The sequence below is a fragment of the Jatrophihabitans endophyticus genome (genome assembly GCF_900129455.1).
Lineage (GTDB): Bacteria > Actinomycetota > Actinomycetes > Mycobacteriales > Jatrophihabitantaceae > Jatrophihabitans > Jatrophihabitans endophyticus.
The window spans coordinates 507202-562554 of record NZ_FQVU01000002.1 but is presented as its reverse complement, the minus strand read 5'-3'; the positions used below and the strand labels follow the sequence as shown (position 1 = coordinate 562554).

Genomic DNA, 55353 nt, shown 5'->3' with positions numbered 1-55353 from the left:
TTCATGCCCGGGTACAGCACGATGGGCAGGTTGGCGACGTTCGAGAGCTCGAGCGTGATGTGACCGCTGAAGCCGGGGTCGATGAAGCCGGCGGTGGAGTGCGTCAGCAGGCCGAGCCGGCCGAGCGAGGACTTGCCCTCGAGGCGCCCCGCGAGGTCGTCGGGCAGCGTGACGACCTCCAGCGTCGACCCGAGCACGAACTCGCCCGGGTGCAGGACGAAGGGCTCGTCGCCCTCCGGCTCCACGAGCGTGGTCAGGTCGTCCTGCTGCACCGACGGGTCGATGTGGGTGTAGCGGGAGTTGTTGAACACGCGGAAGAAGCGGTCGAGCCGGACGTCGACGCTCGACGGCTGCACGAGGTCGGGCTCCCACGGTTCGAGCACGAGCCGTCCGGCGTCGATCGCGGCCCGGATGTCGCCGTCGCTCAACAGCATGCGCGAAGGGTAGTGCAGCCGCGGCGCCGTTCCGGTGGCGGCGGTCAGCAGCGGCTGCCGAAGTCCGTCGTGAGCCACAGCCGGCCGTTGCGGGCGTCACGCAGCACGGCCACGCCGACCATCGTGTAGTGCCGGTTGAGGATGTTCTGGCGGTGGCCGTCGTTCGGCGCCTTCTCCGCGTACATGAGCGACTGCAGTTCCCGTGCGCCGGCGCGGCTCACGCGGGCGGAGACGCCGATGTTCTCGCCGCCCCAGCACCGGTACCGAAACCCCGCGGCGCGGTCGCGCGCGACGAAGTCCTTCTCGCCGGAGAGCTGGTGGGAGATCGTGTTGACGCGGGCCATGGCCCGGTTGTGTCGGTCGGACGCGAGCGTCAGGTAGCGGTTGAGCTTCACCGGCTTGAGGTGGTGCTGCCGGCGCTGGGCGTTGATGAGCTTGACGACGGAGTTCGAGAACGACACCTCGAGCCGCGTCATCCGGTGCGACGCGGCGGAGGACGCCGGCGCGGTCACGACGGCCGTGGCCAGCACGGCGAGCAAGGTCAGCAGCGCGACGAACAGCGCGCGGGATCGGGGGTACACGAGTGGGCCTCTTCGATATCGGTCCCCGCGCTGTCCCGCCGTCTACATTGTGCCCAATGTAAAGCCAAGATGAAACCCGCTGTCCGGAACCCGGGCAATAGTCGGATGTGTCGCCGCCCGTCCGCCGGCCCGGACGTAACCGGAACAGCCCCGTTTCGTTGATCCCCGCAGCAGATCGGTTCCGTCGCTCGGCAGGGTTGCCGTCCACTGGGGGTCTTCATGCGCCGCTTCGCCACCGTCCTGGTCACCGCCTGCGCCGCCGTGTCCGCGGTCGCGGTGCTCGGCCCGTCCCCGGTCGGAGCGGCCGCGTCGCCGCTGCGTTACGTCGCGCTCGGCGACTCCTACAGCGCAGCCTCGGGCACGCTGCCCCCCGATCCGACGGCGGCGCCCCAGTGCCTGCGGTCGACGGTGAACTACCCGCACGTCATCGCCGCCACGATCAAGGCGACGCTCACCGACGTCACGTGCGGCGGCGCCGAGACCGGGGACTACTTCGAGGCCCAGTACCCCGGTGTCGCCCCGCAGTTGGACGCCGTCTCGGCCAGGACGCAGCTGATCACGATGACGATCGGCGGGAACGACAGCGGGGTCTTCATCGACTCGATCCTGCAGTGCGGGGTGCTCGGCACCGCGGCGCTCGGCCAGGGCAGCCCCTGCAAGGACAAGTACGGCTCCTCGTTCGAGGACACCATCACGAGGACGACCTACCCGGCGCTCGTCCGGGCACTGCAGGCGGTGCGGGCCAAGGCGCCGCATGCCCGCGTGGCGATCCTGGGTTACCCGTGGATCCTGCCGGCCAAGGACGGCTGCTTCCCGCAGATGCCGGTGGCGAAGGGCGACGTGCCCTACCTGCGTCACGAGCAGGCCACGCTCAACGACGCGGTGCGCCGCGCAGCGGCCAGGACGGGAGCGACCTACGTCGACGTCAGCGGCGTGTCGAACGGCCACGACGCGTGCCAGGCGCCGGGCGTGCGCTGGGTGGAGCCGGTCGTGGGCGGCACGAACCCCGTGATCGTGCACCCGAACGCGCTCGGCGAGTCGAAACTGGCGGCACGGACCATCACGGTCCTGAAGCTCGCGAAGTCCGCCGCCTGAGCCCTCGGCTCACGCGGCGTCGGCCAGCCGCGCCGACCGGTAGGGCGTCGTCGCGAGCCCGGCGGCGACGAGGACGAAGCCGGCGACCGTCCCCCACAGGACGACGCGGAAGCCGATCGCGTCGGCGAGCAGCCCGCCGAGCGGCGCCCCGACGACGATCATCGCGCGATTGGTCGACCGCATGATGGCGTTGCTGCGGCCCTGCAACCGGTCAGGGGTGATCGACTGCTTGTAGGCCATCTCGTTCGCGTTGGCGCTCCCCATGGCCAGGCCGAGGGCCAGCTCGCCCACGCCGAAGACGAGCCATCCCGCGCCGGGGCCCCAGCTCAGGGCGAGCAACGCGACGGCGACGGCGGTGCCGGCGTGGCCGGCGATGACCACGCGGCCGGCGCCCCACCTGGCGCCGAGCCCGGGCGCGGCGAGCGCACCGAGAAGGGCGCCGACGCCACCCGCGGCGAGGGCGATCCCGAGGCCGACGGCGCCGAGGTGCAGGGTGCGCAACGCGAACGGCGGGACGACGACGTTGACCACGGCGAAGCACAGGAACCACGCGTGCGTGCCGAGGGCGTAGGGGCGCAGCGTCCGATGGCGGTAGATCCAGCGCAACCCCTCGCGGGCCTCCCTACCGACGCCGCGGAGCGAGAGACGTGCCGAGGGCGGTTCGACGACGTGGACGCGCAGGAGCAGCAGGCCCGACAGCAGGTAGCTGACCGCGTCCACGAGCACGGCCCACGGCGCGGTCAGCAACGCCACCACCCCGCCGGCCAGCGCGGGGCCGCCCGACTGCGCCACCGCGTCACTCTGGTCGAGCCGGGCATTGGCCCGCGTGAGCAGCCGAACCGGCACCAACCGGGGGAGGAGGGACTGCGTGGCCGCGTCATTCACCACCGACAGCAATCCGAACACCACCAGGAAACCCGCGAGCACGGCGATCGTCAGTCCACCGGTCACCGCGAGCACGGGCACCGCGATCAGCAGCGCCCCTCGCGCGAGATCGGTCGCGACGAGCAGCGGTCGACGACGTACCCGGTCCACGAGGACGCCGACCACCAGGCCGAGCGCGAGGTAGGGCAGCCACCTGGCGGCGTTGACGACCCCGACCCCGGCTGCGCCCTCGTGCAGGGTGACGACGACCAGGACCTGGATCGCGAGACCCGTGACGTAGGTGCCGAAGTCCGAGATCGTGGCCGCGGTCCAGAACCACCGGAAGTCGGCACGATCACGCAGGCGGGACCCGCCCCGCACGGCGTCGGCTGCCATCTCCGGTGTCTAGCAGATCGCGTCGGCGAGACTGTCCGCATGCACCTGACCCTGGTCCTGGTCGTCGGCATCGTCAGCGTCGTCGCCACGAGCGCGGTCGCCGATCGCATCGGAGTGGCCGCCCCGCTCGGCCTGGTGCTCGTCGGCATCGCGATGAGCTTCGTGCCCGGCGTCCACGTCGAGCTCGAACCCGAGATCGTCCTCGACGGGGTGTTGCCCCCGCTGCTGTACGCCAGCGCCACACGGATGCCGGGCCACGACTTCCGTCGCAACTTCGGCACGATCTTCGCGCTGGCCGTCTACCTGGTGGCGCTGACCACGGTCGGCGCCGGCTACCTCGCGTACGCCGTGCTGCCCGGCGTCGGGCTGGCCGCGTGCCTCGCGCTCGGCGCGGTCGTCAGCCCCACCGACGCCGTCGCTGCCACCTCCGTCGGGAGCAAGCTCGGTCTGCCGTCGCGACTCACGGCCATCATCGAGGGCGAGGGGCTGGTCAACGACGCCACCGCGCTGGTGCTGCTGACGTCGGCCGCGACCGCGATCAGCACGCCGACCCACGTGTGGCGGGTCGGTGTGGACTTCGTGTACTCGGTCGCGGTGGCCACCGCGTTCGGACTCGTGGTCGGCCTGCTCGGGGTGGTCGCCCGGGCCTGGTTGCGCGATGCCGTGACGACGACGGCGGTGTCGTTCACGATCCCGTTCGTCGCGTTCCTGCCCGCCGACCTGCTCGACGCGTCCGGCGTCCTCGCGGTCGTGGTGGCGGGCCTCGTCTCCGGCGCGATGGGGCCGCGACATCTGCCCGCGCCGAGCCGGCTGGCCGAGTCCGTCAACTGGCGCACCATCGCCTTCCTGCTCGAGGGCGGCATCTTCCTGGTCCTCGGGCTGCAGCTCAAGCCGCTGTGGAACGGCGTCGAGGACGCCGGGTTGAGCGCGGGCACGACCGTCGCGACGGGGTTGCTGGTCGCAGCGCTCACGCTGGGCATCCGCATCGTCTTCGTCGCGCCGGTCATCGCGCGGCTGCGCTACAGCGCCGAACGGGCCGGTCGACAACGGGCGCGCATCGCCGGCGTGGAGCAGAAGATCGACGACCTCGGTGACCGCCTCACGCCGCGCCGGTTGCAGCAGGCGCGACAGCGCGTGGCGCAGCACAAGGCCGACCTCGACTTCTCGGTCACCCAACGTCTGGGCGCTCGTGGTGGAGGAGTCCTGGCGTGGTCGGGCATGCGGGGCGCGGTGACCGTCGCCGCGGCCCAGACGCTGCCGGCCGACACCCCGCACCGGGCCCAGCTGATCCTGATCGCCTTCACCGTCGCGGTGGTGACCCTGCTCGTGCAGGGGGCGTCGCTGCCGTACGTGATCCGGTGGCTCGAGGTGCCCGGTGACGACCCGGCCCTCGAGCGCGTCGCGTACGCCGCGCTCGCCGCGGACATGACCGACGCGGCGGCGGAGGCGGTCAGCCGCGACGCCGTCGTCGCGTCGGTGGGGGTCGAGGCGGTCGAACGCATGGAGCGGTTGCTCCGCGACCGCGCGAAGCCCCGCGAGCAGGACGCAGCCCACGACGAACAGGCGCGCCGGCACGGCGAGCTGATGGGCGTCGTGCTCGCGGCGCAGCGGGAGGCCCTGCTCGCCGCCCAGGCCGAAGGCCGTTACAGCTCCGCGGTCCTGCACCGGGCCCAGCAGACCCTCGACCTGCAGGAGCTCATGGTGCAGCGACTGCCGTCGACATCGGGCTGACACGCGCCACAACGGCAAAACCCCGACTTCTGTCGACGTATTGACAGAAGGGCATGGGCGGGCCAGGTTGATGTCGCCCGGTGCCGCAGCTCACACGTCGCGTGCGTCAGCTGCTGTGCACGGGCCACGGACCGGGGTGTCGTGGCGACGTCCCGGTGCAGTCGACGCCGGGTGCCCTGCCCGGCTAGTCCGAACCTGGCAAAGGAGCCTCGTTGCGCGCACGTGCACCACGGCGACAGGCGGTGGCGCTGCTCGGCGTCACCGCGGTCGTCGCCGCAACCCTGAACGTCGGCAGCACCGCTGCCCAGGCCGACCCGACACCGACACCGACCACCACCTACACCTCGGGCCACGCGCGCTTCGAGGTGCTGTCACCCACCCTGATCCGGACCGAGTACTCGGCCGACGGGACGTTCACCGACGACGCCACCTTCAACGCCATCGGCCGCGGCGGCTTCGCGCCCACCACGTCGACCGGCGAGGAGAAGGACGGCTGGTTCGTCGTCACCACGCCGAAGGCGACGCTGAAGTACGAGATCGGCTCCGGCAAGTTCACCGAGTCCAACCTGGTGCTGAGCGAGGACGCCGGCACCGAGCCCATCACCGCCGCGCCGTGGGCCGGCAAGAACGCGCCGACCTGTGACGTCGGGAGCCGCTGCGAGGCCGAGGGCCTGCTGCTCACCGGCAACGCCGTGCAGACCAATCACAAGGACTACACCGGCACCGGTTTCGTCGGCGGCTTCGAGGCCACCAACGCGTCGGTCAGCTTCACCGCGACGGTGGCCAGCGAGGGCGACTACGACATCGCGACCCGCTACGCCAACAGTCAGGGCGGGGACGGCAAGAACGAGACCCGGACCCTCTCGGTGTCCGCCGACGGCGGGGCATCGGTCGCACTGTCGCTGCCTCAGACCGCCAACTGGGACACCTGGTCGACCGTCCGCACATCGCTGCACCTCACCGCCGGCGAGCACGTCATCAGGATCGTGCGGTCCGCGACGGACTCCGGCGACGTGAACATGGACAACGTCGCCGTGCTCGGCAAGGACGTCACCTATCCCGATCCCGTCGCGGCCGGGGCCACGCCGTGCGCCTTCGGCACGGTGTGCGAGGCCGAGAAGGGCACGCTGGCCGGGGGCGCCACGCCGGCCACCGACCACAACGGGTACTCCGGCTCGTCCTTCGTCGCCGGTCTCGACACCAACGCATCGGACACGCTCCACCTCACCGGCGTGCCCGCCGACGGGTCGTACGTGCTGCAGCTGCGCTACGCGAAGGGCAGCAGCGGCTCGCGTCCTGTCTCGATCGAGGTCGGCGCCGCCGACGCCACGAGCGCGTCGTTGCCGTCCACCGGCGGGTGGGACGAGTGGCGCACCGTCGACGTCCCGGTCACCCTGACCGCGGGCGCGAACGACGTCGCGATCCAGTGCCCCACGGCCGACAGCTGCGGCGTCAACGTCGACACCGTCGCCTTCACCGCGACCGGCGCGCCGACGCTCACCCCGCACGTGCCGCTCGGTGGTTACCGCCGCAGCATCGACGACGTGGGCAGCGCGACCATCACCAACCCCGGCCTGCTCTACCGGGATGGCTGGTACCTGCTCGACGACACCGCGTCGGCCCTCTACGACGCCACGACGCGCACGGTCACCCAGCGGCCGTCCCACGACGGCAAGGCCTACCAGGACGGCTACGTCTTCGCCTACGGCCACGACTACCAGCAGGGTCTGCAGGATCTCTCGACGCTGACCGGGCCGGCCAAGCTGCTGCCGCGGTGGGCCTACGGGACCTGGTACTCCGAGTACTACGACCGGACGTCGGCGGACTTCGAGTCGATCGTGAAGCGCTTCCGCAGCGAGGGCGTCCCGCTGGACACCCTGGTCGTCGACACCGACTTCAAGACACCGAACCAGTGGAACGGGTGGGAGATCGACCCGGCGAAGTTCCCCGACCCCAAGGCGTTCTTCGCGTGGGCCCACGCGCAGGGGCTGCGCACGTCACTGAACCTGCACCCCAGCATCGAGAAGTCCGACCCGCAGTTCGACAAGGCGCAGGAGATCGCGAAGGGCAAGCTGCAGCCGGGCTCGTGCGGCGGCGGCGCCAAGGACTGCTACGTCTTCGACTTCGGCGACGCCGACCAGCTCAAGGCCTACCTGGCGTTGCACGACGACATGCAGGCTGCCGGCAACGACCTGTGGTGGATGGACTGGTGCTGCGACGGCTCGACCATGTCGCTGCCCGGCGTGACCGGCGACGCGTGGGTCAATCAGGCCTACGCCGACTACACCGCGAAGACGGTCGACCGCGGCTTCGCGTTCTCGCGGGCCTACGGCACGCTCGAGGCCGGCGGCTACGGCAACATCACCCCGACGGCCACCGGGCCGTGGGCCGACAAGCGGACCACGCTGCACTTCACCGGTGACACCACCTCCAACTGGAACACGCTGGCCTACGAGGTCGGCTACACGCCCGGGGAGTCCGTCGCGACCGGCATGCCGTCGATCAGTCACGACATCGGCGGCCACACCGGCGGGTTGCAGGAACCGGGCAGCGAGAAGAACTCGACCAAGCTGCCCGACGACCTCTACGCGCGGTGGGTGCAGTTCGGGACGTTCCAGCCGATCGACCGGCTGCACTCCAACCACAGCGACCGGCTGCCCTGGCAGTACGGCACGGCGGCGAACGCGTCGGCGAACAAGTTCCTGAACCTGCGCGAGAACCTGGTGCCCTACACCTACACGCTGGCGCAGCAGGCGCGGGCGACCGGCGCCCCGATCACCCGCCCGCTGTACCTGCAGTACCCGGACGCCGCCGAGGCGTACGACAACGCGGCCGGCGAGTACCTCTACGGCCCGGACGTCCTCGTGGCACCGGTGACCAAGGCGGGCGAGGGCTCGGTCGACACGCAGGTGTGGTTCCCGCCGGGCAACTCGTGGACCGACTGGTTCACCGGCAAGACCTACGCCGGCGGCACGACGCAGACGGTCACCACCGGACTGGACACCATGCCGGTGTTCGTGAAGTCCGGCGGCATCGTCACCACCCGGACGAACAACGTCGCGAACGACCAGCAGAACCCGCTCGACCAGGTGACGGTCTCGGCCGCCGAGGGCGCCGACGGCTCGTACTCGCTGTACGAGGACGACGGCACCACCACCGACTCGACGCAGTCGGCCACGACGGCCATCGACTACAGCGAGAAGGCGGACCGGCACACGCTGGCCATCGCGGCCGCGAAGGGCAGCTACACCGGGCAGGTCGCGCAGCGCTCGTGGACGGCGAAGTTCACGAACGCGGCCAAGAAGCCGGCCACGGTGTCGGTCGACGGTGTCGCGCTCGCGACGAAGGCGTGGTCCTACGACGCGGCCACCCGTACGGTGACCGTCTCGCTGCCGGCCCGCCCGACCAGCAAGGCCACCACCGTCAGCTACACCACCAACGCGGCTCCGACCGCCGCGGCGGTCGTGGCCCGGACCGCGGTGGGCGTGCCCGTCACCATCAGGCTGGCGGGCGCCGACAGCGACCGCGACCGGTTGACGTACACGCACTCGTCGCCCAAGCACGGCACCGTGACCGGGAGCGGGGCCACCCTCCGCTACACCTCGGCGCGGACGTTCGTCGGCACGGACCGGTTCAGCTACACCGTCACCGACCCGTCCGGCAGCAAGGCCACGAACACCGTCACCGTGAAGGTCGGGCGGCAGCAGCCGACCCTCTCGGTGAAGGCCAAGGTCAGGTCGGGGCGGTCCGCGGTCCTGACCGCCCGGGTGCACCTGCGCGGCGGGGTCTCCGCCGGATCGGCGGCGGTCACGGCCACGCAGGGCAAGAAGGTGCTCGCCCGTGGGCACCTGCGCAAGGGCGTCGTGACGCTGACGCTGCGCAAGCTGGCCCGCGGCAAGCATGCGGTGGTCGTCGCGGTGGCCGCCGGCAAGGTCACCTCGGCCGCCAGGCAGAAGGTGACCTTCCGGATCCGCTGATCTCGACCGGCAGGACGGGCGGCCCGGTCACCACATCGTCGTGGTGACCGGGTCGCTGCCGTCGGTGGGGTCCTCGCGCCGACGACGGGCAGCAGCGAACCGGGCGGCGAGGGTGTCGGCAGCTTCGTGCAGGGCCGCGGGGCCGATCACGGTGAAGGGCGCGTCGAAGCGGGCGACCGCGGCCAGCAGCCCCGTCCACGACCACGACCCGATCGTGACCCGGGTCGTGGTGGGCGTCGCCGCCGTCATCTCGCCGTCGCCGATCCACGGTGCGACGTCGCGCGCGGGGAGGTCGATGACGACCTGGCCCGTGCAGGGCCATCGGTTCTGCGTGGCGGACCCCTTCGACCGGGCCTCGAGGAACGACAACGGATCCTCGGCGGGCAGGTCGCGGCGCGTGAAACGGGGTCCGTTCGGCACCCGTAGCCGCACCCGGTCGAGGCGGAAGAACCGCCAGTCGTGCCTGTCCACGTCCCACCCGATCAGGTACCAGCGGCTCGCACGTGCCACGACGGCGTGCGGCTCCACCCGGCGCGGAGCGTCCCCGCGGTCGCCGTAGTCGAATCGCAGTGTCACGCAGTCGCGGACGGCCGCGCTCACCGCCTCCAGGACGGTCGGCTCGACCCGGGCGGATGCCTCGACGCCCGCGAACCGGATGCCGTCGATGCGATGCCGAAGCCGCGACGGCATGACCTGGCGCACGGTCGCCAGCGCGCGCGCCGCCGCGTCGGCGACGTCCACACCACTCGTGGGCACGCTCTGCAGCGCGACGGCGATGGCCACCGCCTGCTCGTCGTCGAACAACAGGGGCGGCAGTGCGGACCCGGCCGCCAGCCGGTAGCCGCCGTCCGGACCCTTCGTCGACCCGATCCGGTAGCCCAGTTCGCGCAGCCGATCGACATCGCGCCGCACCGTCCGCGGGCTGACCGACAACCGTTCGGCCAACAGCTGCCCGGGCCAGTCCCGACGGGACTGCAGCAGCGACAGCAGGGACAACAGGCGCGACGAGCTCGTGATCACCCCGTCAGCGTCCTCCTGGTAGAGGACCGATCCTGACCTCTACCCCTGACAACGTGGTGCACGTCGGCGGGACACCGCCGAGACACCACGATCGAAGGACCACGAGATGACCATCAAGGCCACCACCCACCTGAACCTCCCCGGCACCGCTCGCGACGCGCTCGCCTTCTACCAGCGCGTGTTCGGCGGCCACGTCGTCGCTGCCACCTACGGCGACCTCGGCATGCCCGCGGCCGCCCCCGGGGCGGACAAGATCGTCTTCGGCCAGCTCGAGACCGAGGACGGCTTCCGCCTCATGGCCTACGACGTCCCGGGTCAGGACGACGCCGACCCCGCCGCGATCGCCGGCACGACGACGCGTGAGAACGGCACCACGGTCACCGACCGCACGTTCTTCCAGTCCGCGCGCGGCGACAGCCTGGCGGAGGTCACGCAGCTGTGGAACGGACTCGCCGACGGCGCGACCGTCATCGAACCGCTCGCCGCCTCGCCGTGGAGCCCCGGCTTCGGCATGCTCACCGACCGCTTCGGCGTGACCTGGGTCGTCGACGTCCAGGTCGCCTTTCGCGGCTGACGGCGAGCCCGCCGACCGCTGCTACGCGGCTGCGCACGACACCCTCCGCATCACCGCCGAGACCTCCACCCGATCCCTCGCCCGCCGCAACACCGGCGAAACCACTGCCGTCGAGCACACCGGCTGAACCACGCGGCCAATTCCAACTATGAAAGCGTGCAGCGTTTCCGTTGCGCTCGTCGTCCTACTAGCGCTAGTTTTCCGGCACTCGATTGCGATCGTCTGGGAGGGCGGCAATGAGCCGAGCTACGTCGACACCAAGTTCACTCTCGTATCCAGGGCGAAGGCTCCGACGCGGTTTGGCCTTCGCCGCGGTCACCCTTCTCACGCTCGTCCTTGCTTCGGCGCAGGACACCGCGAGTGCGGCTGCCACCGGCTTCTCTGGCGCCTCCGGCGCTCACGGCGCCGGCTGCTACGTCAACATGGCCGACAACGGCGTGAACACGTGGTTCGGCTACTACCTCGACAATCAGACGAAGTCCGCACTCGCCTGGACGGTCAAGTACATCGAGAACGAGACCGTCATCGACGAGAAGGGCACCGACACCCACGACGGCAACACCGACGTCATCTACAACGACGGGCACTACGCCACTCAAGACGGCCCGCCCTGCGTCGGCAACAACAAGTGGTACCCGAACGGCGGTGTCATCGGCTACACGGTCTGCTGGTCGCTCAGTGGGCAGGCGTGCCAGCAACACCGCATCTACATCGACCTCGAGTGGGAGTACGACAGTGCCCAGACCGCAGGCTGGGACCAGGCGCTCATGCTGCACGAGTCAGGTCACGGCCTCGGACTGACCCACTCGTCGCAGATCTCGAACGAGGTCATGTCCCCGCAGATCGTCAAGATCGACTACTACTCCCAGCACGACAAGGACTTGATCAACGGCAACTACTAAACCCCGAGCCACGACACACGATTGGGGAATCCAATGTCACGCAAGCTTTCTCTGGGTGTTGCCGCACTGACAATCCTGACCGCCGGCCTGTCCGCCTGTAGCAGCGACACCAACCATTCCACCTCGAACTCGTCAGCGCGCAACGCCGCGACCGCGGACTACGCCATCAACGTCCTCACTCGCTACGTCAAAGCCGACGGGGCCGCAGAACTCTTCACGCCCAAGACCGTCACCGACGCGCTGCCCAACGTGCGTTACTACGACGGCAGTCACTACATCCACTACTCCACACTCGTCGCCACCGGCTCCTTCGGCAGCTTCACCACCCCGCAGCCCCGTCTCGGCACCGATTCGTCCGAGCCCGCCGACGCCGGCAGCAACTCGCCGCCGTGGAAGCTGGTCATCTCCCAGTTCAGGGTCGCCAGCAAGGTTGCGAACTCCGCCGAGGGAGCAAGGGTCAAGGTCGGTGACAGCCTTCCCGTCACCTTCTACTTACCGCCGGACACCGACTCCGACGCATTCGGCGCCTCCCTGGCCAAGATGGGAAACACCGTCGTGTTCCTCACCGGCGGTTTCCAGGGCAGCACCACCTGGGACATCGCCGACAACGCGTTGCTCGGCGCCATCAAGACCAACACCGGCAAGATCCGAATGAGCGTCGCGACAACAGGCGAGGGGACCGAGACCGAAGCGACCGACGGCATCATCATCGACGCCGACACCGTCGCCGAACTGAAGAAGGCGGCGGCCACCCCCGAGACCATCGAAGTCGGGCCTGCTGCTACTTCGACATCGGGTACGCCGTCGGCGACACCGTCACGATGAGACCGGGCGCGGGGTCCTCCTCGTCTGCGAACGGGATTACGACGTCGCCGTTGGCGAGCTCGAGCTGGGCGCGCATTGCCGCGCGCGGTCGAGGGTGACGTGTTCCGTGCTGACGAGTAGTGCTGCTCCGGGCATTCCGAGGTCGTGCAGAGCACGAGCTCGGAGCGCGAGCGGAGCGTCCGTGTGGCGTCGCCGGACTGGTAGGTGATCGTGATGCCGCGCATCGTGCCGCGGGCGGTGGACGCGGCGGCGCTGATGTCGAGTTCGGTGTGGGTCTTGCTGTCGCCGGCGGGATCAGTTCACCCGTGCTGAATATTCACCCGTGTCGAGACAGGTACGACGCGCGCAGCGCGGCGGGGTCACCATCCTCGCCGCGCTGAGCGCGCTCGTGTCCGCAGCGTGCTCCTCAGGAGCGTCGGCCGGGCCTCGACCGGCGCCAGGAGTCACCCACGGCCTCGACGTCCGCTACCAAGGCGACCGGTTGTTCGTGCCCTTTAGCATCGCACTGTGCGCCCGAACCTGCCCCGCGAAGCTCACGGACGCACCGGCCCCGTAACACCACTCTGGGCCGCGTCGGTTGCGTCGGGACGCCTCGATCTGGGCGCGGAGGGCACGCAGGGAGCATGGCGCCACGAGCAAGGCGCGGGCGGACCCGTGGGTCGGAAAGGCAAAGCTGGTCCAGTCTCTTGCAGCGCCGCGACAGCGTGCCAGCTGCGCGGTGTCCCGCTGGAGGGTCGGCTGACGGGCGATGGTCAGCACGTGATGCTGACGCGTGTTGGAAGTCTTGGTGGTGCTGTCGATGCTGGCGGGGACGCTCGTGCTCGAGAGGTCGGCGAGTGGCCAAGCCGCCGCACGGCGTGGCTGCCCGCGGGTTCGGGTGGGACGAAGCGGCGGACCCTCAGCCGGGGAAGTACTGCCAGTGTCCTGCGGAGGCAACTTCGACCCGATCACCGTCGACCGCGATCGCTGTCTCGTCGTCGATCGCGTACGAGGGGTTGTCCAGGGTGGCGGCCCAGCGCTGCGCCGCGACCATCACGTTGTCCGGCATGTCGGGATGGTCGACGTGCGGGAAGAGTGAGAAGTTGACCAGGCCCAGGGTGCGGTCGGAGCCGTCCGGGGGCTGCCATTGCATGAAGTCGGGTCCGATCCGAGGGGTCATCACCATGCTGCCGGCGCTCATCCCGACCCAGACGGTGTCGGTCAGCGATGGCAACAGGTCGGCCAGCCCGCACTCGCGCATCCAGTACGCCAGGTACACCGCGTCGCCGCCTGAGGCCAGCAGGACGTCGGCGCGCCTCACGTCGGGTAACCACTGTTCGCGCGGCAGGCTGGGCAGCGCGGTGAGTTCGAGCAAGCCGACTGACTGCCAGCCCAGGTCGGTCATCGGCGACTCGGACCGCCCGGCCGCGAACTCCCAGGTGTACTCCAGCGTGGCGTGCGGGTGCCCGTACATCGCGGTCGGGATCGCGAGGGCAGTGCACTGATCGACCGGTCTGGGCAGCAGGGCGGTCAGCGCGTCGCGGATCGCCGGGTTGCGCACGCCGGCCGACGTCAGCAGCAGTTTCACGGGTACCTCCGATACGGGCTCGCTCGGGGTCAGCGCACCCTAGCAACGACCCTGAAGGCGGGCACGACGACCCGGCACCCGGCGTGCAGCAGGTCCGCGGCCCGCGTCCAGCCACCGATCCTGTGCGGGACGGTCTGCGCGCCATGCCGATTAGCGTGGCCGAGATGAGCTACAAGATCGTTGACCCCGCCTCCTTGACTGCCGGACCGGGTCCGCACCCCGCAGCGAGCCCATTCGACAAACGTGTCAGCGAAGCGTTGGGCATCACCGCATTCGAGGTCTACACCGTCGAACTGCCCCCGCACGCCGAGACTGTGCGGCACGATCACCTCGCCGACGGCGTCGAGGATCTGTACTTTGTCGTCACCGGCGATGGGTGGGTGCTCATCGACGATGAACCCGTGCCGATTCGGACTGGACAGTTCATCGCGGTCACCATCGGAACCCCACGCCAAGTACGCGCCGGCGCAGATGGCCTCACCATCGTCGCTCTCTGCGCCGAGCCCCGATAGGCGCTCAGTCAAACCAGCAACCGTGCCACGGGCATTCGACTGGAGCGCGCCGTAGCGAGCTGTCTCAGGGAGGCCTCGCTGTTAGCGTGGAGGCCATGACATCCGGGATGGCTTCGAGCCGCTCACGGAAAGTTCACCCGGCTGCTCGGTGAACGCGCTCGGGCCTCGAGCCCGATCACCGCACTCCGCTCGTGGACCGCCGACGAGGACACGCCCACGTCCTTGTTAGACCCTCCACGAAAGAGAGAGCCTTGACCGCACGCTTCAACCACACCATCGTCGCCGCCACATCTCGGCACGAGTCCGCCGAGTTCTACCGGCACGTCCTGGAGGCCGACGACGCCCCGTCATGGGGCCTGTTCGTCAACCTCCAACTCGACGGTGACGTCCTTCTACAGTTCGCCGAACCACCGATCGACTTCCCGCCCCAGCACTACGCCTTCCTGATGAGCGAAGACCAATTCGATCGCGCCATGGCCTGGATTCGCGCCGACGGGCGCGACTACTGGGCCGATCCCCAGCGCCAACAACCCGGCCAGACCAACACCGAACACGGCGGCCGCGGCGTCTACACCCTCGACCCCGCAGGCCACTACGTAGAGCTGATCACCCGTCCCTACATCTGATCAATCGGTCCCCGGGCGCGCGTCCTACACCGCACGCCCGGGGCCGATTCTGACGTTGGGGCCGACGCTCACCCCGCCGGGTCAGCGCTGACCGGCCGCCACCGGCGGCCGCGACCTGGTGCCGGCGGCCGGTGCGGATGCTGACCGCGGTCATCACCGCCACCACGGCGTAGGGGAGGACCTGGTTGGCCACGAGCATGAACCCGTCAGCGCCGAGCAGCCACGTCGCCACCGCCCGAAAGGTGGCCTCGCCGAGCAACACGACACCCCACGCCGCGGTCAGCCGACGCTGCACCCGCCGAAACCCGGCGTAGCGCCACAGCCCGTCCCACTCGTCGAGCTCGAGGCCGGCGAACCGGCGGCCGACGTAGAACGTCAACGGCCGAGGCAACACCAGCAGCGAGGCGAAGAACGCGAGCCCGCACAACCCGGTCGTCACGCTCGCCTGCACCGCCACCGCCGTCCCCGAGCCCGTCACCAGCGCGGTCGCCGCCGCGATCGCCACCAGCACGAGCGCGAGCACGCCCAGCTCGTCGACGTGCCGGCGTCGACTCCACGCCACGTCTAGATCGTGTACTCCCCGGTGACGACGTCTCGACAGACGTGTATCCGCCGGGTTGCACTGTCCACCCAGCGGATACACGCCTATTTACGCCTTGGGAAAGCGACCTCCGCCTATGCATCGCCCCGCGGCTCGTTGTCGTGGTGCCCCGCGCCTGCGCCTGTGTCCGTCTAGCCCGCTCGATCTACGAGCGCCGTTACCGCCTCGTCAGTCTTCACCCAGTGGCCGAATGAACTTTTCCCACACCGCTCGCCCGATGGCTCGCCCCAGCTCGTTGGCAAGCCCCTTCGCCGCCCCCGACTTGATCTGTTCCATGTACTGGCGCATCTCGTCTTCTGCTCGCCGCGCGATTTGGTCGAGCGAATCGTCAGTCGCCGGATCCTCGTGGGGGGGTGGCTTGGGGGACCTGTCCTCGGGTTCACCGCCGCCGGGTTTCATCACCTCCTTGTCGTGGTTCGGGTCGTCCTCGGGTGGGATCGCGGCCCCCTGGTTGGTGGGCATATGCGACCCTCCTGTTCCGCCTGGTTCGCTGAGACGCGTATGCCGGACAGCCTGCTGCTGCCAGGCTGCGCCCCCCGCGCAGGGTCCAGGCGTCAAACCTGTGTGAGGTCCCTACCGAGTTCCGTCCCCTTCGTCGACGGTTTCCCGATGTGCTCGCAGGCCGGCGAGCGCGAAAGTGCGCAGGGCGGAAGCCCGTGTCGCTTCGGTGACTCCCTGCTGCTTGGCCCACTCGACGAAGTCGTCGAGCGCCGCGGACTCGCTCGGTGTGAGTCGTGTCTGAACCGGAACGTCGCGACGTTCGGCTCGCCTCATGTCGTCCAGGTAGATAGGCGGTGCGCCCACGATTCAGTGCCTCCGTTCGTAACGACGGTGGGTCGAGGTGGGGGGCTGCTCCGAGTTGCCCATTTTGGATCTCCGATCCGGTGTGAGGTTGTCGGACTGCGCTGGACTGGCGCAAACCTGCATCGACGTCCTCTGCGCCTACCTGCGTATGGCACCGCCTCGGTTCCTCGTTGACTACATGTTTGATCGCCGCGCAGCCGACGACGTCCCGGAAGAGCTGATCAGCGAACTCGAAGTCCGGCACACCGCCCAACGGCTGCTTGTCGGCTACGCCAACGGCCATCCTGACGGGGCGACCTCCCCCAACCTCGACCTCACAGGGGCTCACCTCCACGACTTCACCGCCGCCGAGGCAGCGTTCGGCGGCGAGGCCACCTTCTACCGGGCGATCTTCAGCGGCGAGACCACCTCGTTCCGGGGGGCGACCTTCAGCGGCAAGACCACCTCGTTCAACGTGGCGACCTTCAGCGGCGAGACCACCTCGTTCTACGAGGCGACCTTCAGCGGCAAGACCACCTCGTTCTTCGGGGCGACCTTCAGCGGCGAGACCGCCTCGTTCACCCGGGCGACCTTCAGCGGCAAGACCACCTCGTTCGACGTGGCGATCTTCAGCAGCGAGGCCACCATGTTCGACGGGGCGATCTTCAGCAGCGAGACCGCGTCGTTCGACGGGGCGATCTTTAGCAGCGAGACCGCCTCGTTCGACGGGGCGACCTTCAGCGGCGAGGCCACCGCGTTCGACGGGGCGACCTTCGACAGCAGGACCACCTTCTTCGACGGGGCGATCTTCAGCAGCGAGGCCACCTTCTTCGACGGGGCGACCTTCAGCAGCGAGACCGCGTCGTTCGACGGGGCGATCTTTAGCAGCGAGACCGCCTCGTTCGACGGGGCGACCTTCAGCGGCGAGGCCACCGCGTTCGACGGGGCGACCTTCAGCGGCATGGTCATCTGGACCACCGGAGCGAGGTTTATATCCGACCTTCCGGCAGAGCTTGTTCGTTGGGGGCGAGTCGCGCCGGCGGTCTCGCAAACGACCGTCTGTGAGACGTCGACGAGTTGCTGGCCGACCACGGCGTGTCCGTGTCTCATAAATCGTGCCCGAAATCAGCGTCTCACTATTGACGTTTAAGACGTTTATGGGACGATAGGTGCATGGCAACCGAGACCATCACCGTCGGCGAGCTCGTCGAGCTGCGGACCCGACGCGATCGCCTGCAGGCGGCGGCCGCCGCGGTCGCCGGCGTCGGCCACCAGGTGCCCGCCGCGCTGGCCGACGAGCTGCGCGAGATCCCGGGCGTGGTCGACGTCGAGATCTCGTGCCTGCTCTGCGGTCGGCCCTCGACCTACCCGGCCGACGTCGACAGCGACGCCACCCCGCACGCCGCGATCTGCTCGCGCTGCGACCTGCGCTGCTCGGCCGGCCTGCAGGCCCAGCGCTTTTCCGAAGAGCGGTCATGACGACCGCGGCGCCGGTAGAGGCGCTGGGCCCGCTGTGCGGGGCGCACTGCGGCACCGACTCCCGGGGCACGGCCCACTGCCCGCGCTGCCACGCCGGCGACTGCGACGCCGCCAGCCCGGCCGCGGTCACCGCGGCCGCCCAGTCGGGCGACGCCGCCCATGCCGCTCGTGCTCGTCGACCACGCAACCGTCGCACCCCGACGTCAGACTGACCACGGCACCACCCCCCCAGGAGGGAACACCGATGGCCGAGCACAGCAACGCCGGCGACGCCGCCGAGCCTGTCGCCGCCGCCGGGGCCGACGTCGACCACACCGATGTCGACCACACCGAGCAGGCCGTGAGGGCGATGCTCGCCGCCGCGGCGGCCGCCGATGGGGGAGGGGCGCCCGACTTCGCGGAGTGGTTGTCCCACGTGCTCGCGCGGGTCGCTGCGATGTGCGGCGGCGTCGAGGCTCTGGTCGCCGCCCGTCCCGGGTCGTGGGAGTCGGACAAGGTCCGCGACTTCGTGCTGGCCACCGCCGGCGTCCGGCCGGGCGACCTCGAGGCCTTCCTGCCCGAGGGGTTCCACGTGCCGCTGGGTTCGGTCGCGCTGTACGAGTCGGCCGACCACACGCTGTGGCTGGTCACCCGGCCCTGGGACGGCACCGAGGACCAGCCGGCGACGGTCTACGTCCGCCCTCGGCCCTGCAGCCCGACGAAGACGTCTACACCGACGGCAAGGCCTGGCTGGTCGACCAGAGCGAGATCAACCCGTTCCGGTGGCGCGAGCTCGGCGCCGGCGACGTCGCCGAGGCCTTCGCCCACGCCGGCGCCGACATGCACGAAGGGCAGCCGGCCCCCGGCCGCCTGCTCGGCACCCTCTACCGCGACCGGGCGGCGACCTACGACGGCGGTGTCTACTTCGACGTGCTCGACCGCGACTACCTACACAGCCGGCCCCTGGCCGTGCAGCGCTACTGCCAGACCGACCACGCCACCGACCTCGAGGACACCGAACTCGAGGCCGTCGGCCAGGACCTCGACGAGCTGGCCGTCCTTGCCGGCGAACACGAGCCCGCGGACCTCACCGACGGCGTCACCTTCGGCGTCGATCCCGAGGACCGCAACGCCGTGTCGCTGCTCTACGCCCTGGCCCTGGGGCTGGCCCGCCACGACGACACGAAGTACACCCGCGCGCAACAGCTCAAGCACGACTACGAGGCCTGGTGGACCCGCTGGCACACCTGGTACACCGACGCGCAGCCCGCCGGCGTCTCACCGCTGGGGTTCTGATGACCGGCCACGACACCAGCGACCCGGGCGGCGACCGGGCGCTGGCCCGCAAGCTGGGCCAGGCCCGCGAGGAACTGGAGCTGCGCGAGGGCCGCTACCTGCTCGGCGCGGCCGACGAGGCGCAACGCTGGCTCGAGGCCGCCGCACTCGCCGGCATCGCCGTCGCCGCACTCGACCTCCCCGCCGGCTCAGCCGACACCGCGAGCGCGGTCGACGCCCGACGGGACACCGGCCGGCCCCGTCGTGTCACCGCCACGGTCCGCGGGCTGGACGACCGCCCGCTCGAGCGCGACCACTACGCCTCCCACCTGCAGGCGCAGATGGACCTCGGCCGCGGCGGCCAGCGCCGGCCCCTGCTCACCGACGAAGAAGGCCAGGCCGTGGCCGCCCTGCTCGACGAGCTCGCCGGCGTCTACCCCCGCGAGGACCTCGGCCGACTAGCCCGCGAACTCGCCGTGCGGATCAACGACCGACTCGGCATCTGATGCCCGTCACCGCTTGCCCCGCGATCGACGTCCCCCGCGCCGGCCACCGATGCCGCGCGCTCCTCGACCACGCAACCGTCCGACGTCAGACTGACCACGGGGCCACCTCCAGGAGGGCACACCGATGACCGAGCACCGCAATGCTGACGACCCCACCCAGGCCGACGCCACCCAGGCCGACGTCGACCACACCGAGCAGGACATGCTCGCCGCTGCGAGCCGCGACGCGCCCCCGCTCACTGAGCAGGAATTCATGGCTGCGATCCACGACGCCCCCCTGCTCACCGTGGAGGATCTGCTCCCCGCCGCGCTCGCCAGGCCCCCGCTCACCGAGGAAGAAGCGCAGACCGTGGCCGACCTGCTCGACAAGCTCGCAGACCTCTACCCCGACAAGGACTTCGGCCGCGAGGCCCGCGAGCTCGCCGTGCGGATCAACAACCGGCTGGGCATCTGAGTTGGCGGCATCTGAGTTGGACGGCATCTGAGTTGGACGGCATCTGAGTTGGACGGCATCTGAATGGCCCACCTGTACGGCTACGCCCGCGTCTCCACCCTCGAACAAGACCCGGCCCTGCAGCACGACGCGCTCACCGCGGCCGGCTGCGCCCGGATCTTCACCGACCACGCCTCCGGCAAACTCGACCACCGCCCCCAACTCGACGACCTGCTCGAACGCGTGCTGCCCGGCGACACGATCGTGGTCTGGCGCCTGGACCGGCTCGGCCGCAACTTGCACCACCTCATCACCACCGTCACCGAACTCGGCCAACGCGACATCGGGTTCCGGTCCCTGACCGAAGGCCTGGACGCCACCACCCCCGCCGGCCGGCTGCTGTTCGGCATCATGGCCAGCCTCGCCCAGTTCGAACGCGACCTCATCCGCGAACGCACCCTCGCCGGCCTCGAGGCCGCCCGCGCCCGCGGCCGCAACGGCGGCCGCCGCACCGTCATGACCCCGGACAAGATCACCGTCGCCCGCCAGATGTACGACACCGGCAACCACACCGTCCAACAGATCGCCGACACCCTCGGCGTCGGCCGCGCCACCATCTATAGGCACTTGAGCAACGAACCGTCGGGTGCCTGACGGACACATCGACGGGAGATAGCAGGTGAGCAGCACGACGGCCGGGACGTCCACGTCCCGGCCGTCGTGTTTGCGGCTTGGCGTCAGTTGGTTCGGCGGTGTTACCCCAAAAGGTCGAGGGCGTTGCCCGTCACCTGGTCAGCGCTCGCGGAGCCGGCCTGGCTCTTGAGCAGGGCGATCGCACGATTGATCGACTCGGTGTATCCCGGGTTGGTGGAAACGCTCGCCATCGCTCGCAAGTAGCTCTCGCTCACCGGCTGATCCGCCGGAAGCCGACCGCTCGTGCGGTCCTGCGCCATGAGGAGCAACGCTGCGGGCTTGGCCGTGCCCGGGTCGTGATCGAGTTCTTTGCCGGCCATCGCGCTGCCCAGCGCCCAGTCCTGGGCCGTCAGATGAGACAACATGTCGGCCGTGCTGGCCGTGGTCCAGGTGCCGCTGGTGGTGGGCGCTATGTAACTGGCAGCGCTGGTGCCCGAAACTGCACTGATCATGGGCGGTCGCAGTCCTTCCCGGGTTCTCGACCTGGCCAACCCGATGTCTGTGCCACGGGAAGTTCCAGGGCTCTTCAAGGGGTGGAATCGTCCATTTCGGACTGGACTTGAGCCCGGCCCCGGTCGTTCCGCAGCCGGGGCCCGCCCAAGATTCGGATTCTGGCTAGTACGAGTAGGACACTGTGAAGTTCTTCGAACCGCCGGCTGCCAAGTAGATCGCTGGGTTGATGGCCTTGGTGGTCCCGTTGCTGATCACAAACGCGAAGTGGAACCGCGATGTGGCCGCCGGGTAATTGCCGGGTGTGATCGCGATGTTCCAGATGATCCGCGTAGGGAACGACGAATTGTTCGTCCCGAGTTGGAAACACTGCGTGTCGTTGACGTCTAGGCATGCGAAGGCGGTCGCTGTCGCCTGCGGCGGGCAGGCACCCGGGCATTGGGACGAGATGTTGGCGAAATCGACCCGCCCCGACAGTCCGGTGACTGTCGCCGTAGACGGCACGGTCGCTGGAGGGGCGAAGGTGTCACCGTCTGCCAAGTTGCCATAGAGGACGGCAGATCGGTTGTTCCAGCTGGTGAAGCTGTAGGAACCCGTCGCCGCCTGCGCCGGCCCTGCGAACGCGATGCCCGTCAGGGTGAGCGCGATCGCGCAGATCGCGACCCAGCGGCTGCGCGTCCTACCTGGCGCGTGCCGGTGAAGCAGTGATTGGACGAGCTTGAGGCTCATGGCGACCTCCGTCATCAAGATGAGTACTTCGTGACGCTACGCACACTATGTGTGACTGCCAAGTACGGACAGTGCGCCTTCGTTGAAGGGGACCGAGCTGCCGAGGTAACGGTCGTCCAGCTCTGCTCGGTGCGCTCGTGTCCCGCAGCCGACGCTGGCTGATCAGACGCAGGTCGAGGGCCACTCGAAGAGCCCGGGCGTGATCAGGCAGTTCTGGTACTTGTGGGCGTGCAGGACGTAGTAGACGACCGCGAAGAGCAGCACGAAGAAGATCAGCACCCCCACCCGAGCCGGCACTCACGATCCCTAGTGTCACCGTAGGTGCAGGGCCCGGATTGGTTGATGTCACCGAGGCGGGCTTCCTGCCTGGCGGAAATCCGGATACGAACGGGTTGGCAGCGTGCTCAGGCCAACTTCACCTAGTCATCGCGATTTCGTGGGTCACGCTGCCGGAAACGCTCCAGAACTTACCGTTGATGCTGGCCTTGATTTCGGTGCTGGTGCCCATCTTCTTCTCGTAGAAGAAGGACGCCTTGGCGTTCCAGTAAGCATGGGCCTCGCCGATGACGGTGTACCGGATCGCGTTCTTCTCCTTGACCACCTTGGGCCGGTCGCAAGAGAGTTGCCCAACAGGGCTCTGGCTGTGAGCTTCAGCCGCTGCGGCTGTTGTCTCGACGGTGGCGCCCTGGACGTTCGCGGATCGGTAGTCGGTGCCGTTCACCACGTCTGGATTGCCGGAGTAGCCGGCGGTCTGCGGGGTGTTGTCGCGGGTTGACTCGACGTCCGTGGTCCCAGAGTCCACGATCTGCGTAGCCGGGACGGTGGTCGTGTCTCCAGTGGTTGCGTCGGTCGTCGTTCCGCTCGCTGTGACCTGGCCGGGAGTGAAGTTGCCTTCGGCGTCTTCGTCGGAGGTGTCGCTGATGTCGAGGTCGTTGGACGAGGCGACGTGCAGAGCCGTTTTCGAGGAGTTCTGCTTCGCGGCAGCCATTTGGGCGAGCAGGCTGCCGCCCGCGGGGTCGTCCGATGCCCCGACGCCGACCGAGACAGTGGTCAGCGACTCGAGGACGGTGCCGTCGGTGGCGGCGCCGACAGCGCGGACGTCGAGATCCAGAACGCCCGAATTGTCGTCAGCCTCGGCTTGCAAGGCGGCCGGCAACGGGTCGGGCAGTGTGTACGTCCACTGGCCGGAGGAGTCCGTGGTGGCGGTACCAACGATTGGCGTATCGAAAGGGTTGGATTCGCTCACGTTGCCGGGCGCGTCGGCATCGGCGTCGTAAATTGTCACCGGCACGTTCGCCTGGGGCGTTCCGTTCGCGTTGTAGAGGGTGCCGCCGAAGGTCTTGCTTATGGGCGCGGTGGTGGGCTGTTCTTGAGGGGAATCGGGGGTCGTCGACTCGTCCGGAGGTGTAGTGGTCGGGACCGGGTCCGGGTCGTAGGTAGCCGCGTCGGGCTTGGCTTCGACGTAGGTGATCGACAGCGTCGGAACGCGTGAGGAGTAGATGCATGCGCTGCCCGAGCTGGCGGGGTTGCGGGAGCAGAAGGTCCAGGCTTGGGTGTTGCCGGTGCTTTCGCTGCCGTTGAGGACGACGCCGTAGTTGGTGATCGTCCCGTTGCTCCATGCCTGGACCATCTTCTGCAGGTCGATGGTGTCCCAGGCGTTGGCGCAGGTGCCTTCGATGCCGTGGGCGAAGTTGGCTTCCGCCGTGTAGGCGGAGGCGTAGGAGACCGAGGGTTTGGTCGCCCAGGTGATGCCCTGCTTGGACCAGGCCGAGGTGACGGGGTGGGCGGCGAGCGCCCACTTCGCGATGCTGGCGCTGGTGCAGGAGTTGGCGCCGGTGTAGTAGGCGTTGAGCACCGCAGATTGGATGTCGGCGCCGGCGAGGGCGGACATGTCGCCGAATCGGATGTAGCTCCGCGCCGCGTGGCCCGAGTAGGAACCGGCGCGCAGGGTGGACGCGGCGCCGACGTTGGCGGTGACGTTGTCCTGGACGTAGGTGTCCTCGGCGTCGCCGATGGCCACGACCTCGGGTCGATCGTGACCGGGTACGTGGTGACCGGGTCCTGCAGCCAGGACATGGACGGGGTGAGGTCCAGCCGTGCGCCGTCGGCGGTCTGGGCCAGCGCGACGTCGACCGGCTTGACCTGCGTGGCTTCCTCGGTCAGCGGGTCACGGGCCGCGCCGTACATGACCGGCGTCGGGATCGTGTAGACGACCTGGCCGGAGGTGTCGGTGAAGTCGATGCTGCGCGTGGTCGAGTTCTCGGTCATCGTCAGCGCCGAGGTGTCGAAGGGCACCCGCTGCTTGGGCAGCGAGGTCGGTACGTGTTCGAGCACCAGGGACTGCTCGAACCCGTCCTCGGTCGCGGTCAGCACCAGCGTCTGCCCGTCACCGAGCGTGTAACGGGCCTCGGCGCCGTGCACGGTCGGGGTGGGCAGGGTGGCGTCCCAGCCGAGCTGCACCCGCTTGGCGCCCGAACCCAGCGACACCGCGTCCTGGTCCCCGCCGTCGGAGAACACGACCGGGTGCGGTGATGCGGCCGGCGTCCAGCCGGCGGCGGTGTGCTGCAGCGTCAGGTCGACGTCCACCCACTCGCTGTCGCGCTTCACCCCGCACCGGGCTCGAGGCCATGTCCGTGGTCAGGCTGCCGTTGGGGTTGACCCACGTCGTCGACGTCTCGGTCAGCTCCGACTTCACCAAGACCCGTTTGCCTGTCTCGGCCGCCTTCGCGGCCGCCTCGTCCACCTCCGACTGACTCGCCGAGCTCGACGAGCCCGTCGGCTCGGCCGTGGCCTCGATCGCCGTGCACACGCTGGCGAACAGCACGCTGGTCGTCGCCACCGCGACCACGCAACGCCTACCTCTAGACATGCGTTCTCCCCTACCGCGCGCCACGCGCGATACCCCCGAACCTAAGAATCAATCAAGATCAGCTGAGACTGTCTCAGGCCCGGGGCCCATCAGCGGAGGCCTTTCGTCCCGCGTCGATTGGGACTTTCCCGGGAAAAGCAACCGTCTCGGGGCGCTCGTGCCTTTCGACCGGTTTGCCACCAGCGCCCATTAGTTGGTGGCGGGCTGAGCGTCCTCCGGGACTCAGAAATCCCGGCAGCGACGCCATCTCATGGGTGTCTGCCAAACGCCTGGCCTAGCGCGGCCGGGCGACGTGTCCTCGAGCAGCGCCGTGGTCGACGTCGCCGCCGTGGGTGGCCGGCAAACGTGGCGTGCGAACAGCAGATGGCGCAGTCGTGGTAACCGTGCAGCTCCGTCTCCCGGCGGTGGCGATTCCAGCCAGGTAGCCCCGGCCGGCCTCCGGCCGCAAGGGGTGATCCCTTCCAGCGTGTCCGGGGATGGTGCTCCGCACCACGCGTGGCCCGGTTCGACCGTCCGGAGCAGCGAGGCGGCTACGCCGAGGTGCGGCAAGAACGACCGCACCTCAGCGAAGCCCAACACGGGGCTTCCCAACCCGAGGAGGACCCCATGACCGATCCACGCAGCATCACCCCGGACGACGGGCACGGCGCCGTCGAGCGCAGTGACGGCGCGGCGCTGCGGACCGCGTTCGACAACCCGAGCGTGGTCCTGACGATGCCGTGGCCGCACGACCCGATCCCCGAGATCGATCTTGGCCCGCGCCGAGGCGCTGGTCGCCGTGCTGCCGTTCATCGAGCCGTTCGGGCCGGCCACCGAGGACCGGGAGGCATCCACCATCACCAGAAGAACCGAGAACGACACCACGGCACCGACAAGTGGTCGACGACCAGCGTTTGCCGCGCCGATGTGGCTGTCATCCGGTAGCGAATCCCGCGCCGGGACACAGCGCAACGGCGGCGACAGCAAGCAGCCGGACGGCGAACAGCCCGCTTCTAGTCGAGTCGTCGCACGCCCGGTCGCCGACGCCGCCCGTGGACCGTCCGCACGCAGCGGCCGACCTCCCGACGTCCCGGAATCCGGGTCGTCGGGTATCGTCGCAGCGTTCCGCGGGTGTAGTTCAATGGCAGAACATCAGCTTCCCAAGCTGACAGTGCGGGTTCGATTCCCGTCACCCGCTCCACGACGGACGAACGGTGTCGAGGCCGCCGGCCACGGCACAGACGTGCGTGCCGACGCTTCGGCCGTGGCGGTTCGACGCGGCGGGCACACCGGAGCCGTCCTCGTCGCCGCGGCGCTGTGGGGAACGACGGGAACCGTCGCCCACCAGGCGCCCTCGGGTGCGTCCCAGACGCTGATCGGGTTGTCGACCTTCGGTTTCGGGGGCCTGCTCCTGTTGGCTCTCGACGCCCGGGGCGTGCTGCGCCTGGCGCGGGACCGCACCGCGTGGCCGGGGCTGGTGGTCGGCGCCGTCGGGGTGTTGGCGTACGCGACCTTCTACTACTGGTCGATGGACCTCGTCGGTGTCGCCGTCGGCAACGCCCTGGCCCTCGGCTCCGGACCCGTCTTCGCCGCCCTGCTCGAATTGTCGGTCGAACACCGACGCGTGCGCCTGCCCTGGGCCGTGGCCACCGCCGTCTCCACGGCCGGCATCGCGTGCCTCGCCGCCTCGACGAGCGGCGACGCGGGGGCCAGCCCCGTGCAGGGTGTCGTGCTCGGTCTCGCCGCCGGCTTCGGCTACGCGCACTACTCCTGGTCGGGGGCCCGCACGATCGGGCGCGGGCACGGGTCGCGACCGGTCATGGCGGGTTCGTTCGCCCTCGCGGCGGTCGGGTTGCTCCCCGCCTTCGCCCTCGACGGGCCCGGCCCGCTGCTCACCGACACGCGCGGGGTGGTCGTGCTCGCCTACCTCGCCGTCGTCCCGATGGCCCTGGCCTACCTGCTGTTCGACTACGGGCTGCGCGGGATGGACGCCTCGAGCGCCACGACCATCGCACTCGCCGAACCCGTCGTGGCGACGCTCCTCGCGACCCCTCGTGCTGCACGAACGGCTCGGCGCGACCGGCCGGGTCGGCCTCGCACTCGTCGGTGCCGGCATCGTGCTCGTCGCTCTCGCCGGAGCCCGGCGGTAGGACGGTGCGCACGGCCGACGCCGAGCCCGCGCACAGGCGCCGTCCATCACCGCTTCGTAGCGTCGGGCCATGGACACACGAGGACTGCGGGCCCGCGCCGACGACATGCTGCGCAAGCACGGCGGCACCATCGACAAGGGCGTGAGCGGCGCCGAGCGTTTCGCGAAGAAGCGGGCCAAGGGCAAGGAGCGCCAGGTCGAGCAGGCCGCGAACCGGGTCCGCGGCCTGCTCGACCGAAAGCCGCCCGCGCAGTAGGCGTCAGGCGAGCGGCTTGGCGAGGTCGGGCCGGTCGTCACGACCCGTCCGCGGCTCGCGCAGGTGCGCCGGCGCCAGCGCCCGGCAGAGGTGGTAGCCGAGCAACGCGATCAGCGTGCCGGCGGCGATGCCGGTGATGGAGAAGTCGTCGGTGAACTTGATGGTGAGGTCACCGATGCCGGCGATGAGAGCGGCGCCGAGCGGGACGAGGTTGACCGGGTTGGCGAAGTCGACGCGCGCCTCGATCCAGATCTTGGCGCCGAGCAGGCCGATCATGCCGTAGAGCACGAGCGTGATGCCGCCGAGCACGCCCGCCGGCGTCGCGGCTACCAGCGCGCCGAACTTGGGGCAGAAGCCGAACAGGATCGCGACGGCCGCCGCGATGTAGTAGGCAAGCGTGGAGTACACCCGGGTGGCGGCCATGACGCCGATGTTCTCGGCGTAGGTCGTGGTGGGCGAGCCGCCGACGACGCTGGCCACCGCAGTGCCCACGCCGTCGCCGATGAAGGCGCGGCCGAGGTAGGGGTCGAGGTCGTCGCCGGTCATCTCCGAGACGGCCTTGACGTGCCCGGCGTTCTCGGCGAGGAGTGCGATCACCGACGGGATGACGAGCAGGATGAACGTCATGCTGAACGTCGGCAGGTGCGGACCGGTCAGCTCCTTAAGGTTGGGATCGCCGACGAGCGGGATGGTCTTGGGGACGCCGATCCAGGCCGCGTCGGAGATGCCGGACCAGTCGATGCGGTCGACCATCATCTTCGGGTCGGCCGACGACGGCACCTGGTTGATCTGATCGGCGATCCACGAGGCGACGTAGCCGAACACGAGCCCGAGGAAGATCGCGAGGCGCGACACAAATCCTCGCGCGAGCACCGACACGACGATGACGAAGGCCGCGGTGAGCAGCCCGATCCACTGTTCGTTCGGCAGGTACAACGTCGTGGCCACCGTGGCCAGGTTGAAGCCGATGAGCATGACCACGGCGCCGGTGACAACGGGCGGGAGCGCGGCGCGCACGAGGTGCGCGCCGCCGACGTGCACGATCACGCCGACCACGGCGAGGATCAGCCCGGCGATCAGGATGGCGCCGGTGACGTCGGCGGAGTCGCCGCCCTGGGCGCGGATGGCCGCGACGCCGGCCACGAACGATGCCGACGTGCCGACGTAGCTGGGGATGCGGTTCTTGACGATGAGCAGGAACAGGATCGTCGCGACGCCCGACATGAGCACCGCGAGGTTGGGGTTGAGCCCCATGACGCGCGGGAAGACGAAGGTGGCGCCGAACATGGCGACGACGTGCTGTGCGCCGAGCCCCACCATCCGGGGCGTCGACAGCCGCTCGTCCGGTCGGACGACGGCCCCCGCCGGCGGCGTCTTGCCACCGTGCACGAGCGTCCAGCGAAACATCGACACCTGCGTCTCCCCTCGGATCGCGCGGAAGGCCGGCCGCCCCGCGTGGGGGCATCCTGGCATCCGCGGCGTGTCCGCCGGGTTACGCGCGCGAGATCGGCAGGTCGTGCCGGGGACTTACCGGGGCAATGCGGCGTCGAGCAGGTTCGCGGCCGCGGCGCGGGCCGCCGCGGCGGCCCCCTGGTGGCCGTCGAGGCGGTGCGCGAGGGCGGCGCCGTCGTAGAGCATGACCAGCTGCCGCGACAGCGTGTCGGCGTCGGCCACGCCCAGTTCCGCGGCGAGCTCGGCGAACAGCCCGCGCAGCCAGCCGCGGTAGCCGTCGGCGGCCTGCCGCGCCGGGCTGCCGGCAGGGCTCTCGGCGGTGGCGCCGATGAACGGGCAGCCGTGGTAGTCGGGCTCGGCCATCCGCTCGCCCTGCGCGACGAAGACGCCGAGCAGCTTGTCGCGCGGATCGTCCCAGCGCTCGAGCACCGCCGCCACCCGGGTGGAGGTGAGCTCGTGGCGCTGCTGCAGGTAGGCGCGGACGAGCTCGTCCTTGCTGCCGTAGGTGTTGTACAGCGACGCCTTCGCCACCCCGGCCCGCTCGATGATGCGGTCGATGCCGACGGTGTGGATGCCCTCGGCGTAGAAGAGCTCGGTGGCCGCGGCGAGCAGCCGTTCGCGAGCCGTGCGTCGCGACGCGGTGGTGGCGGCGCCCGCCGGTGCGGTCCGTGTCATAACGGACTTGACGCTACCAGACAGATCTGTCTAGCGTCGAAGCATGCAGACAGACCGGTCTACTCACCTGGACGGCCGTCGCCGTGCCCGTCGACTGCCCGACCGAGCGGCCTTCTGGCTGCTCGCCTCCGTCATCGTCGCCTTCCTGGCGGCCTCGTCGGCACCGACCCCGCTCTACGCGACGTACGCCGCGGAGTGGCACTTCTCCCCGGTCACGACGACCGTCGTCTTCGGCGTCTACGCGATCTCCGTGCTGGTGACGCTGCTGGCGCTGGGACGGCTCTCCGACCACGTCGGACGCCGACCCGTGCTGCTCGCGGCGCTGGCCGTGCAACTGGTGGCCACGGCCGCGTTCCTGACGGCCGACGGCGTGCCGGGGCTGATGGCGGCGCGCATCGTGCAGGGCATCGCCACCGGGGCGGCCGCGAGTGCGATCGGGGCCGGTCTGATCGACCTGGACAGCCGGCGCGGCACCCTCGTCAACGCGGTGGTCACGCCGCTGGGCACCGGGCTCGGGGCGCTCGGCGCAGGCGTGCTCGTGCAGTTCCTGCCCGCGCCGACCCGGCTCGTGTACTGGCTGCTGCTCGGGGTGTTCGCCGTCCAGGCGGCCGGAGTGCTCGCGATGCGCGAGACCGTCAGCCGGGCGCCGGGCGCGGTGCGCTCGCTGGTGCCGGAGTTCGCGCTGCCGCCGCCGGCGCGCCGGGCCCTGCTCGTCGCGACGCCGGCGCTGATCGCGGCCTGGGCGCTGCCCAGCTTCTTCGCCTCGCTCGGCCCGGGCCTCGTCCGCACGGTGACCGGCTCGGGGTCGGTGCTGCTCGGGGGCCTGCCGCTCTTCCTGCTGGCCTCCGCCGCGGCCCTGAGCACCCTTCTGCTGCGCAACGCCGACCCCGACCGGGTCATGCTCGCCGGCACGGCCGGCATCGTGCTGGGCGTGGCGGCCACGCTCGTCGCGGTGGCGGTCGACTCGTCCGCGCTGTTCTTCGGCACGGTCTTCGTCGCCGGGCTGGGCTTCGGCGCGGCCTTCCAGGGCGGCGTGCGGACGGTCCTGCCGCTTGCCCGGCCCCACGAGCGGGCCGGTCTGCTCTCGCTGGTCTACGTGGTGTCCTATCTGGCGCTGGGCATCCCGGCCATGATCGGGGGGCTGCTCGCGGTCCACAACGCCGACCTGCCCGGCACCGCGCGCGAGTACGGCCTCGCCGTCATCGTCCTCGCGCTGCTGGCCGCGGCGAGCCTGCTCGTCCGGGGCCGGGCCGACCGGTCCGCACCCGTCGTCGTCGAGCAGCTGTGCCCCCGCGAGACGGCACGGCAGGCCTGCCCGACGTCCTGACGCGGGCGGGGATAGTCTCCGCGACATGGAGATCACCGGAGCCAGTGCCATCGTCACCGGCGGCGCGAGCGGCATCGGTGCCGCCGCCGTCCGCCGTCTCGCCGAACGTGGCGCGCGCGTCGTCGTCGCCGATCTGCAGGCCGACAAGGGCCAGGAGCTCGCCGACGAGGTCGGCGGGGCGTTCGTCGCCGTCGACGTCACCGACACCGCGCAGCTCCGGGCCGCGGTCGAGCGGGCCGTCGAGCTCGCGCCGCTGCGGGCCGTCGTGAACTCCGCCGGCATCGGCTGGGCGCAGCGCACCATCGGCCGGGACGGCGAGTTCGACTCCGCGCACTCGCTCGAGGCCTTCACCAAGGTCGTCGCCATCAACCTGATCGGCACCTTCGACATGACGCGACTGGCGGCGACGGCGATGAGCCGCAACGAGCCCGACGCCGACGGGTGCCGCGGCGCGATCGTCAACCTCGCGAGCGTGGCCGCCTTCGACGGCCAGATCGGGCAGGCGTCCTATTCGGCGTCCAAGGGCGGGGTCGTCGGCATGACGCTGCCGGTCGCTCGCGACCTCGCCGCGGCCGGCATCCGCCTCAACACCATCGCCCCGGGCCTCATCGACACCCCGATCTACGGCAGCGGCGACGAGGCGGAGGCGTTCAAGGCCAAGCTGGGCGAGAGCGTGCTGTTCCCCAAGCGGCTCGGTGTGCCGGACGAGCTGGCCAGCATGGTCGTCGAGTGCCTGACGAACTCCTACATGAACGGCGAGGTCGTCCGGGTGGACGGCGGGATCAGGATGCCGCCGAAGTAGCGCGGGTGCCGGCCTGCGCCGGCACCGGGCAGGAGACGACGCCGTCGGCCCACCGGCGCGAGATCGCGACGCCCGCCGCCAGCACCGCGACCGTGACACCCGCGGCCGGCGCACCGCCGAGCTGCGCCGCGGCGACACCGGCGACGCCTGCCGCGACCGCCGTCGCGACCCACGTCGAGGGTGTCGCCCAGCCGTCGATGCGCGCCACCAACGAGCGCAGCCGGTCAGGCGTGTTCGCGACGGCGCAGCCGACGATCGCCAACCCCCGCACCGCCCCGAAGACGACCGCCACGAGGAACGCCTGGGCGGGCGAGCCCGTGAGCACGGCGAGCGCAGCGGTCAGGTACACCGCCGCCGTCATGATGTAGGTCGCGAAGCCCGCACCGATCTGCACGCCGTAACCGCCGGCGTAGATCCAGCGCCGGTAGGTCGTCAGCCACCGCTCGTCCACCTGACGGGGGTGGACGGGCAGCGAGCGACCGAACATCCGGGTGTCCGACGCGACGGCGATCGCGGCGCAGCCGAGCACGAGTGCCCAGGTGAGCGAGTCGCGCGCGCCGGCGCGCCCGACGCCGAAGGCCGCGAGCGCGAGGCCGCCGCCGAGGGCGGCACCGCCCGCGACCGCGCCGGCGACATACCAGGCGGCGGTGAGGCCGAAGCGGTGCCCACGGGCACGTTCGGAGACGGGGTTCAGCGACGACAGCATCGACAGCCCGCACGGCGACCAGACGCCGCGCGCAGCGGCGACGACCGCGGTGACGAGGGCGAGGGACAGCAGCATCGGCGCTCCTACGGGGTGTGCGTCTTGGTGTGCCAGACGACCTTGTCGCCGCGGTAGATGGCGAGCTGGCCGTTGTTGCGCAGCCGCAGGTACGACGTCGTGGTCGTCGCCGGGTTGGAGCTGCGCCAGCGCACCGTGCCCGACTTGTCGACGACGGCGAGCCGGCCGTCCTTGCCCATGACGAGCCGGCCACCACGGGCCTCGGGCGAGGTGCGGGTCGACCACACGATGCCGTCCTGGTTGGCGATCACGAAGTCGCCGTCGGACTGCAGGTAGGCCTTGGTGTGCCGGTTCGGGGCGACGAGGCGCTGCCCGGTCTTGCGGTACTGCCCCTCGTGCAGCACGGCCCGGCCCTCCTTGAACGTGACGAGCCGCGGGTAGGTGTTGGCCTTGGTCAGGCACGGCGCGTTGTGGGCGCGGGTGTTGTTGTCGGTGGCGCTGGACTTGCCGCACTTGCCGGGATAGAGCTCCCACGGCGGCCGGCAGCTGATCTGGCGGCACACCACCGCGGTCGTTCCCTTGACCTGCGTGTTGCACTGCCCGTAGCGGAAGACGTTGCAGGCGACGTAGCGGTGGTCGCAGTTCGACTTGTTGCAGCGGCAGTGGAAGTGGTGCCCGGGCTTGGCGTTGCAGTCGATGTAGTACCGCGCCGCGCCGCCGCAGAACGACGAACGGTCGGCCTTCCACCATCCGCCGGCGAAGGTGTTGGGCGGGCAGGTGTTGTGGCCCTTGTTGATCGAGCAGCACATCGCCGACCAACCGGCGTCACAGGTCGCGCCCGGCCCGCACACCGACGCGTACGCGTTCTGCGGCTTGGTCAGGTAGTCCCACGGGTTGACCGCGAGGGCGGTGCCGGCGAGCGTGGCGGTGGTCAGGAAGCTGCGACGGCTCGGCCGCCGGTTCCCGAGCTGGGCCAGCCGGTTGACGATGCGCTCAGACAGTGGCGTCGACGTCGTCACGTGCGCTCACCTCCAGGTTGTCGAGGACGCCGTGCACGTCGGCGACCAGGTCGGCCGCGTGTTCGCGAGACCCGAGCACGACGTACAGGCAGAACGGTCGCCCCTCGTGCGTGAAGAAGGTCTGTCGGCCCAGCTGACCGGCCAACCGTCGCTGCAACTGATTGGGCGCGAAATCGCGCAAAACCGGGCGAGGGACGCCACGGTGCTCGAACAGCGGGCGGCCGGCCTCCTCGGCGTCGTACTCGAGCAGCGAGACGAACGCGTGCTCCGCGCCCATCACCTCCACCGCGCCGGTGCCGAAGTCGCCCCGGCCCGGCGGCAGGGCGAAGTTCGCGAGGTGCAGCACCGGGTTCGGCGACTCGCCGGCCCACCCGTACGCGGCGGGGTGCACGCCGGACCCGAGACCGCCCGTGATCCCGACGGCCGTCCCGGCGTCGTCGTCCTCGGGCTCCACCGCCGTCTCCGGCGGCCGGTCGCGCAGGTACAGCCGGGCCTCCCACCGTGCCGGCAGCGTGATCCGCAGGCCGTGGCCCGCGACGGTGGCGAGCGGCCCGGCGGCCTGCGTCCTAGCCATGGGCGTGCCCGCCGAGCCCGCCGTGCCCGGCCGGCTCCTCGGCCGCGCCGTAGAGCCGCGGGTCGCCGGGCAGGATGCCGGCAGCGAGCAGTTCGCGGTCGACGGCGGCCTCCTGCTCGGCGTCGCGTGCGGGCTTGCGGGACCGCTCGCCGGTGACGAACCCGGCGTCGCCGGTCGACCGGGCGAGCAGATCGGCGACCTGCCCCAGCGACTGCCCGGTGCCCTCGCCGCGGATGCGGCCGGACGCGCCGTCGACGTACACGACGTGGGGCGACCCCGGCACGCCGTAGTCGCGCCACGCCCGGCTCGAGAGGACGACGTCGATCCCGGGCGGCGCCATGGCGACGAGGTCGGAGACGCTCTCGTCGGCCGGGCTCTGCGGGACGACCAGCAGTCGCGTCCCGGCGGGCAGGTGGATCGAACCGGGGCGACCCAGCTCCTCCCAGAAGGTCGCGCACGACGCGCAGCCGCTCGACAGGAACAGCAGGAGCGTGTCGTTGCCCGTGCCGACGACGCGGGCACTGACGATCTCGCCGGCCAGGGTCTCGCCGGCGATGTCGTGCGCGTCGCCGAACTCGGCGGCCGGAGCGGGCGCCGTCCGCGGGCGTAACGGCGGCTCGTCCGCCGGCCGGTCGACCAGCGGCAGCAGGGTGAAGTCGCGCGAGCCGTCCGAGCCCCCGGCGTCGCCGTCGAGCTGGTGCAGCCGGCGCAGGACGGTGCCGTAGCCGCGCAGCAGCCCCGCGACCAGCACGCAGAGGACGACGAGGACGACGGTCTCGATCAGGACGAGGACGGTCACGGGGCCTCCACCAGACGGCGCGCGGACGACAGGGCCGGCAGCGCGGTGATCGCCAGATAGGCCGACCAGGTTACGAGTGCGACGAGCAGCGGACCGCCCACGGCGACGGCTGCGCCGTCGTCGAACAGGCCGCCGCCGGCGGGCAGACCGGCCCCGATCGCGGCGATGGCCACGGCGGCGGCGGCGAGGTCGAGGACGACGTGGGGTACGCCGACCGGTGCGTCCGAACGGCCGAAGCAGCCGCACGAGACGGGATCGGCCGCCGTGGCCAGGCGGGCGGCGACGGCGGCGAAGACGAGGTAGGCCGCAGCCAGCAGCACCGCGGCCGGCCGGCCCCCGACGGCCAGGACGACGACACCGACCGCCACCTCGCCGACGCCGACGAGACGTGCCGCGACGCGCAGCAGCGGCCGGCGGCGGGGCCGGGGGAGCAGCCGGCCGACGAGCGAGTCCACCGTGGCCGTCGTCGCCTGTGGCCGAGCCACCTTGGCGGCTCCGGACGCGACGAGCAGCAACGCGGCCGCGGCGCACAGCGCGGCGACGAGATCGTGCAGGACGGCACTGGTCATGGTCATCCGATCGGGCGGCCCGGGGTTCGGCGCGCTGATGGTGACACGCCTTGCTGTGCCTGACCAGTCGGCCCGACCGGCGAAGGGGGGCGTGTCGTTCTCCGGTATTCGCCCGTTCCGACTTGATCCACGACCGAACGTGTGCGTTCATCACATACGTAACACCTGCGTCACCTCGTCGCCCCCGTCGACGATCACCCGATCAGCACGACGCGACGACCCCGCTGCGCTCGGCCCCTGACCAAGAGGACGCCTCGATGTACCGACCCCTCCACCGAGCGGCACGGCCTGCCGCGCGCCGCGCCGGCGTCGCCGCGACGGTGCTGGCGCTCGCCGCCGGCGGCCTGACCGCGGCCACGGTGACCGCGCCGTCGGCCGGCGCGGCGACCGCCCGCGGCGCCGCGGTCTCGAGCGCCGCCAAGTACGCCAAGGCGCACGGCTACATCGCCGGCATCTCCGTCCTCGACACCAAGACGGGGCAGCTCTACTCGTCGGGCCGGCACACCAGCGGCTTCGCGAGCGAGTCGGTCATCAAGGTCATGATCGCGGCGCGCCTCATCGTCCAGGGACGCATGCACGGCAGCACCTCCAAGCGCGCCCACAAGATGATCGCGCAGTCCGACGACAACATCGCGAACTCGTTCTACGGCAGCGTCGGCGGCGACGGCCTGCTCAACTGGACGAAGAAGCACTGGAAGGTCCCGAGCCTCGGCAGCGGCCCGATCCGCAGCAACTGGTGGGGTAGCAACCGCATCACCTCCGACGGCCTCGTGCGCCTCTACGCCAAGCTGAAGAAGGACCGCAGGGTCAGCAAGTGGCTGCTGAGCGCCATGCACGACCACACCGTCCACGGCTCGGACGGCTTCTACCAGAACTTCGGGCTCCCGCAGGCGGCCAAGCGGGTCGCGATCAAGCAGGGCTGGGGCAGCGACTACAGCTACAGCCGCGGCAACGCGAGCCAGAACTCCACCGGCTTCGTCAACGGCGACCGGTACGCGGTGGCCATCCTCGCCCGCGGCCCGGCGAGCAGCTACGGCAGCCGACTCGGCAACGCGATCACGCAGATGGCGAAGCGGGTGCTGCCCGGCGGCGCCTTCCCGAGCAACGCGCCCGTGATCACAACCGTCTCGGCGAAGAAGGGCAGCACCGCGGGCGGCACCAAGGTCACCATCCACGGACGTGACTTCAGCAAGGTGACGGCGGTGGCCTTCGGTGGCACGCGGGCGAGGTTCAGCGTCACGTCGACCGGCACGATCGCGGCCGTCGCGCCCAAGCACGCCGCGGGCAAGGTGAAGATCTGGGTGCGGACGAAGTACGGGCGGACGCACACCGCACCGGTGTTCGTCTACTCCTCGCCGGCCACCACGGCGACCCGCAGGACGACCAAGGCGACCGACCCAGGCACGACGCGGCCGGCGACCCCGTCGCCGACCGTACCGGCGACGACGGCACCGGCCGGCTCGTCCCCGGCGTCGTCGACCCCGGCCACGGCCGGCGCGACGTCGGCCCCGGCCGGCTCGTCGTCGGCATCGTCGGCATCGTCGGCATCGTCGACCCCGGCCACCGGCAGCGAACCGGCCGGCGGCACGACCACGCCGTGAGTGAGGGTGGCGGCATGACCTCGCCCGCGCCGTCCGCCCGGGCGATCGCCGATCGCCTCGCCACCGTCCTGCTCGAGGCCGAGCCCTTCGTCGCGAGCGGGCTGGGGCTACGCGAGTACGACGCGCTCGTCCCCGATCCCTCGCGCGCCGCGGCGGACGAGCTGGACCGCCGGCTGCGCGAGGTCGCGGCCGAGGTCGCGGCACTGCCGGCCGAGGCCACGCGGCCGGGATCGCCGGAGCGCATCACCGCGGCGGCGGTGGCGGCCGTGTGCGAGCGCACCCGGCTGGAGCTCGCCGCGCGCGAGTCCGAGTACACCGTCACGGCGATGCCGTACGTGGGTCCGCCGGCGGCCCTCGCCACCGCGGCGCGCACGGTGCTCGTGGACGACCGGGCCGCCGCGGACTACCTCACCCGGCTGCGAAGCCTGCCGGACTGGATCGACGGCACCGCCGCGCGGCTCGACGAGGGCGCGGCGGCCGGCTGCTTCCCGGTCGCGTCGCTGGTCGAGAGCGCCGTCGCCTGGGCCGACCGGACGCTCGCCGAGGGCGTCCCCGCCGCGTTCACCGCCGCCGTCCCCGCCGACGCCTCCGCTGCGTGGCGGGCCGAGCTCGAGGCTGTCGTCACCGGTGCGGTCGTCCCGTCACTCCGGAGCTGGCGCGATCGCGTCGCCGCCCTGCTGTCCCGGTCCCGCCCGGACGACGCCGCCGGACTCTGGGCACTCCCCGACGGTGCGGCGGCGTACCGCCGCGCGGTCGCCGTCCACACCACCCTGCCCTACGAGCCGCAGGAGCTGCACCGCATCGGCCTCGCGGAGGTGGCGCGTCTCGAGCGGCGCGCGGTCGAGCTCGGCGCCGAGCTGGGACTGCACGACCTCGCGGCCGTCGTCCGGGCGGTGCGGGAGTCGTCGGGCGAGCTCGCGCCGGAGGCGGCGCTGCGGCGGGCGCGCGAGGCGGTCGCCCGCGCCGAGGAGCGTGCCGGCGAGATCATGCCGGCGCCGCTGCCGGCGCCGTGCGCGGTCGAGCCGATGCCCACGACCGTCGCGCAGTCGGGCATGGCCCCGCACTACTCCCGTCCCCGCGCCGACGGCAGCCGGCCCGGCACGTACTGGTTCAACACGCAGCGACCGAGCGCAGGCGCGGGCTGGGACCTCGAGGCGGTCGCGTTCCACGAGACGGTGCCCGGTCACCACTCCCAGCTCGCGCGGGCCGCAATACTCCCCGACCTGCCGCTGCTGCAGCAGCTGTCCATCACCGTGCACGCCGAGGGGTGGGGGCTCTACGCCGAGCGGCTCGCCGACGAGTTCGGCCTGCTCAGCGACGTGCGCGCGCAGCTCGGTGCCGTCTACATCGAGATGCACCGCGCCGCCCGGCTCGTGGTCGACACCGGCCTGCACGCCCTGCGGTGGACTCGGCAGCAGGCCCGCGACTACCTGATCGAGCACGTGGCGCTGCCCGAGCAGTTCCTCCTCGACGAGGTCGACCGCTACATCGCCCGGCCCGGGCAGGCGCTGGCCTATCAGGCCGGGTTGCGCGAGATCGTGCGGCTCCGCGCGCACGCCGAGGACGCCCTCGCTGCGGCGTTCGACCTGCCCGGTTTCAACGCCGCGCTGGTCGACAGCGGATCGGTCACCATGCCCGTCCTCGCGCTCGTCGTCGACGACTGGATCGCGGCACGGCGCTGACGGGGCGGGCGGCACGCCCTTGACAGTGCGGCGCGCGTGCCAATACTTAAGCGTGTGCCTAACCATCTGACCGAGGTCGACCGCGTGCTGCACGCGCTCGCGGACCCGACCCGGCGCGCGATCGTCGAACGGTTGGGGACGGGGCCGTTGTCGGTCAGCGAGCTGGCCGACCCGCTGCCGATGTCGATGCCGGCGCTCCTGCAGCACCTGCGGGTGCTGCAGGAGGTCGGTGTCGTGACCAGCGAGAAGGTCGGCCGGGTGCGCACGTGCCGTCTCGACGTCACCACCCTGACGACCGTCGAGGACTGGATCGGCGAGCGCAAGCGCGGTTGGGCCCACCGCCTCGATCGCCTCGGCGATTTCCTGGCCGAGCCCGACCTGCCGCCGCCCGGGGGCGGCGACCGATCCCGAGAGGACGAGTCATGACCACCACCGACCGTTCGGTCGTCCACGACCACTTCGTCGTCGAACGCACCTATCCCGCCGCCCCGGAGCGCGTCTTCGCCGCGTGGACGTCGCGCGAGGCCAAGGCGCGCTGGTTCGGACCCGACGCCGAGGGCGACGTCGTCGCCGAGCACACGCTCGACTTCCGCGTGGGCGGTCGCGAGCACATGCGGGGACAGGTCCACGACGGGCCCAGCTACGACTTCGACGCCACGTTCTACGACATCGTGGACGGCCGGCGCATCGTGTGGTCCTACGACATGCACCTCGACGGGCGCCGCATCTCGGTCTCGGTCGCCACCGTGGAGGTCACGCCCGTGGCGGGTGGGACGCGCCTCGTCCTGACCGAGCAGGGCGCCTACCTGGACGGTCTCGACACCAACGACCAGCGTCGCGCCGGCACCGAGGAGCTGCTCGACGCCCTCGGCGCGTCCTTCGACCGACCCTGACGGGCGCCGCCGATCGGCCGCGCCGGGCCGCGTGCTCGGGTCGTCAGTCGGCGGCCCGGGCGTAGCACCCGGCCGCTCGGGCGGCGGCGAGGACGAGCGGGGTGGCGTTCTCCAGCACGAGCATGCCGCCGAGCGCGTCGACCGCGGCGTGGGCCGCGGCGAGGGTGCGGACCACCGCGGGGTCGATCGTCGCCGCGTCGTCGAGCGTGGCGGCGCGGAGGTCGACGCGCAGGTAACGGCGGCCGGCGACCGTGTGAGTGCGCAGGATGCCGGCCAATAGCGGGGTGGTGGTCGCGTCGAGGGTGCCGACGACGCGGATGCCGGCGCGCAGGGTGTCGGCGGAGACGGTCGCGACCTCGAAGCCGGCGGCCTGCTCGGGCAGCACCGTCGGCTCGGACTGCGCCGTCGAGGTCATCACGCCTCCGTGCGTGTACGCGACCCGCCGGTCACGGGCCTGGTCGTCTTTACCCCGGGGTCAGTTCGGCTAAACCACATCGACGGCAATCCATCGAGCTAACACTTTCTTTATCGGCAGCGGTCGGTCAGAATGAACGGGCGGGTGGATGGTGCCGGGGGTACGGCAGCCGTCGCGGGATTCCGTCGACGGCCGACACGATCGAGGTAGCCCGATGCCCCGCCCGCTCTCCCGGCTCTGTGCGCTCGTCGCGACGACGCTCGCCGCCCTGGCCCTGCTGGTCGCGCCCACGGCGGCGCAGGCGGCCACCCGGGCGCCCCGTACCCCGAGCGGCCTGCCCGCCACCATCGAGCCCATGGCCGGCTACAGCGGACAGGTGGCCTGCGACCCCCGTACCCGGCCGGGGACCCGCAAGCTGGCCACGCTGCTCGCCGCGACCTACTCCGCGGGACGCAGCTGGAACACCACCTACGCCTGCGGCACCGACGGCAGCCGGAGCGAGCACTACGACGGTCGGGCGATCGACTGGATGGTCAGCATCCGGAACAAGGCGCAGCACGCAGCGGCGAAGGCCGCGATCGCGTGGCTGCTCGCGACCGACAAGGCGGGCAACCGCTTCGCCATGGCGCGTCGGCTCGGCGTCATGTACCTGATCTACGACAACCGCATGTGGGGCGCCTGGAGCGGCCGCTGGGAGGACTACAACGGCTGCGGCAAGCTGCCCAGCCGGGCGAACGACAACTGGTGCCACCGCACCCACGTCCACATCTCGCTGAGCTGGAACGGCGCGATGGGCCGCACGACGTTCTGGACCAAGCGGGTCTACGCGACCGACTACGGCCCCTGCCGCTACCAGGGCATGAACTGGGCGCCGATGTACCGCAAGCGCAACCTGAGCGGCTGCCAGAACTACGCGTCGGTGAAGGCGCCCAGGAAGTCGTCGTCGACCAAGAAGGCGCTCGTCGCCTACTCCGGCGCCACGCTGCGCCGCGGTCTCACCGGCCCCGCGGTGACCGCGCTGCAGACGGCGCTGCACGTGCGCGCGACGGGCCACTACACGGGCGCCACCGTCGCCGCCGTCCGCCGCTTCCAGGCCAAGCACCACCTGGGTCGAAGTGGCGTGATGTGGACGCGTACGTGGCGGGCGTTGCTCGCGGCCGTGAAGTAGCGACGATCGGCCCGCGGCGTCGTCAGGCGTCGTTGACGCGGGCCACGATGGACTCGCCGATGCGGGCGAGCTCGGCGAGCTGGTCGGCGCTGAGGCCGTCGACCAGGAACCGGCGGACGGCGGCGACGTGCCCCGGCGCGGCCGTGGCGAGCACGTCGAAGCCGGCGTCGGTGAGCGTCGCGATCTGGCCGCGGCGATCGGTCTCGCAGTCCGACCGGATGACCCAGCCGCGCTCCTCGAGGCGGGCGATGGCGTGCGAGAGCCGACTGCGCGAGGACAGCGTCAGCTCGGCGAGCTCGCTCATGCGCAGGGAACGTCCGTCGGCCTCGGACAACCGGACGAGCAGCTGGTAGTACGCGTGCGGCATGTCGGCGTCGCGTTGCAGCTGTCGATCGAGGGCGTCGAAGAGCACCTTCGTCGACTCGACGTACGCCCGCCAGGCCCGCTGCTCGGCGGGTGAGAGCCACGTGGTCGTCACCCCCGCAGCGTACGTCCGTGGCGTATGGTTGAGCGATCAACCAAGTTCGCCGCCCGGCTCGACGACGGTGCGGCGTCGCAGGAAGCAGGTTCGCCGATGCCCGTCCATCGCCTCAACCACGCCGTGCTCTACGTGCGCGACGTCGAACGCAGCGTCGCCTTCTACCGCGACGTCCTCGGCTTCGAGGTCATCACCGAGCTCGCCGGCCGCGCGGCGTTCCTGCGAGCAGCGGCGTCGTCGAACGATCACGACCTCGGGCTGTTCCAGATCGGTGCCGACGCGGCGGCCTCCGGCGCCGGCCGCACCACGGTCGGGCTCTACCACCTGGCGTGGGAGGTCGAGACCCTGCACGACCTGGAGACCCTGGCCGCGCGGCTCGCGGAGGCGGGCGCGCTGGTGGGGGCCTCGGACCACAGCACCACCAAGTCGCTCTACGCGCAGGACCCGGACGGCCTCGAGTTCGAGGTCGCGTGGATCGTCCCGGCCGACCTGCTCGACGACGCGGCGCTCGCCGGCCGGACCGGCATCCGGCCGCTGGATCTCGGCCGCGAGATCGCCCGCTACGGCCCCACCACCGCCGGTGGCATCGGCATCAGCCGGAGCGCGGTCGGCGTCGGGACCGGTCCTGCTGTGAGCTAGCGGTTAGCGGCGTCCGACTCGGCGGGTATGCCCGCTGCGACCACGTCGCCCGAGGAGGCACGCATGTTCGTCATCGGTTTCATCATCGTCGGACTGATCGCAGGTGCGATCGCCCGGCTGCTCGTACCGGGCAGGGACCCGATGGGGATCATCGGCACCATCGTGCTGGGCATGGTGGGCTCGCTCGTCGGTGGCTTCCTCGGTTACCTGATCTTCCACAAGGACGGCGACGACGGCATGTTCCAGGTGTCGGGCATCGTCGGCTCGGTCCTCGGCTCGATCCTCGTCCTGCTCGTCTGGCGCAAGGTGGGCGGACGCCGCCAGGTCCACGCCTGACGCACTCTCGTCGTCGCCCCGTCCCCGGAACGCTTCGGGGGCGGGGCGTTTCGTCGTCCTCACTAGACTCGCGGAGGAGGCGGCCACCACCGGCCGCGGCGTGACGAAGGAAGGCCCTGCTCGATGACCGACGGTCCCACGCGTGCCCTGCTGCTCGAGCAGATCCATCCCGACGCGGTGGAGATCCTGCGATCGAGCGGGTTCGAGGTCGAGACGCTCGACCGTGCGCTGGACGAGGACGAGCTCGTCGAGCGCGTCGCCGGCGTCGGGCTGCTCGGCATCCGCTCGAAGACCCACGTCAGCCAGCGCGTGATCGACGCCGCCGGTCAGCTGGTCGCCATCGGCGCCTTCTGCATCGGGACGAACCAGATCGACCTCGCCGCGGCGTCCGCCGCCGGCGTCGCGGTGTTCAACGCCCCGTTCTCCAACACACGCTCGGTGGTCGAGCTCGCCATCGCCGAGATCATCTCGTTGACGCGTCGCCTCAGCGAGAAGAACGCGCTCATGCACGACGGCGTGTGGGACAAGTCCGCCAGCGGCGCCCACGAGGTCCGTGGCCGCACGCTGGGCATCGTCGGCTACGGCAACATCGGCACCCAGCTGTCGGTGCTCGCCGAGAACCTCGGCATGAAGGTCCTCTTCTTCGACACCGCCGACAAGCTGGCCCTGGGCAACGCCCGGCGCTGCCTCTCGCTCAAGGACCTGCTCGCCGACTCCGACGTCGTCACCCTGCACGTCGACGGACGCCCGGCCAACGAGAACTTCTTCGGTGAGGCCGACTTCGCGCTCATGCGTCCCGGCTCGCTGTTCCTGAACCTGTCCCGCGGCTTCGTCGTGGACTACGCGGCGCTGCGGACGCACATCGAGTCCGGCCACATCGCCGGCGCGGCCGTCGACGTCTTCCCGGTCGAGCCCAAGGGCCGCGGCGACGAGTTCGTCTCCGAGCTGCGCGGTTTGGCGAACGTCATCCTCACGCCGCACATCGGCGGCTCGACCGAGGAGGCCCAGCAGGACATCGGGCGCTTCGTGGCCGGCAAGTTCCGCGACTACGTGCTGGACGGGTCCACGGGCATGTCGGTCAACGTGCCCGGCATCTCGCTGCCCCGCCCGGACGGCACGCTGCGCCTCATCCACCTGCACCGCAACGTGCCCGGGGTGCTCGCCCGGGTGAACGGCCTGCTCGCCGACAACGGCGTCAACGTCGAGGCCCAGCTGCTCGGCACGCGCGGCGACGTCGGCTACGTGGTGACCGACAGCGCCAGTGGCACGACGCAGACCATCGTCGACCAGATCCGCGCCATGCCCGAGACGATCCGGTTGCGCGTCATCTTCTGAGCCGCTTGCGGGCTGTGACGCGGATCGGTGTCGCGCGCTGTCGCTTGCCTGCGTTACCGACCGGTAATATCCTGAAGTTACTGACGGGTAACCCCCGTGCTCGCCGCTGCGAGGAACCAGATCAGGAGTACCGGCACATGGGCCACTTCAAGAGCAACGTCCGCGACATCGAGTTCAACCTGTTCGAGGTCTTCGGGACCGCGAAGACGCTCGACACCGCACCGTTCGGTGACGTCGACGAGGAGACCGCGCGCGGCATGATCGCCGAGGTCGCGAAGCTGGCCGAGGGCCCGCTCGCCGCGTCCTTCGCCGATGCCGACCGCAACCCGCCGGTCTTCGATCCGGACACGTACTCGGTGAAGCTCCCCGAGTCGTTCAAGAAGTCGTTCAAGGCCCTCTTCGACAGCGAGTGGTGGCGGCTCGAGACGCTGCCCGAGCTCGGCGGCCAGCTCGTCCCCCGCACCGTCGTCTGGGCGATCGCGGAGCAGGTGCTCGGGTCCAACCCGGCGCTGCACATGTACATGGCGGGGGCGCCGTTCGCCGGCATCCTCTACAACAACGGCAACGAGACCCAGAAGAAGATGGCCCAGCAGATGGTCGACAAGGGCTGGGGCTCGACCATGGTGCTGACCGAGCCGGACGCCGGCTCCGACGTCGGCGCCGGGCGCACGATCGCCAAGGAGCAGCCCGACGGCACCTGGCACATCGAGGGCGTCAAGCGGTTCATCACCTCCGGCGTCAACGACATGGTCGACAACGTCGTCCACCTCGTGCTGGCCCGCCCCGAGGGCGCCGGCGCCGGCACGAAGGGGCTGTCGCTCTTCGTCGTCCCGCAGACCCTCTTCGACCCCGAGACCGGTGAGCTCGGCGAGCGCAACGGTGCCTTCGTCACCAACGTCGAGCACAAGATGGGCCTCAAGGCGTCCACGACGTGCGAGCTGCGCTTCGGCGAGATCGACGACATCCCCGCCAAGGGCTGGCTCGTCGGCGACGTGCACAACGGCATCGCGCAGATGTTCCAGGTCATCGAGCACGCCCGCATGATGGTCGGCACCAAGGCCATCGCGACGCTGTCGACCGGGTATCTCAACGCGCTCGACTACGCCAAGAGCCGCGTCCAGTCCGCCGATCTGACCAAGGCCGCCGACAAGTCCGCGCCCCGCGTCACGATCATCAACCACCCCGACGTCCGTCGCAGCCTGATGCTGAACAAGGCCTACGCCGAGGGCCTGCGCTCGCTCGTCTACTACACCGCGAGCGCGCAGGATCGCATCATCGTCGGCAAGGCCGCCGGCACCGACGTCGAGCTGGACGAGGCGATCAACGACCTGCTGCTGCCGATCGTGAAGGGCGCGGGTTCCGAGCGCTCCTACGACCAGCTCGCGCAGGCGCTGCAGACCTTCGGCGGCTCGGGCTACCTGCAGGACTACCCGCTCGAGCAGTACATCCGCGACGCCAAGATCGACACGCTCTACGAGGGCACCACCGCGATCCAGGGCCAGGACTTCTTCTTCCGCAAGATCGTGAAGAACAAGGGTGCGGCGCTGGGCGCGATCTCCAACGAGGTCACCGCCTTCCTGGAGTCGATCGCCGACGAGGGCCGGCTCAAGGAGGAGGCCGCACTGCTGACGCAGGCGCTCGACGACCTCGGCGGCATCGTCGGCGCGATGTTCAACCAGCTCATGAGCGGCCAGGAGGACGTCGCGAACGTCTACAAGGTCGGCCAGAACACCACCCGGCTGCTGCTCTCGGCCGGCGACCTCATGGTCGGTTACCTGCTGCTGCGGCAGGCCGCCGTCGCGCTCACGAAGCTGGACCAGAACGGGCTGTCGGCCGCCGAGCGCGCCTTCTACGCCGGCAAGCCCGCCGTGGCGCGCTTCTTCGCGACCACGGTGCTGCCCGAGCTGAGCGCGCGCCGCGCCACCGCCGAGGCGATGGACAACGCGCTGATGGACGTCGCCGAGGAGTCGTTCTGACCCGCTGAGTGACGCCGACGTCGAGGGCCCCGTCCGACACCATCGGGCGGGGCCCTCGTATGTTCGAGGGCATGTCCGAAGAGCGGGTCGACCCCGACGATGCCCGGCTCGACGTCGCCGCGTTCGACGCCGTGTCGGCTCCGGCGGCGCTCGAGCTCGTCCGCCCGCTGTGCGCGAGCCCGGCATGGATGGACGCGATGGTCGCCCGGCGCCCGCACGGGACGATCGACCGGGTGCTGGCGACGTCCGACGCCGTCGTCGCGACGCTGTCCGCGCCGCAGCTCTCCCTCGCCGCGGCGAACGACGCGCAGGTCGCCGACGCCCGCAGCGCCGTGGTCGCGCGCGTCGGCGACGACCGTGCCGCGCAGCAGCTGGCCCTGCGTGACGAGCTCGCCGCGATCGTCCGGACCCGGCTGCAGCGCACGCTCGCCTGAGCGGGCCGTAGGCTCGGTCCACGTGACCATCACCCCCGCCTGGCTCGACCTGGACGGCGCGGTCAACGTCCGCGACCTGGCCGGGCTCCCGACCGCCGACGGCCGCGCCGTCGCGCCCCACCGGCTCGTGCGCGCGGACAACCTGCAGGGTCTGAGCGACGCGGACGTGCGCCGGCTCGTGGACGACGTCGGTGTCCGTACCGTCGTCGACCTGCGCACCGGCGTCGAGGTGCAGGCGGAGGGGCCGGGCCCGCTGACCCGCGAGCCGGCGGTGGACGTGCGGCACCTGTCGCTGTTCCCGGAGGCGGGCGGAACCACCGACGTGGCCTCGGCCGAGGACGGCACCGTGGTGCTGCCCTGGCAGGAGCGCGAGCTGCCGGCGTCCGACGACGAGCGCCGTCGGGGCGCGTCCGGCGTCTATCTCGCCTATCTCGACGACCGCCCCGACTCGGTGATCGCGGCGCTGCGCGCGATCGCGGGCAGCCCCGGCGCGACGGTCGTGCACTGCGCGGCCGGCAAGGACCGGACCGGCGTGGTGGTCGCGTTCGCGCTGGCCGAGGTCGGGGTCGAGCGGGACGAGATCGTGGCCGACTACGAGCGGACCGCGGAGCGCATCGGGGCGATCCTGGCACGGTTGCGGGCCTCGACGACCTATGCCGGTGACCTCGCCGGGCAGGTGGACGAGGACCGGCACCGACCGCGGGCCGAGACGATGCGGCGGCTGCTCGATGCGGTCACCGAGCAGTACGGCGGGGTCCCCGCCTGGTTGCGCACCCACGGCTGGACCGACGCGGACGGCGCGGCCCTGCGGGCCAAGCTGCTGGCCTGACGCTCACACGCGGGGCGCACGCCCCGCCAGCCGTTGCTTGTGGCTGGCGAAGGCCTCGCGGACGAGCTCGTCGTCCAGCGGCGGCTCGGGCAGCACCCCGCCCGGCCGCAGCCCGTCGAGCAGGATCGGCAGGTAGCGCCGCCACAGGTTGGAGGAGTAGTCGCCGAACACGTCGGCGACGGTGCACAGCATCAGCACGACGACGCCGACGTCGGACGCCTCGGCGTCCTCGCGCAGCTGACCCTTGGCCTTGGCGGCGGTCACCAGTTGATTGAGCGACGTGGTGAGTGCGTTGTTGATGCGGGTGGTCTCGAGCTCGTCGTGGAAGCCCATCATGACCTCGCGCAGTCCCCGGTCGGCGGCCTGCGCGGCCGCGGCGCCCTCGAGGAAGCGCACGAGCCCCGACCAGGGATCGGCGTCGGCCGCGGCCTGCTCGGCGAGCGCGATGACGTCGTCGACCGCGGCGGTGAAGATGGCGCGGGCCAGCTCGTGCTTGTTGCCGAAGTGCCGGTACGCCGTGCCCACGCCGAGACCGGCGCGATGCGCGATGTCGTCGAGGCTGGCGTCGAGGCCGCGCTCGGCGAACACCTCGCGGCCGGCGGCGAGGAGCGCCTGCCGGTTGCGCAGGGCGTCCTTGCGCAGCGGGCGGGAGGCACCGTCGAGCACGGTGTCCTCGTCGGTCGACTCGGTGACGTCGTCGTTCACCGTGGTCATGGCTGGTGCCTCCCGTCCGCGGGTGGTGGTGGTCAGGCTACGACTGCGGCGTTCTCGTGGTCGATGTCCGGCACCCCGGAGCGCAGGACCAGTGCGCTGACGACCGCGCCGAACGCGAAGATCGCGGTGGCCCACCAGAACGGCACGACGTAGCTGTGCACGAGGGCTTCGGCCCGCGCCGCCTGGACGGCGGCCGGGGTGCGGCTCGCCGGCGGGTGCGACGTGAAGTACGACGTCAGGGCCGAGGCCGCGATGGTGTTGAGCAGGGCGGTGCCGACGGCGCCGCCGACCTGCTGCACGGTGTTGACCGCGGCCGAGGCCACGCCCGCGTCGTCCCGGTTCACGCCGAGCGTGGCCAGGCTGAAGGCGGGAGCGAACACCAGGCCGAGGCCGGCGCCCAGGACGAGCAGCGCGGGCAGCACGTGCGAGACGTAGGCGGTGTCGACGCCGATGTTGGTGAGCAGGTACATCGACAGCGCACCCAGCAGCATGCCGAGCGGGATCAGGATGCGCGGGCTCACCCGCGGGATGAGCACCGTGGAGCCGACGCCCGCCACGACCACCAGCACACCGGTCATGGGCAGGAAGGCCACGCCGGACATCACCGCGCTGTACTTGAGCGACGCCTGCAGGTAGTAGGTGAGGAACAGGAACACCGCGAACATGCCCATGGCCGACAGCACCATGGCGAGGAACGCGCCACCGCGGTTGCGGTCGGTGACGATGCGCAGCGGCAGCAGCGGGTGCCTGACCTGCATCTGGGTCACGACGAAGGCGATGAGCAGGATGCCGGCGGCGGCGAGGAAGCCGATCGTGATCAGGCTGCTCCAGCTGTCGGTCTCGGCGTGCGAGAAGCCGTAGACGAGTGCGAAGAGACCGGCGGAGACGAGGATCGTGCCGGGGACGTCGAGCTTGGGGCGGTGCTCGGAGACCTCGTTCTGCAGCAGGCTCAGCCCGCCGACCACGCCGATGACGGCGAAGATGAGGTTGACGAACAGCGTCCAGCGCCAGTTCGCGTACTCGGTGAGGACGCCGCCGAGCAGCAGGCCGATCGAGGCGCCGGAGCCGGCGATGGCGCCGAAGATGCCGAACGCCTTGTTGCGCTCGCGGGCCTCGGTGAAGGTCGTCGTCAGCAGCGCCAGGATGGCGGGCGCGAGCAGGGCGGCGAAGACACCCTGGACCGCGCGGGCGGCGATGAGCATCCCGACGTTCACGGCGGCGCCGCCGACGGCGGAGGCGATCGCGAAGCCGATCATGCCGATGATGAAGATGCGGGTGCGGCCGACGATGTCGGCGATGCGGCCGCCGATCAGCAGCAGCGAGCCGAAGGCCAGCGAGTACGCCGTGACGATCCACTGGCGCGAGCTGTCGGAGAAGGCGAGGTCGGTCTGGGCGGTGGGCAGCGCGATGTTCACGACGGTCGCGTCGAGCACGACCATCAGCTGCGCGATGCCGAGGACGGCGAGGATCCACCAGCGCTTGGCGTGGGTGTCACCCGCCGAGGTCGCGTCGGTGCGCGACTTCGTCATCGTGGCGGTCACGAGGGACTCCTAGGGGTAGCGTAGGACTTAGCGGAGCTTGTACCTCCGGTTCTCGGACCACCGTACTCGCGAATACGGAGATGTGTCCTCCGATTTTACGAGACCTGGACCACACCGAGATCGGCTGCGCCAGGGCGATAGCGTCGCGGCCGTGAGCCGGGTGGTCGACGCGGTCGCGCCGCCTCGCTTCGGCCGGCCCTTCCGCTGGCTGCTCGCCTCGACGTGGACGTCCAACCTCGGGGACGGCGTCGCCGTCGCCGCCGGGCCGCTGCTGGTCGCGTCGCAGACCGACTCGAAGTTCCTCATCGCGCTCGGCGCGACCGCGCAGTGGTTGCCGCCGCTGCTGTTCGGCCTACTGGCCGGCGCACTCACCGATCGGCGCGACCGCCGCGCCATCGTCGTCGCGGTGGACTCCGCGCGGTGCGTCGTCCTCGCCGCACTGACGCTCACCATCGTCACCGGCACGGTGTCGGTCGCGGTGGCGCTCGGGGCGCTGTTCGTGATGGGGACGGCCGAGGTCTTCGCCGACAACGCCTCGCAGACCCTGCTGCCCATGCTCGTGCGGCGCGAGGATCTCGCCGTCGGCAACGCCCGGCTGCAGACGGGCTTCGTGACGCTGAACCAGCTGGTCGGGCCGCCGATCGGCGCCGCGCTGTTCGCGGCGGGACGGGCCTGGCCGTTCGCGACCCAGGCCGTCCTCGTCCTCGTCTCGATCGGGCTCGTCGCGCGTGTCGTCCTCCCGACCCACGGCCGGGGCGAGACGGTCACGTCGTTGCGGCGCGACGTGGCCGAGGGCTTCCGCTTCGTCGTGCACCATCCCGCCGTGCGGACGCTCGTCCTCACCATCCTCATCTTCAACGTGACGTTCGGGGCCGCCTGGTCGGTGCTCGTCGTGTATGCGACCGACCGCCTCGGCCTGGGGGCGGTCGGCTTCGGGCTGGTGACGACGGTCCAGGCCGCGGGCGGGCTCGCCGGGACGCTCGGCTACGACCGCATCACCCGGCACGTTTCGCTCGGGAACCTGTTGCGTGTCGGGCTGATCATCGAGACCGTCACGCACCTGGGCCTGGCGCTGACCACGGTGCCGTGGGTCGCGCTCGTGATCTTCTTCGTGTTCGGCGCGCACGCGTTCGTCTGGGGCGCGACGTCGATCACCGTGCGCCAGCGTGCCGTCCCGACCGCGCTGCAGGGGCGGGTCAACTCGGTCAACGTCGTCGGCGTCTTCGGTGGCCTCGTCGTCGGTTCGGGCGTCGGCGGACTGCTCGCCCAGCACTACGGCGTGACCGCGCCGTTCTGGTTCGCCTTCGGCGGGTCGGCGGTGTTCGTGGGGCTCATCTGGCGCCAGCTCGCGCACGTCGCGCACGACGACGGCCCGTCCCCGGTCCTTCCCGCGGCGTGAGCCTGCTCAGCCGAGCCGGGTACGCCACACCGACCGTTGCGGTCCGTCGCGCACGCAGTCGCCCGATCCTGGGCGATGTCGTCACCGGAACGTGACGTCGGAGTCATCGCGACCCATCACGTTCCGTGGAGGCGATCCGCAGCACCCCGACGCCCCAGTAGGGTCGAGCCGCACCATCCGGAGGGCTCGCATAGTGGCCTAGTGCGGCGGTCTTGAAAACCGCTATGGCGCGGAAGCGTCATCGTGGGTTCGAATCCCACGCCCTCCGCCAGTGTGATGTCTCGGGCCATCGGCGACAGGTGAACCTGCGTTTCGTGGGTTCAGCTGTTGTTTCTTGATTTTCTGGTCTTGCCGGTGGGTTGATAGTCGCGGCTGGGGTCGATGGTGAGCTCGCGTAGGAGTTCGCCGGTGGCGGCGTCGACGATGCGGACGTCGAGGTCGGCGATGAGCAGGATGACGTGGGTTCGGGCGTGGGTTCGGCCGATGCCGATGTGGTGCAGGCGGCCGTGGACGCGCAGGGTGACGACGCCGGAGTCGTCGATGGTGTCGCGGCGGACGCGGTGGTGGGTGTCGCTGGTGCGGGCGCCGGGTGTTGGGGTGGCTTTGGGGAGCGAGTGGTAGATCGCGGCCGGCGTTGCGCGCTGAGGCAGGGCTCGGTGTGGCCGGTGATGGTTGTAGAGCTCGACGAAGGTGTCCAGCAGTGACTGCAGCTCGTCGATGGTGGTCGGCTGGCCAGGTTGTGCTCGCAGCCAGTTCTTCATCGTCTGTTGGACGCGTTCGACCTTGCCGCAGGTGGTGGGGTGGTTCAGGCGTGAGTTCTTCTGCACGGCGTCCAGGCGCCGTAATTCGGTCTCCCGTCTCGAGCACTGGCAGAACAACGTCGCCCAGGCTAGGGCCGACATCGCTGCCTCCGCGGCGATGAAGACGCGCACGCCGTGGGTGACGACGACGTGCAGCGCACCGCCGAAGTGGCATCCGCGAGAGCGAGGGCCGTTCTGGACTTCGTCGGGCCTGGCGACGAGCGACTCTTTGGCTTAGAGCGTTGTACGAAGGGATCGCGCCGCTTGTCGACCGGGATGAAGACGTTGCCTCTGTGGCCTAGGTACCGCGCAAGCTACGCGCAGTCCGTGGTGTTGCTGATCTTCAACACCACGGCCGTGACTTAGGATCTCGAGTCGAGACCCTTACCCCCGACGCGCTTGAGGGCGGTCAGCGCGTGCGCGTGCGCGGGCAGCAGTGGGTCGTGTCAGACCTGAACTTATCAAGCCTCCCGGCCGACGAGCTCGCGGCGAGCGTTGTCCCTGGCCGCACGCTCATCCGTCTGACCTCCGTGTCCGAGGACGACCTCGGCGAGGAGCTCGAGGTTGCGTGGGAGGGCGAGCCGGGCCGTGCCATCGTTCCGGCAGGGGCGCTTCCCGACGTCCCCGGCCCGGATCAGTGGAACGCTCCGCAGCATCTCGGCGCGCTGATCGACGCTGTCCGGTGGGGCACCGTCGCGTCAGCGGACGTCGCGACGTCGCAGGCGCCGTTCCGGGCCGGCATCCAGATCTAGGACTACCAGCTCGAACCTGTCGCAGAGGCCCTGCACATGCCGCGCGTGGCGCTGCTGATCGCGGACGATGTGGGGCTGGGCACGACGATCAAGGCCGGTGGCAGCGCAGGCCCGACCGAGTGCTCGCCCGACCAGCATCACAGCTGTCGGCTCGGCGTGATCGTGAAGAATCACATCTCTCGCTGGCTACAGTTGGCCTACAGTAAGGTCGATGGAGGGGTCATGTTGAAGTTGTCGTCCCCTGATCGTCGCCCGCTGCCGAACGCCGCGCTCTCGCTGGTCGCGACACAGGTGCGGTTCGACGCGCAACGCGACGCTGTGCCGGGTGAGCTGCTTGGTGGGCTCCAAGACCAACTCGCAGTCAGCGGTCACCCGTATCCGCAGGTCGCGCAGCTTTCAGCACAGGAACTTCTGGTCAGCCTCAACGGGCCTCTTCCTGCCGGGCCGACCGAACGGCGCGGATGGCGGCTGACCAGCGAGGACGACGCCTGGCACCTCAGTCTGCTGCCCGATTCCGTCTCCCTGGAGACGCCGCAGTTCACCGGCTTCGACGACATGCTGCCGCGGGTACTTACCGCACTGGACGCAGTCACAGCGCAAGCCGCCCCAACGCTCGTCACGCGGGTCGGTCTGCGCTTCATCAACCTGCTTCCGGCGCCAGAAACCGACGGTTCGGACGAGAACTGGCAGCAGCGGCTCAACGCAGTCTTGGCGGCCCCACTTAGCGACGACACACTTCGTGATGGAGTCCTCGCCTTCGAGCAGCGGATGCTCCTTGAGATCGACGACCAGATCCGATCATCGGTGCGATCGGGACCTGTCCACGACGGTGATGGACAACGCCGCTTCCTGCTGGACATCGACACCTACACCGAGACGTCGACCCTTTGGGCGAGCACGCAGCTCCCCGAATTGATCTCGCAGCTGAACGATGTCAGCGTGTCGCTGTTCCAGCACCTTGTTTCAGAGTCCATGCTCGGCTACTTGCGGGGGGAGGCGAAGTCACCATGACAACGATGCGCACTTTGCGAATGCCACGGCTGCCGGTCGACGCGACCGGGCTGCCGCCGGAAGAATTGAGCACGCCCGTCTCGGCAGATCTCTCGGACTGGGGAATCACGCCCACTGGGATTCGCCATGAGGCCGTCACGCCGATCTCCTCGTGGGAGCTGCTGCTCCACCACGTAACGATCGTGCTGCGTGAGCAAGGGCAGCGAAGTGCGCCAACCGCCCGCGAGCACCCCGCTGCGATCGCGGCGCGTGATCTAAGCCGGTGGCTTCTCGCCACCAAGGCAGATGTCGTCGCAAGCGTGGGTCTTGCCGAGTCGTCCCTGGCGTACTGGCGCAACGTGCCGACCGCCGAGGTCAAGCCCAACAAAGCCGGTCTGCTGCTTCGGCTCCACGCCATCATCGGATTGCTTGTCGCGCAGTACGGCGACCAAACAGTGCGGGCTTGGCTTCAAGACAGCACCCGGCGAGACGCTCGTGGCACCGGCGACGCCTACGTCACAGCCGTGGAGCGGGACGGGTACGCCTGGCTCCGCCGAGCAAAGCCCGCCCCTCGGCGGACCTTCACCGACGCTGACTGGGAGAGCGCAGCGCAAGCCTGGCGCGAAGACGAGCCCGAGCAGTTGCACCGCGAGGTAAATTGGCCCGGGCGGTCTCTTGCCCCCGAAGCCCCGTAGGAACCGGCCGCCTCGTCGAGCGACCTCCCGCCCCTGGCCGTGGGCGGACACACCCGTCAACGAAGCCCGCATCGCCGACCAGCTCGTCGGCGTTCGTGAGCAAGCCGCGAAGCTCGGGCGAGGCGGTCAGCTCGTCACCGAGGAGGACCTCCGCCGCTGGCACAAGAAGGCGGTCGCCGGAGTACGCCTGATCGACCCGTTCGTGGCCGGTCACTTCCGCGGCGAAGGACCGCCAGCCGGCCGCTTAGCCGCCTGCCCCGTCCACGTCAACAACGTCCCCGGCACGCCGCCGGGCCAAGTCCCATCGCAGGTGCGGAGCTTTTTCGCCGAGCTCGCACGACGCGTATCCGGACTCGGTACGCGTCGTCACTCGGCGCCCCCTATGCCTGAGGAACTGTTCGATGACGTCGTAGCCCTCCTCGCCTGGGTGCACGGCGAATGGGTTCGTATTCACCCATTCGTCAACATCAACGGATCGACGGCGCGCCTTCTTGTCGTCACAGTGGGCGCCTACTTCGGTATCCCAGTGCCCCTCCCCGGCAAACCACGCCCGGGTGCGGTCCCGATGGGCGCGGCGGGGTTGACGCTGAGCTACGACCTCGCCGCTGCACAGCAGATGGTCGGCAACGATCACGTCATGGAGCTGTACCTCCGCCGCTTGCTCACCTGATTGGTGAGCAGTTGCTCTTCAGCCGGTCGCTCGCTGCGCACGAGCGAAGGAGGCGCTGCACGTGAATGCGGGCGATCCGGGCCGCGCCTTTCCAACCGCGCCACTCACATCGGTCACTGGCACCCCACGCGGACGAAACCTTTGCGCCATCCTACGAAATCGTCGTAGGTACGCCCTAGCGTGATCGTCATGCCCGGGCAGGAGTTCGTAGCGACGACCGACGCGGGCTTCGCGCTGCGGATCAAGGCGCTGGCGACGACCGTGCCCCTGCACGACCTCGATGCCCGCAAGAGCGCGAAAACCGGCGACTGGACGATCTACCAGATGTCCGAACTGGCGTTGAGTGCAATCGACCTCGTCACCCTCGCCATGGACTTCGACCGCGGCGCCCGGCCAGACCATGTCCTGTCCGGGGTAATCGCGGCCGCCGCCGAACAGGCACCGGACCGGCCCGCCGACGAGCACGCGGAGGTCGCCGCCTGGGTGCTGGACAACCTTCTCAACGCCGGCAACGCCGACCGCGGATTCCGGGCCGTGTACGGCGTCACCGGCCCGGGCGGATACTCCCGCCGGCACTTCGACTTCAAGCTCCTCGAGGAGACGTACGGCGCCGACGGCGAGCTGTACCTGCGCGCGTCCAACGAGGCGGTAAACGTGCTCGTCGGTGCGCTCGACGTCGACATCGAGTCCGCACAGATCGCCGCGGACCTGCGCTTGGAGGTCCTGATCCGGCGCGGGAAGCTGTCCGAGGCCCAGGCGGCCGCGCAGGCCGCCCGCTATCAG

59 protein-coding genes, 2 tRNA genes and 2 pseudogenes (2 of these 63 cut by a window edge) are annotated in these 55353 nt (G+C 70.5%); 40 read left to right on the top strand and 23 right to left on the bottom strand.

The annotated features are described in order from the left end of the window. Both dcd and BUE29_RS08060 read right to left on the bottom strand, forming a co-directional pair. Positions 1-434: the 5' portion of a dCTP deaminase gene (gene dcd / locus BUE29_RS08065; RefSeq protein ID WP_073389543.1), read on the bottom strand. Its footprint begins 145 nt before the window's first position; 434 of the gene's 579 nt are visible here — the first part of the coding sequence; the start codon lies at positions 432-434; its stop codon lies beyond the left edge, outside the window. Positions 435-478: 44 nt separating this feature from the next. After that, the gene (locus BUE29_RS08060; RefSeq protein WP_073388392.1) at positions 479-1015 is read right to left on the bottom strand and encodes a CAP domain-containing protein; all 537 of its coding nucleotides are present in this window, start codon (positions 1013-1015) and stop codon (positions 479-481) included. Between the two features lie 219 nt (positions 1016-1234). Between BUE29_RS08060 and BUE29_RS08055 the strand changes: the two genes are divergently transcribed. Beyond that, entirely contained in the window at positions 1235-2110 is an 876-nt protein-coding gene (locus BUE29_RS08055; RefSeq protein WP_073388390.1) for an SGNH/GDSL hydrolase family protein, read from the top strand. 9 nt (positions 2111-2119) lie between these two features. On the opposite strand, the gene BUE29_RS08050 is transcribed toward BUE29_RS08055, so the two are convergent. Next, on the bottom strand, positions 2120-3370 hold the full coding sequence (locus BUE29_RS08050; RefSeq protein WP_073388387.1) for an MFS transporter: 1251 nt from the start codon (positions 3368-3370) through the stop codon (positions 2120-2122). 39 nt (positions 3371-3409) lie between these two features. Between BUE29_RS08050 and BUE29_RS08045 the strand changes: the two genes are divergently transcribed. Together BUE29_RS08045 and BUE29_RS08040 are read left to right on the top strand one after the other, a co-directional pair. Further along, positions 3410-5101, top strand: a complete 1692-nt coding sequence (locus BUE29_RS08045; RefSeq protein ID WP_073388384.1) for a cation:proton antiporter — start codon at positions 3410-3412, stop codon at positions 5099-5101. 212 nt (positions 5102-5313) lie between these two features. Next, a complete protein-coding gene (locus BUE29_RS08040) occupies positions 5314-9078 on the top strand; it encodes a TIM-barrel domain-containing protein (protein WP_084180833.1) in 3765 nt (1254 codons plus the stop codon). 27 nt (positions 9079-9105) lie between these two features. Here the strand turns inward: BUE29_RS08040 and BUE29_RS08035 are convergent, their stop codons facing one another. Next, positions 9106-10098: a helix-turn-helix transcriptional regulator gene (locus BUE29_RS08035; RefSeq protein ID WP_073388379.1), complete on the bottom strand. Its 993-nt coding sequence runs from the start codon at positions 10096-10098 to the stop codon at positions 9106-9108. 106 nt (positions 10099-10204) lie between these two features. On the opposite strand from BUE29_RS08035, the gene BUE29_RS08030 reads away from it, so the two are divergent. The 3 genes from BUE29_RS08030 (at position 10205) to BUE29_RS08020 (ending at position 12399) form a co-directional block, all read left to right on the top strand. After that, positions 10205-10672 carry a VOC family protein gene (locus tag BUE29_RS08030; protein WP_073388377.1) on the top strand — a complete coding sequence of 156 codons (468 nt, stop codon included), beginning with the start codon at positions 10205-10207 and terminating at the stop codon, positions 10670-10672. Positions 10673-11094: 422 nt separating this feature from the next. Continuing rightward, positions 11095-11574, top strand: a complete 480-nt coding sequence (locus BUE29_RS08025; RefSeq protein ID WP_073388374.1) for a matrixin family metalloprotease — start codon at positions 11095-11097, stop codon at positions 11572-11574. 33 nt (positions 11575-11607) lie between these two features. Further along, positions 11608-12399, top strand: coding sequence for a hypothetical protein (locus BUE29_RS08020; protein ID WP_073388371.1), 792 nt, complete (start codon positions 11608-11610; stop codon positions 12397-12399). Positions 12400-13297: 898 nt separating this feature from the next. Here the strand turns inward: BUE29_RS08020 and BUE29_RS08015 are convergent. After that, on the bottom strand, positions 13298-13966 hold the full coding sequence (locus BUE29_RS08015) for a Type 1 glutamine amidotransferase-like domain-containing protein (RefSeq protein ID WP_073388369.1): 669 nt from the start codon (positions 13964-13966) through the stop codon (positions 13298-13300). 164 nt (positions 13967-14130) lie between these two features. Between BUE29_RS08015 and BUE29_RS08010 the strand changes: the two genes are divergently transcribed. Both BUE29_RS08010 and BUE29_RS08005 read left to right on the top strand, forming a co-directional pair. Beyond that, positions 14131-14478, top strand: coding sequence for a cupin domain-containing protein (locus BUE29_RS08010; protein WP_073389539.1), 348 nt, complete (start codon positions 14131-14133; stop codon positions 14476-14478). Positions 14479-14729: 251 nt separating this feature from the next. Then, entirely contained in the window at positions 14730-15104 is a 375-nt protein-coding gene (locus tag BUE29_RS08005) for a VOC family protein (RefSeq protein WP_073388366.1), read from the top strand. Here the strand turns inward: BUE29_RS08005 and BUE29_RS08000 are convergent. Both BUE29_RS08000 and BUE29_RS07995 read right to left on the bottom strand, forming a co-directional pair. After that, positions 15085-15666 (bottom strand): VC0807 family protein, encoded by a 582-nt coding sequence (locus BUE29_RS08000; protein WP_073388364.1) that lies wholly within the window; start codon positions 15664-15666, stop codon positions 15085-15087. The two genes, BUE29_RS08005 and BUE29_RS08000, sit on opposite strands and share 20 nt — an antisense overlap. Before the next feature lie 207 nt (positions 15667-15873). Next, positions 15874-16167, bottom strand: coding sequence for a hypothetical protein (locus BUE29_RS07995; protein WP_073388362.1), 294 nt, complete (start codon positions 16165-16167; stop codon positions 15874-15876). Positions 16168-16591: 424 nt separating this feature from the next. Here BUE29_RS07995 and BUE29_RS07990 point away from each other — a divergent pair, with 424 nt between their 5' ends. From BUE29_RS07990 to BUE29_RS07965, 6 genes are all read left to right on the top strand, one after another. Further along, a complete protein-coding gene (locus tag BUE29_RS07990; RefSeq protein WP_143168063.1) occupies positions 16592-17638 on the top strand; it encodes a pentapeptide repeat-containing protein in 1047 nt (348 codons plus the stop codon). Positions 17639-17661: 23 nt separating this feature from the next. Beyond that, positions 17662-17967 (top strand): hypothetical protein, encoded by a 306-nt coding sequence (locus BUE29_RS07985; protein WP_073388357.1) that lies wholly within the window; start codon positions 17662-17664, stop codon positions 17965-17967. 618 nt (positions 17968-18585) lie between these two features. Then, positions 18586-19242, top strand: coding sequence for a hypothetical protein (locus tag BUE29_RS07980; RefSeq protein ID WP_073388355.1), 657 nt, complete (start codon positions 18586-18588; stop codon positions 19240-19242). Further along, on the top strand, positions 19242-19727 hold the full coding sequence (locus BUE29_RS22435) for a hypothetical protein (RefSeq protein WP_073388352.1): 486 nt from the start codon (positions 19242-19244) through the stop codon (positions 19725-19727). Before BUE29_RS07980 ends, BUE29_RS22435 begins: the two co-directional genes overlap by 1 nt. Positions 19728-19851: 124 nt before the next feature. After that, the gene (locus BUE29_RS07970) at positions 19852-20181 is read left to right on the top strand and encodes a hypothetical protein (RefSeq protein WP_073388350.1); all 330 of its coding nucleotides are present in this window, start codon (positions 19852-19854) and stop codon (positions 20179-20181) included. A 63-nt stretch (positions 20182-20244) separates the two neighbouring features. Continuing rightward, complete coding sequence (locus BUE29_RS07965) at positions 20245-20814, top strand: recombinase family protein (protein WP_073388347.1); 570 nt, start codon at positions 20245-20247, stop codon at positions 20812-20814. 101 nt (positions 20815-20915) lie between these two features. Here the strand turns inward: BUE29_RS07965 and BUE29_RS07960 are convergent, their stop codons facing one another. The 4 genes from BUE29_RS07960 to BUE29_RS07950 all read right to left on the bottom strand — a co-directional run bounded on the left by BUE29_RS07960 (position 20916) and on the right by BUE29_RS07950 (position 24052). Continuing rightward, positions 20916-21305 (bottom strand): hypothetical protein, encoded by a 390-nt coding sequence (locus tag BUE29_RS07960; RefSeq protein ID WP_073388344.1) that lies wholly within the window; start codon positions 21303-21305, stop codon positions 20916-20918. A gap of 163 nt (positions 21306-21468) precedes the next feature. After that, positions 21469-22032 (bottom strand): hypothetical protein, encoded by a 564-nt coding sequence (locus BUE29_RS07955; RefSeq protein WP_143168062.1) that lies wholly within the window; start codon positions 22030-22032, stop codon positions 21469-21471. Positions 22033-22194: 162 nt separating this feature from the next. After that, complete coding sequence (locus tag BUE29_RS23385) at positions 22195-22329, bottom strand: hypothetical protein (RefSeq protein WP_268766574.1); 135 nt, start codon at positions 22327-22329, stop codon at positions 22195-22197. Between the two features lie 118 nt (positions 22330-22447). Further along, the gene (locus BUE29_RS07950; protein ID WP_073388338.1) at positions 22448-24052 is read right to left on the bottom strand and encodes a DNRLRE domain-containing protein; all 1605 of its coding nucleotides are present in this window, start codon (positions 24050-24052) and stop codon (positions 22448-22450) included. A gap of 210 nt (positions 24053-24262) precedes the next feature. Between BUE29_RS07950 and BUE29_RS22430 the strand changes: the two genes are divergently transcribed. From BUE29_RS22430 to BUE29_RS23075, 6 genes and pseudogenes are all read left to right on the top strand, one after another. Further along, positions 24263-24433 (top strand): hypothetical protein, encoded by a 171-nt coding sequence (locus tag BUE29_RS22430; RefSeq protein WP_159440847.1) that lies wholly within the window; start codon positions 24263-24265, stop codon positions 24431-24433. A gap of 226 nt (positions 24434-24659) precedes the next feature. Then, positions 24660-24785 carry a hypothetical protein gene (locus BUE29_RS23380; RefSeq protein WP_268766573.1) on the top strand — a complete coding sequence of 42 codons (126 nt, stop codon included), beginning with the start codon at positions 24660-24662 and terminating at the stop codon, positions 24783-24785. 722 nt (positions 24786-25507) lie between these two features. Continuing rightward, the gene (locus tag BUE29_RS21925; RefSeq protein ID WP_143168060.1) at positions 25508-25825 is read left to right on the top strand and encodes a hypothetical protein; all 318 of its coding nucleotides are present in this window, start codon (positions 25508-25510) and stop codon (positions 25823-25825) included. Between the two features lie 182 nt (positions 25826-26007). Next, positions 26008-26081 (top strand) — tRNA-Gly (locus BUE29_RS07945). Beyond that, positions 26052-26915 (top strand): annotated as a pseudogene (locus BUE29_RS23670) (DMT family transporter); the annotation flags it as partial. The gene BUE29_RS07945 and the pseudogene BUE29_RS23670, both read left to right, overlap by 30 nt. Before the next feature lie 184 nt (positions 26916-27099). Beyond that, the gene (locus tag BUE29_RS23075) at positions 27100-27285 is read left to right on the top strand and encodes an Rv0909 family putative TA system antitoxin (protein WP_143168059.1); all 186 of its coding nucleotides are present in this window, start codon (positions 27100-27102) and stop codon (positions 27283-27285) included. Between the two features lie 3 nt (positions 27286-27288). Here BUE29_RS23075 and BUE29_RS23070 read toward each other — a convergent pair whose 3' ends face one another. Both BUE29_RS23070 and BUE29_RS07930 read right to left on the bottom strand, forming a co-directional pair. Then, a complete protein-coding gene (locus tag BUE29_RS23070; protein WP_073389528.1) occupies positions 27289-28692 on the bottom strand; it encodes a uracil-xanthine permease family protein in 1404 nt (467 codons plus the stop codon). A 120-nt stretch (positions 28693-28812) separates the two neighbouring features. Beyond that, positions 28813-29412, bottom strand: coding sequence for a TetR/AcrR family transcriptional regulator (locus BUE29_RS07930; RefSeq protein ID WP_073388332.1), 600 nt, complete (start codon positions 29410-29412; stop codon positions 28813-28815). Positions 29413-29455: 43 nt separating this feature from the next. Between BUE29_RS07930 and BUE29_RS07925 the strand changes: the two genes are divergently transcribed. Further along, positions 29456-30739: an MFS transporter gene (locus BUE29_RS07925; protein WP_073388330.1), complete on the top strand. Its 1284-nt coding sequence runs from the start codon at positions 29456-29458 to the stop codon at positions 30737-30739. Positions 30740-30764: 25 nt separating this feature from the next. Continuing rightward, positions 30765-31541 (top strand): SDR family NAD(P)-dependent oxidoreductase, encoded by a 777-nt coding sequence (locus BUE29_RS07920; RefSeq protein ID WP_073388327.1) that lies wholly within the window; start codon positions 30765-30767, stop codon positions 31539-31541. On the opposite strand, the gene BUE29_RS07915 is transcribed toward BUE29_RS07920, so the two are convergent. Genes BUE29_RS07915 through BUE29_RS07895 form a run of 5 tightly spaced genes read right to left on the bottom strand, consistent with a single transcriptional unit; the run spans position 31522 to position 35223 of the window. Beyond that, positions 31522-32322, bottom strand: a complete 801-nt coding sequence (locus BUE29_RS07915) for a hypothetical protein (protein ID WP_073388317.1) — start codon at positions 32320-32322, stop codon at positions 31522-31524. The genes BUE29_RS07920 and BUE29_RS07915 overlap by 20 nt on opposite strands. A gap of 8 nt (positions 32323-32330) precedes the next feature. Next, the gene (locus BUE29_RS07910; protein ID WP_073388315.1) at positions 32331-33281 is read right to left on the bottom strand and encodes a twin-arginine translocation signal domain-containing protein; all 951 of its coding nucleotides are present in this window, start codon (positions 33279-33281) and stop codon (positions 32331-32333) included. After that, complete coding sequence (locus BUE29_RS07905; RefSeq protein ID WP_073388313.1) at positions 33256-33855, bottom strand: hypothetical protein; 600 nt, start codon at positions 33853-33855, stop codon at positions 33256-33258. The genes BUE29_RS07910 and BUE29_RS07905 overlap by 26 nt, the downstream gene beginning before the upstream one ends. Continuing rightward, on the bottom strand, positions 33848-34654 hold the full coding sequence (locus tag BUE29_RS07900; protein ID WP_073388311.1) for a hypothetical protein: 807 nt from the start codon (positions 34652-34654) through the stop codon (positions 33848-33850). The genes BUE29_RS07905 and BUE29_RS07900 overlap by 8 nt, the downstream gene beginning before the upstream one ends. Then, a complete protein-coding gene (locus BUE29_RS07895; RefSeq protein WP_143168058.1) occupies positions 34651-35223 on the bottom strand; it encodes a MauE/DoxX family redox-associated membrane protein in 573 nt (190 codons plus the stop codon). Before BUE29_RS07895 ends, BUE29_RS07900 begins: the two co-directional genes overlap by 4 nt. 257 nt (positions 35224-35480) lie before the next feature. On the opposite strand from BUE29_RS07895, the gene BUE29_RS07890 reads away from it, so the two are divergent. Genes BUE29_RS07890 through BUE29_RS07875 form a run of 4 tightly spaced genes read left to right on the top strand, consistent with a single transcriptional unit; the run spans position 35481 to position 39399 of the window. After that, positions 35481-36824 carry an IPT/TIG domain-containing protein gene (locus BUE29_RS07890; protein WP_073388306.1) on the top strand — a complete coding sequence of 448 codons (1344 nt, stop codon included), beginning with the start codon at positions 35481-35483 and terminating at the stop codon, positions 36822-36824. 14 nt (positions 36825-36838) lie between these two features. Continuing rightward, complete coding sequence (locus BUE29_RS07885) at positions 36839-38506, top strand: DUF885 domain-containing protein (protein ID WP_073388304.1); 1668 nt, start codon at positions 36839-36841, stop codon at positions 38504-38506. A 54-nt stretch (positions 38507-38560) separates the two neighbouring features. Then, a complete protein-coding gene (locus tag BUE29_RS07880) occupies positions 38561-38932 on the top strand; it encodes an ArsR/SmtB family transcription factor (protein ID WP_073388302.1) in 372 nt (123 codons plus the stop codon). After that, positions 38929-39399 (top strand): SRPBCC family protein, encoded by a 471-nt coding sequence (locus BUE29_RS07875; RefSeq protein ID WP_073388301.1) that lies wholly within the window; start codon positions 38929-38931, stop codon positions 39397-39399. Before BUE29_RS07880 ends, BUE29_RS07875 begins: the two co-directional genes overlap by 4 nt. 43 nt (positions 39400-39442) lie before the next feature. On the opposite strand, the gene BUE29_RS07870 is transcribed toward BUE29_RS07875, so the two are convergent. After that, a complete protein-coding gene (locus BUE29_RS07870) occupies positions 39443-39814 on the bottom strand; it encodes a hypothetical protein (protein WP_073388299.1) in 372 nt (123 codons plus the stop codon). A 214-nt stretch (positions 39815-40028) separates the two neighbouring features. Between BUE29_RS07870 and BUE29_RS07865 the strand changes: the two genes are divergently transcribed. Next, positions 40029-40982, top strand: a complete 954-nt coding sequence (locus tag BUE29_RS07865; protein WP_073388297.1) for a peptidoglycan-binding domain-containing protein — start codon at positions 40029-40031, stop codon at positions 40980-40982. Positions 40983-41004: 22 nt separating this feature from the next. Here the strand turns inward: BUE29_RS07865 and BUE29_RS07860 are convergent, their stop codons facing one another. Further along, positions 41005-41460 (bottom strand): MarR family winged helix-turn-helix transcriptional regulator, encoded by a 456-nt coding sequence (locus tag BUE29_RS07860; protein WP_073388295.1) that lies wholly within the window; start codon positions 41458-41460, stop codon positions 41005-41007. 96 nt (positions 41461-41556) lie between these two features. Between BUE29_RS07860 and BUE29_RS07855 the strand changes: the two genes are divergently transcribed. From BUE29_RS07855 to BUE29_RS07830, 6 genes are all read left to right on the top strand, one after another. After that, positions 41557-42099 carry a VOC family protein gene (locus BUE29_RS07855; RefSeq protein ID WP_073388292.1) on the top strand — a complete coding sequence of 181 codons (543 nt, stop codon included), beginning with the start codon at positions 41557-41559 and terminating at the stop codon, positions 42097-42099. Between the two features lie 63 nt (positions 42100-42162). Further along, on the top strand, positions 42163-42435 hold the full coding sequence (locus tag BUE29_RS07850) for a GlsB/YeaQ/YmgE family stress response membrane protein (RefSeq protein ID WP_073389525.1): 273 nt from the start codon (positions 42163-42165) through the stop codon (positions 42433-42435). 123 nt (positions 42436-42558) lie between these two features. Next, positions 42559-43770 (top strand): phosphoglycerate dehydrogenase, encoded by a 1212-nt coding sequence (serA, locus tag BUE29_RS07845; protein WP_073388290.1) that lies wholly within the window; start codon positions 42559-42561, stop codon positions 43768-43770. A 137-nt stretch (positions 43771-43907) separates the two neighbouring features. Continuing rightward, complete coding sequence (locus BUE29_RS07840) at positions 43908-45746, top strand: acyl-CoA dehydrogenase (protein ID WP_073388288.1); 1839 nt, start codon at positions 43908-43910, stop codon at positions 45744-45746. A gap of 71 nt (positions 45747-45817) precedes the next feature. Next, positions 45818-46180 carry a hypothetical protein gene (locus BUE29_RS22770; protein ID WP_200800099.1) on the top strand — a complete coding sequence of 121 codons (363 nt, stop codon included), beginning with the start codon at positions 45818-45820 and terminating at the stop codon, positions 46178-46180. 22 nt (positions 46181-46202) lie between these two features. Further along, positions 46203-47009, top strand: coding sequence for a tyrosine-protein phosphatase (locus BUE29_RS07830; RefSeq protein WP_073388284.1), 807 nt, complete (start codon positions 46203-46205; stop codon positions 47007-47009). A gap of 3 nt (positions 47010-47012) precedes the next feature. Here BUE29_RS07830 and BUE29_RS07825 read toward each other — a convergent pair whose 3' ends face one another. Together BUE29_RS07825 and BUE29_RS07820 are read right to left on the bottom strand one after the other, a co-directional pair. Continuing rightward, the gene (locus BUE29_RS07825; protein ID WP_073388283.1) at positions 47013-47723 is read right to left on the bottom strand and encodes a TetR/AcrR family transcriptional regulator; all 711 of its coding nucleotides are present in this window, start codon (positions 47721-47723) and stop codon (positions 47013-47015) included. Positions 47724-47755: 32 nt separating this feature from the next. Continuing rightward, entirely contained in the window at positions 47756-49252 is a 1497-nt protein-coding gene (locus BUE29_RS07820) for an MFS transporter (protein WP_073388281.1), read from the bottom strand. 163 nt (positions 49253-49415) lie between these two features. On the opposite strand from BUE29_RS07820, the gene BUE29_RS07815 reads away from it, so the two are divergent. Continuing rightward, positions 49416-50663, top strand: a complete 1248-nt coding sequence (locus tag BUE29_RS07815) for an MFS transporter (protein ID WP_073388279.1) — start codon at positions 49416-49418, stop codon at positions 50661-50663. 179 nt (positions 50664-50842) lie between these two features. Continuing rightward, a tRNA-Ser gene (locus BUE29_RS07810) sits at positions 50843-50934 on the top strand. Between the two features lie 49 nt (positions 50935-50983). Here BUE29_RS07810 and BUE29_RS07805 read toward each other — a convergent pair. Then, positions 50984-51517, bottom strand: a pseudogene (locus tag BUE29_RS07805) (integrase core domain-containing protein); the annotation flags it as partial. Positions 51518-51879: 362 nt separating this feature from the next. Between BUE29_RS07805 and BUE29_RS07795 the strand changes: the two are divergent. The 5 genes from BUE29_RS07795 to BUE29_RS07775 all read left to right on the top strand — a co-directional run. Further along, positions 51880-52215: a hypothetical protein gene (locus BUE29_RS07795; RefSeq protein WP_073388275.1), complete on the top strand. Its 336-nt coding sequence runs from the start codon at positions 51880-51882 to the stop codon at positions 52213-52215. 45 nt (positions 52216-52260) lie between these two features. Further along, on the top strand, positions 52261-53226 hold the full coding sequence (locus BUE29_RS07790; RefSeq protein WP_159440845.1) for a TIGR04255 family protein: 966 nt from the start codon (positions 52261-52263) through the stop codon (positions 53224-53226). Continuing rightward, a complete protein-coding gene (locus tag BUE29_RS07785; RefSeq protein WP_073388271.1) occupies positions 53223-53900 on the top strand; it encodes a hypothetical protein in 678 nt (225 codons plus the stop codon). The genes BUE29_RS07790 and BUE29_RS07785 overlap by 4 nt, the downstream gene beginning before the upstream one ends. After that, a complete protein-coding gene (locus BUE29_RS07780; RefSeq protein ID WP_073388269.1) occupies positions 53881-54570 on the top strand; it encodes a Fic family protein in 690 nt (229 codons plus the stop codon). The genes BUE29_RS07785 and BUE29_RS07780 overlap by 20 nt, the downstream gene beginning before the upstream one ends. A 189-nt stretch (positions 54571-54759) precedes the next feature. Continuing rightward, positions 54760-55353, top strand: partial view of a hypothetical protein gene (locus tag BUE29_RS07775; protein WP_143168055.1) — the beginning only. The gene runs 942 nt beyond the window's last position; only the first 594 of its 1536 coding nucleotides appear in the window; the start codon lies at positions 54760-54762; the stop codon falls past the right edge of the window.

Coding starts and splice junctions, on each gene's coding strand:
- BUE29_RS08055 (WP_073388390.1), top strand. CDS start 1,235: ATGCGCCGCTTCGCCACCGTCCTGGTCACCGCCTGCGCCGCCGTGTCC.
- BUE29_RS08050 (WP_073388387.1), bottom strand. CDS start 3,370: ATGGCAGCCGACGCCGTGCGGGGCGGGTCCCGCCTGCGTGATCGTGCC.
- BUE29_RS08045 (WP_073388384.1), top strand. CDS start 3,410: ATGCACCTGACCCTGGTCCTGGTCGTCGGCATCGTCAGCGTCGTCGCC.
- BUE29_RS08030 (WP_073388377.1), top strand. CDS start 10,205: ATGACCATCAAGGCCACCACCCACCTGAACCTCCCCGGCACCGCTCGC.
- BUE29_RS08025 (WP_073388374.1), top strand. CDS start 11,095: ATGGCCGACAACGGCGTGAACACGTGGTTCGGCTACTACCTCGACAAT.
- BUE29_RS08020 (WP_073388371.1), top strand. CDS start 11,608: ATGTCACGCAAGCTTTCTCTGGGTGTTGCCGCACTGACAATCCTGACC.
- BUE29_RS08010 (WP_073389539.1), top strand. CDS start 14,131: ATGAGCTACAAGATCGTTGACCCCGCCTCCTTGACTGCCGGACCGGGT.
- BUE29_RS07995 (WP_073388362.1), bottom strand. CDS start 16,167: ATGCCCACCAACCAGGGGGCCGCGATCCCACCCGAGGACGACCCGAAC.
- BUE29_RS07985 (WP_073388357.1), top strand. CDS start 17,662: ATGGCAACCGAGACCATCACCGTCGGCGAGCTCGTCGAGCTGCGGACC.
- BUE29_RS22435 (WP_073388352.1), top strand. CDS start 19,242: ATGACCGGCCACGACACCAGCGACCCGGGCGGCGACCGGGCGCTGGCC.
- BUE29_RS07970 (WP_073388350.1), top strand. CDS start 19,852: ATGACCGAGCACCGCAATGCTGACGACCCCACCCAGGCCGACGCCACC.
- BUE29_RS07965 (WP_073388347.1), top strand. CDS start 20,245: ATGGCCCACCTGTACGGCTACGCCCGCGTCTCCACCCTCGAACAAGAC.
- BUE29_RS07960 (WP_073388344.1), bottom strand. CDS start 21,305: ATGATCAGTGCAGTTTCGGGCACCAGCGCTGCCAGTTACATAGCGCCC.
- BUE29_RS07955 (WP_143168062.1), bottom strand. CDS start 22,032: ATGAGCCTCAAGCTCGTCCAATCACTGCTTCACCGGCACGCGCCAGGT.
- BUE29_RS23380 (WP_268766573.1), top strand. CDS start 24,660: ATGTCCGTGGTCAGGCTGCCGTTGGGGTTGACCCACGTCGTCGACGTC.
- BUE29_RS21925 (WP_143168060.1), top strand. CDS start 25,508: ATGACCGATCCACGCAGCATCACCCCGGACGACGGGCACGGCGCCGTC.
- BUE29_RS23075 (WP_143168059.1), top strand. CDS start 27,100: ATGGACACACGAGGACTGCGGGCCCGCGCCGACGACATGCTGCGCAAG.
- BUE29_RS23070 (WP_073389528.1), bottom strand. CDS start 28,692: ATGTTTCGCTGGACGCTCGTGCACGGTGGCAAGACGCCGCCGGCGGGG.
- BUE29_RS07930 (WP_073388332.1), bottom strand. CDS start 29,412: ATGACACGGACCGCACCGGCGGGCGCCGCCACCACCGCGTCGCGACGC.
- BUE29_RS07925 (WP_073388330.1), top strand. CDS start 29,456: ATGCAGACAGACCGGTCTACTCACCTGGACGGCCGTCGCCGTGCCCGT.
- BUE29_RS07920 (WP_073388327.1), top strand. CDS start 30,765: ATGGAGATCACCGGAGCCAGTGCCATCGTCACCGGCGGCGCGAGCGGC.
- BUE29_RS07915 (WP_073388317.1), bottom strand. CDS start 32,322: ATGCTGCTGTCCCTCGCCCTCGTCACCGCGGTCGTCGCCGCTGCGCGC.
- BUE29_RS07905 (WP_073388313.1), bottom strand. CDS start 33,855: ATGGCTAGGACGCAGGCCGCCGGGCCGCTCGCCACCGTCGCGGGCCAC.
- BUE29_RS07895 (WP_143168058.1), bottom strand. CDS start 35,223: ATGACCAGTGCCGTCCTGCACGATCTCGTCGCCGCGCTGTGCGCCGCG.
- BUE29_RS07890 (WP_073388306.1), top strand. CDS start 35,481: ATGTACCGACCCCTCCACCGAGCGGCACGGCCTGCCGCGCGCCGCGCC.
- BUE29_RS07885 (WP_073388304.1), top strand. CDS start 36,839: ATGACCTCGCCCGCGCCGTCCGCCCGGGCGATCGCCGATCGCCTCGCC.
- BUE29_RS07875 (WP_073388301.1), top strand. CDS start 38,929: ATGACCACCACCGACCGTTCGGTCGTCCACGACCACTTCGTCGTCGAA.
- BUE29_RS07870 (WP_073388299.1), bottom strand. CDS start 39,814: ATGACCTCGACGGCGCAGTCCGAGCCGACGGTGCTGCCCGAGCAGGCC.
- BUE29_RS07865 (WP_073388297.1), top strand. CDS start 40,029: ATGCCCCGCCCGCTCTCCCGGCTCTGTGCGCTCGTCGCGACGACGCTC.
- BUE29_RS07855 (WP_073388292.1), top strand. CDS start 41,557: ATGCCCGTCCATCGCCTCAACCACGCCGTGCTCTACGTGCGCGACGTC.
- BUE29_RS07850 (WP_073389525.1), top strand. CDS start 42,163: ATGTTCGTCATCGGTTTCATCATCGTCGGACTGATCGCAGGTGCGATC.
- serA (WP_073388290.1), top strand. CDS start 42,559: ATGACCGACGGTCCCACGCGTGCCCTGCTGCTCGAGCAGATCCATCCC.
- BUE29_RS07840 (WP_073388288.1), top strand. CDS start 43,908: ATGGGCCACTTCAAGAGCAACGTCCGCGACATCGAGTTCAACCTGTTC.
- BUE29_RS22770 (WP_200800099.1), top strand. CDS start 45,818: ATGTCCGAAGAGCGGGTCGACCCCGACGATGCCCGGCTCGACGTCGCC.
- BUE29_RS07825 (WP_073388283.1), bottom strand. CDS start 47,723: ATGACCACGGTGAACGACGACGTCACCGAGTCGACCGACGAGGACACC.
- BUE29_RS07820 (WP_073388281.1), bottom strand. CDS start 49,252: ATGACGAAGTCGCGCACCGACGCGACCTCGGCGGGTGACACCCACGCC.
- BUE29_RS07785 (WP_073388271.1), top strand. CDS start 53,223: ATGACAACGATGCGCACTTTGCGAATGCCACGGCTGCCGGTCGACGCG.